Source organism: Streptomyces qinglanensis, from assembly GCF_900111245.1.
GTDB lineage: Bacteria > Actinomycetota > Actinomycetes > Streptomycetales > Streptomycetaceae > Streptomyces > Streptomyces qinglanensis.
The window spans coordinates 113888-170688 of sequence record NZ_FOGO01000017.1 but is presented as its reverse complement, the minus strand read 5'-3'; the positions used below and the strand labels follow the sequence as shown (position 1 = coordinate 170688).

Genomic DNA, 56801 nt, shown 5'->3' with positions numbered 1-56801 from the left:
GCTCGGGGTGAGCCTCCAGTACCGCTATGGACGCAGCATCATGCTGGGCTTCCACGCCGCGTACAGCCTGGGCGGCATCGTGGGTGCGACGCTCGCCTGGGTGGGCGCGCACGGGCAGTTGCCGCTCCTCGGGTCGTACCTGCCCGTCGCCGCGGTGCTGCTGCCCGCCGCCCTGCTGGGCAGCCGGTGGTACCTGGACGCCGGTCGCGGCCCGGACCTGGAGGAGGGGCCCGGCGCTGCCGGGGCGGGGCAGCCGGTGGCCGCCTTCCGGTTGCTGCTGCCGCTGTGCCTGGTGATGACCTTCGCCTACATAGGGGACTCCACCGTCTCCAACTGGAGCGCGAAGTATCTCCAGGACGTGCTGGGCAGTTCGGAGCAGCTCGCCACCGTCCCCTACAACGTCTACATGGCGACGACGCTCATCGGCCGTTCCCTCGGCGACCTGGGGGTACGGCGATTCGGTGCCGCGGCAGTCGTCCGCGCGGGAGCGCTGCTGGCCGCGCTCGGGTTCGGCACGGTGGCGGCGGCTCCGGGCCCGGGAACGGGCATGCTCGGGTTCACCCTGCTCGGGCTCGGGCTGTGCGTGCTCGTCCCGCAGACGTTCGCGGCTGCGGGACGGCTCTTCCCAGGCGCCTCGGACTCTGCCGTCGCCCGCCTCAACATCTTCAACTACGTCGGATTCCTCATCGGTTCGCCACTGGTGGGCGCGCTGGGCGACGTCTGGAACTACCGCGCGGCCATGCTGGTGCCGATGGCGCTGGTACTGGTCACCGTCGTATACGCCACTTCCTTCACCCCGCGCCGGACCGCCACCGCCTGAGTGCGGCCCGGGTACGGCCTGCACCCGGTTTCCGGCCTGTCGGTGGGCGGGGGCGCGCGCAGGAGCTGTCCGCGGCTCCGGCTCGTCCGGGGCGTCGCGGTCCGCACCGCCTGAGACGTACAGCGTGGATCCAGGGCATTCCCGTGCGGGGCGGGTCGAGTCGGCCATTCCGCATGCCCGGAGACTCGATCTAATTCGATCAGAAGTAGCGCTCAAATGGCCTTTACTCGAAGAGGTTTGGTCAACTTCGGGGCGGTCTTGGCATGTTCCCCGGGAAAATGCCGGAACGCGCGCTGCTGTGCCGTGCACATGCGTAGTGTGAGCCTCACTGTCCGTGGCCGGGCGGGTTCGGCGGCGATGTGGTGTGCCGGGGAGGGGAGAGCAGCGTGCCCGGAATCGATGAGTGCCTCCTGGAGGCGATGCGATTGCCCGGCGCTCGCTGTGCCGCGGTGGTGGACTGGATCAGCGGACTGTCGCTCGGGGTCGCCGGGGAGCCGCCCGGCGGGGACCACGAGGCGGCCGCCTGCGAGACGGCCGAGCTGGCCAGAATGGTGGCCGAGTACCGCTCCCTCGGCCCGCTCTCCACGCTCGGCACCCCGGGCGATCCCGCGGCGCCGGCCCCCGGTACGCCTCCGCAGGCTCCGCACGCTCCTCGGGCAGGCTCTCCCGGCAGTGGCCCGAGCCCGGGTCCCGGCGACCCGGACGCCACCTCCGGACATCTGTCCCCTCCCGTCCCTCCCGGCACCCCGGACCTCTCCGATTCCGCGGCGCACCGCGGCGGCGCGGTGCCGGCTGTCGAGGACATCATCGCGACGAACAGCGACAGCTACCACCTCCTGCGGTTCGTGACCGGCGCCCTGGACGGCACGCTCTTCCTCCACCTGTGGCTCGCCCGGGACGAGGGCAATCTCGCGCTGGCCCGGATACGGCTGGCGGAGATCGCAGGCCGGATGGTGCTCTGATGGGAGCGGTCCCGGCCCCGGAGCCCCGGCCGCGCTCCGGCCCCGAACCGGCCGGAGGCGGGGGAGAGCGCAGGAACCGTACGCCGGAGGACCCGCCGCGCCCGTTACCGGGCCTTGCGCCGCCGCACGGCATGGCCGCTCCCGCGCCACGCATCCCGGTGCCGCACGGCACCGCGTGTCCCGGTGCCGCATACGCGGGCACCGTGCCGTTCCGCGTTCCCACGACGCCGGTCTCCTCGCCGACCCCCTCGACGCTGCACCGGCTCGCGGCCGAGCGCGCCACCGGTGCCTTCACCCGTGCGGGGGGCACTCTCTTCCTCGTCGACGGCCACATCGTGCACGCGGAGAGTTCGGCGGCCACGGGGCTGGAGATCCTGCTCAGCCGGGGCTGCGCCCTCTCCCGGGCGTGCTGGGAGGCGGCGATGACCGAGGCGGGGCGGGACGGCGGGGGGACGTGGCACCTGGTGGCCTCCGGCCGGGTCCCCGCCGGGGTACTGGAACTGTGCCGGGGCGTCGCGCTGTACGACGCGGCCTTCTTCGTGCTGGCGCCCGGCGGCGGGCCCGGCAGATTCCGGCACGGGGTACGGCACTGGCTCGGCGCCTGCGGGGGCGTCGTGCCGCTGGTGGTGGAGCGCGAGACCGTGCGTCGGCTGGCCTTCCTGGACCGCATCTGGCCCGACGCGCGCCTGGACGTCCTGCCGCCCGTGCCGGCCGGCGCCGCTGCCCCGCCCGGGGATCCGGCCGATCCGACGGCGCGGACCGGTGGGCCGCCGCAGGGTGCGCAACCGCATCCGACCGGACGGCAGGTGCGGTCCGCCTCGGCGCCCGGGCAGAGCAGCCGGCTGCGAGCCGTGCCGGACCGGCAGCTTCGGATCCTGGAGTTGGCCGACGGCATCCGCACCGCGACGGACATCGCCCGCGCACTCGGGCGGCCCGCCTTCCACACACTCGTGGAACTGCGCCGGTTGGCCGCTGCCGGTCTGGTGGCCCCGGCGCCGCACGACCGCTCGGCGGCAGGTGTGCCCGACCGGTGTCCGCGCCCGGGAGGCCGGTTCCCGGACGCGGACACCGGGGCCACCACTGGTGGGGCGCCTCCTTCCGGACCACCGGGGCCGGTGTTCGCGGAGCCGGACATCGCCCTGCTGCGCCGGCTGCGGGACGCGCTGGAGGCATTGTGATCAAGGGATTCCGGCAGCGGGCCGAGAGGAGAGTGCTCATGGCGGCGGAGCAGAGCGTGGGCGAGGAACTGCGTGGGCTGCGGGCCCGGGTTCCGCAGGTCGCCGGCGCGTTGGCGGCGACCGTGGACGGCTTCGTCCTGGCCGAGGACATGGCGCCGGCGCGGACGGGGGAACGCCCGGAGGCGGAGCCGCTGGCCGCGCTCACCGCCGCCGCGCTCGGCCTGGCCTTCCGGATGAACGAGGCCACGGCACGCGGCGCCTTCCGCGAACTGCTGATCCACGGGGAACTCGGGTACGTCGCCACGTACGCGGCCGGGTCGTCCGCGGTGCTGACGCTGCTCGCGGACGACCGGATCAATGTCGGCCGACTGCATCTGGAGGGGCGCCGTACGGCCGCGCGGATCGGCGCACTCGTGGCCGCCGTCCAGGGTCCGGCGGCTCCGCACCCGGTCGGGGACCGCCCGTCGCCCGAGCACCGGCCGCCACTGGAACGCCGCCGTCTCCCGCTGGAACGCCGCCGCCGCAACGCCCCGGCTCCGGAGTGACGGCCACCGCAGCACGCACCGGACGACCCCCCGGACCGCCCGCACGACGCACACCGGACGAAGCGCACCGGACGAAGCGCACCGGGTCGATCAACGCACCGACGAAAGGACAACAGGACACCATGTCGAACACCGATGCTTCCCTCAAGGAAGCGATGAGCAGCATCGACGGCACGATCGGGGTGGCCCTGGTCGACTACACCAGCGGTATGGCTCTGGGAACCCTCGGCGGGGGCAAGGACTTCGACCTCGAGGTCGCCGCCGCAGGGAACACGGATGTCGTGCGGTCCAAGTTGCGCACGATGGAGCACCTGGGCATCAAGGACGAGATCGAGGACATCCTGATCACCCTCAGCAATCAGTACCACCTGATCCGCCTGCTGCGGGCCAAGAGCGGCAACGGGCTCTTCCTCTACATCGCGTTGGACGCAGGCAAGGCCAACCTCGCCATGGCACGGCACCAGTTGCGGCGGATCGAGGCGAACCTGGAGGTCTGAGCTGCTCTGCCCACCGCTGCCGGGGGCAGGGACTCGCCCGGCGGTCCGGGTGCCCGGGACGCCCCGGCGGGCGATGCACAGGGGAGCCGGCAGGCGGGCGAGGTGCCCGCCTGCCGGCTCCCTCACCGGGCCGTGTGCCGGAAGAGGCGCACTGCCGCCTCGGCGTACCCGGTGTGCTGCGGCGAGTCCCGGCCCGCGCTCAGCCGTCGGGGTCGAAGCCCGACGACCAGAGCGAAGGCCCCGGTCACGACGGCGGCGGCGCTGCGCTTCCCTCCCGCGGTCCCACGCTGCCGGGCGGCGGGGATGCGGGGAGCGCCGTTCGTCGTCTTCATGCGCGCACTCCGAAGTGGGGGACGGGTGGGCGCGGTTCACCCTGCCGTGCGGCGGCGTGCCTGCCAAGAGGGCAGGCACGCGCTCCCCAGGTCCGGACTCCGGGACGCACCGCCACGGCACCGCTGCGGGTCTCCGGCCGCGGCTTCTTCCCCGCCCGCGCCGCATCTGCCGAAAGTGCAGGGTCGGCACCGGCTTTCGCGGGTGCCGGGCGCGGTGGGCGGGTTCCTACGCTGCGGGACATGATCCGTACACACCGTGCGGCGGCCACCCTGCTGGCCGCCGCTCTGCTCGCCCCCGCGGCCACTGCCTGCGCCCCCGCCGAAGGGGCCCCGGCGGGCGGCGCGCACGCCGGCCGGACGACCGCCGCCGCAGCCGCGAACCGCGCCGACCGGTTGTCCGTCCCCCGGCCCACGGGCCGCTGGGCGGTCGGACGCGACACGCTGCAACTCACCGACGCGGAGCGCCGCGACCCCTGGGTGCCCTCCGCGGGCCCGCGCCGACTGATGGCATCGGTCTTCTACCCGGCCCGGCGCAGCGGCGGCCGCGGTGACAGCGCGCGGTACCTGTCGGCCGAGGAGGCGGAACTACTGCTGAAGGGGCTGAAGCTCGACACGTCCTTCCCCGCGGACCGGCTCGCCTCGGTGCGCACGAACGCCCGCCCGGGGGCCCGACCGGCCCCGGGGAAGCATCCGCTGGTCGTGCTCTCGCCGGGGTTCACGCTGCACCGCGCGACGCTCACCACGCTCGCGGAGGAACTCGCCTCCCAGGGCTTTCTCGTCGCCCTGCTCGACCACGCCTACGAGTCCTTCGGCACGACCTTCACCGGACTGCCCGGCCGCCGCACGCTCACCTGTGTCGCATGCGGGATCGTCGAGGACGCGCCGACCGACGAGGGCGAGAAGAAGCGGCTGGCCCGGGCGGCGCGCGACCGGGCAGCCGACATCTCGTTCGCCGTCGACAGGCTGACCGGTGCGGGGAAGGGAGCGCAGAGCGGCACGGGGCGCAGGGCCGCCCGCTGGGCGGCCCTGATCGATCCTCACCGTATCGGCGCCGCCGGTCACTCACTCGGCGGCAACGCGGCAGCGGTGGCGGCGGGCACCGACCGCCGGATCCGGGCCGCCGCGAACCTGGACGGCACCTTCTTCGAGCCCGTGCCGCGGGCGGGACTGGGCCGGCCGACGCTCATGCTCGGCACCCGGAAGGGCCACACTCCGCACGCGGCCGACCCGACGTGGCCGCGGACCTGGCACCGCCTGCACGGCTGGAAGCGCTGGCTCACAGTGGCCGGTTCCGGGCACTTCACCTTCATCGACCTGCCGATCCTGGGCGGCCAGGCCGGGATCACCGACCCCGAGGCGCCGCTGTCCGGAAAGCGGTCCGGGGAGATCACCACCCGGTATGTGACGGCCTTCTTCGACCGGCAACTGCGCGGGCTCCCGGCCCCGCTGCTGGACGGTCCCTCGCGGAAGAATCCGGAGGTGGACTTCCACACGCCGTAGCCCGGCGGACGGACCGCACGCGGGCGCGCGCGACCGCCCGCGTGCACGCTCGGGCACCGGGGTCAGGCGGCTTCCTGACCGCTCGGGCCCGCTCCTTCGGCCCGGTGCCCGGAGGGCCCGGCCGGAAGCGCCGTCGGCTGCGCGAGCCGGCGGCGCAGTCCGCGGGCGGGGCGCACCCGGTCCACGCGCAGCGTCAGCGGATCGCCGGCCACGGGCTTGGCGTATCTGGGCACGAGACTCCGGCGCCAGCGTGCCCCGCCGCCCGGCAGGACAGGTTGCCGCAGGGGCCGGGTGTGCTGCCAGTTGGCCGCGGCGATCCGCAGCGCGGCGGCCCATCGCCCCGAGGACAGGACGTCCAGGGGCAGTTCCACCGAGAACCGGCCGTCGTCCTCGATCACCAGGGGGAAGTCCGCGGCGCCGCTGCGGGAGGCCAGCTGTACGAGGACGCTGCCCGTCGGAGGGGTGATGAGGTTGGTGGTGCCGTGCAGGCGCAGGACCGGACCGCACCAGACGGGTGCCTCCACATCCAGGCGCAGTTCTGCGCTCAGCCGTGCCGCCGGGACGTGCTCCAGGCGCAGGGTCAGGTTGCCGTAGGCGGTGGCGTACAGCCTGACGGTACGGATGCCGCCCTCGCCGTCGTCGGCCAGGTAGGTGAACGGGCAGCGTCCGGCGTCCTGATCGCGTCGGCTGCCCAGCCGGACAGTTCTGACCAGCCCGTTCACCGTCAGGCTCAGATACAGATCCCAGCAGCCGTCGGCCGGCGGCCCGCCGTCGCCGCCCGGCCCGCCGAGGAGATCCAGGTCCGCCTCGAAGAACTCGCCCGCCAGACGGGTCCGCGCATGGCGTCGCCACGGCTCGTGCCGGTGCTGCAGGAAGACCTCCGCTGTCTGCCGGTCGGCGGGCCCGGCCTGCTCCAGACGTGCGCGTCCGGTCAGCCGCAGCCGGGTGCCGGTGCAGGAGAAGTGGGAGACGTGGTGGTTGAGCGCGAGGCGGTCCGTCACGTCGAAGCACGCGGCCGGACCGTCGGTGCCGTGTTCCCCGTGTTCCCCGTGCTCTCTGTGTTCTCTGTGTTCCTCGTGTTCCCTGCGTCCTTCGCGTTCCCCGCGTCCTGTGAGTTCCCCGGGTTCCCCGCGCGGTGGGTACTGGGCCAGCGCCCTTCCCCGGGAGATGTGGACGCTGAACGGCATGTGCGCATCGGCGGACAGCGTGTGGGAGAGGAGTTCACCGAGATGCCCGTGCCGGGCCAGATGGCAGCGCAGGCGCTGGACGGGGGCCAGCCGGTGCCAGAAGGAGTCGTGTTCGTGCCGGGCCAGAAGCCGCTGCACACGGGCGAACTCATGCTGCTGGACGGCCGGATCCGTCTCCCGGCCGAGGAACCGGAAGACGTCCCGGAGCTCGACGGCGAAGTGCCGCTCCAGCAGGGCGTCGCGCTGCTGCCCGGGTGGAAGTTCGGTGCGCAGCAACTCGCAGACGCGGTGCAGCGCATCGAGGACCGGCTCGGTGCTGCCCGTCGCGGTCAGATGCCGTCCGTCCGGGCGGCGGACCAGGTAGTAGCAGTCGTAGTCGGCGACCACCGAGATGCGGCGGGCCCGCAAGTAGGCGAGTGCGGTGAAGGGCTGGTCCTCGCCGATCCGCAGCCCGGTGTCGAAGCGCAACTGCAGCCGGTCGAGCAGCTCTTTGCGGAAGAGTTTCTGTGCGGAAAGCGCCCAGTAGACGCGGGAGGTGAACAGGTCGGCATCGGCCTGGTTCGCGCGGAACATGGAGCGCGGCACCCGGCGTCCCCGCGAGGCCATTCGGCCGAGTACGACGTCGGATTCGTTCACCTCGGCCGCAGTCGTGAGCCGTTGGAGGGCTTCGGGGGCCAGATAGTCGTCCGCATCGAGAAAGAAGACGTACCGACCGCTCGCGAGGTCCAGACCGAGATTACGTGGACCCGAAGGGCTTCCGGAGTTCTCCTGATGGATCACCCGCAGAAGGGTCGGATGCTCTGCGGCCAGCCGGTCCAGAACGGCGGAGGTGCCGTCGGTCGAGCCGTCGTCCACGACAATCATCTCGGTAGGGCCGGGGCCGAAAGACTGGTGTGCGACCGATTCGACACAGCGCTCGATACAGGGCAGTGCATTGTAAGCGGGCGTTATCACGCTCACAAGATTTCTGTTCTCGCTCATGGCTCGACGGTGGCCATTCGGGCGTACCCGCGCCAGAGGAAAGCGGCGTTCGGGTGAATGCCGCCCGCGACGCGGCGGGCGGGAGACGGAGGGTGCGCGTCATGGTGCGCACGGCGACCGGAGCGGGGGCGGGGGAGAGCGCTCCCGCCGGTGGCCCGCCGGACGGTGATGCCGAGACGGCGACTGCCCGCCACCGCGAGGGTGGCGGGCAGTCGCCGCGTGGGTGCTTCGGCTCAGTAGGGGCCGTTCACGTTGTCGATCGAGCCGTAGCGGTTGGCTGCGTAGTTGCAGGCCGCGACGATGTTGGCGACCGGGTCCCGCTGGTCGTAGGCGGTGCCCTCGACGTGGAAGGAGTCGAAGGTCGGCTTGATCACCTGGAGCAGGCCGATGGAGGGCGTGCCGTTCTGGGCGTTGATGTCCCAGTTGTTGATGGCGTTGGGGTCGCCACCGGACTCCCGGATGATGTTGCGGTGGATGCCGTTGTAGGTGCCGGGGATGCCGTGCTGCTTCATGATGGCCAGCGCCTCGTTGATCCAGCCGTCCAGGTCGGTCGACTGGGTCTTGTGCACGCCGCCGGTGCGCTCGGCCGAGCTGCGGTCGGCGCGCTCGGGCGTTGCGTCGCTGTTCTCGGCGGGCTTCGAGGCGGTGTCCAGCGTCAGCTTCTGGCCGGGCAGGATCAGGTCCGGGTCGCCGCCGACGGTCTTCTTGTTGGCCTCGTAGAGGGTGTTCCAGCCGCCCTCGATGTCGTGGTCCAGGGCGATCCGGTACAGGGTGTCGCCGCTGACGACGGTGTAGGAGCTGGGCTCCTGCTCGGTCTTCACCTGCGCGGCGGCGCCGGACCGTGCGGACTGCGCCTGCTCCTGCACCTGTGCCGGGGCGGCCTGCGCGCTGCCGGCGACCAGCAGGGGGGCGGCGATGCCCGCACCGCCGGCGGCGAGGGCGACCGAGAGCCGGAGGCGGCGGGCGCTGAACGGATTACGGGCGTGAAGGCCACGAGACATGGGGGTGTCCTCTCCTAGCGCCTGCGAGGTGAGCTGTCGGATTCGGGCTGGAGTTGCCCGGCCATATCCGCTGTGTGTGGGGGCACAGCGGCCATGACTTCACCCCTAGCCGGGCCGCGAAGTGCGGCACGGCACATAAGTGGGTCCCCCGCTCCTGCCGCGCGGTACTGGTGCGAATTTCCTAGCCGGGCGGCAGGATTCGGCGCCCCGGCAGCGGAACTCCGGCCGTTCACGGAGGCCGGAGCGAGGACACAGAAACACAATGGATTGCCCGGATCAAGGCGCTCGATTCCCGCACAGGGCAGCAGCGGAAAATGATCTAGCAATTCTTCAACGCTGTGCTGTGGATCATTTTCTGTGCGTAAAAAGCCGAACCTGCCTGTGTTTCGAAAAGCTTTTGTGGAGGGGCTTTCTGATGGGGCGCCAGAAGATCTTGCTGATTTTCCGGTCCGGCCGGTGTGTTTCCCGACACAGCGTACGACCTGGAAGGGCAAGTCTTGTATATCCGGACATTGCTGGTGAATACCGCAGAATGCGGCCGGTTGCCGGATCCCGTGCGGGCGCCGAGATGCCGCACAGGTGAATTCTACTAAGCGCGATCGTACCTCGCCCCGGCGCGTGGGTGGAGTCAGGGCCGGGGCGGCCGGGGTGCGCGGTCGGGCGGTGCGCGACCGCGCACCCCGGTGAGAGTCTCCGCGGGTGTCGCGGTGGCCGTGTCAGTCCCGGGGGTCGTCGAGCGGGATCCCGAACCAGCGGACCGCAACGGGCCGGGTGTCCGGTCCGGCTTCGGTGCGGTGGCGCCGGAAGCGCTGCAGCAGTTCCAGGTAGGCGTCGTGGAACTCCCGCAGTTCCTCCTGTGTGAGGTGGAGGGTGCTGCGGGAGCCGGGCGCCCACTCGTCCTCCTCGGCCGGCCGGTCCGCATGCCGCCGGACCAGGTCGATGTCCTCCTGCAGATGCGCCCGGTCCAGCTCCTCGACTGCGACCCGCTCCGCGGCCGACAGGTCCGACCGGGGCGGGCGCCGCACCTCCGTGCCACGCACTCCGCGCCACCAGCGCTCGCGCCCGTTCGTCGTGTGGTGGGGGTCGTCCTCGACGAGTCCGGCCCGCTCCAGTTGGCGCAGGTGGTAGCTGAGCGTCCCGGTGTTCTGGTCGAGGACCGCGGCGAGTGCGGTGGCGGTCGCCGGGCCTGCGGTGGCCAGTCTGCGCAGGATCCTGAGGCGCAGCGGATGTGCCAGCGCCTTCAGGGTCGCGGGGTCGCTGACAGTGCGCTGCCCCTGGTGGGGAGCGGTGCGGTCCTGGTGTGGCGACTCGGTCATGCTTCGAGTCTATCGCAGAGAAATCTCTGCAGAGCTTTCTCTGCAGAGATTTCTCTGTAATGCTCGTGGCGGCCCGGGCACTCGCACCCGGTCCCGCCGCTCCGGCGCGACGGGACCGCTCCCGCGCGCCGCTTCCGCGCCGACCACTTCCCACACGTCAGGACAGACACATGGCCGATGAAGCCGTCCGCATGCGGCACGTCACCCGCCGCTACGGCACCGGTACCGCAGCCGTCACCGCGCTCGACGACGTCACCCTCGACTTCGGTCACGGCACGTTCACCGCCGTCATGGGCCCCTCGGGCTCCGGCAAGTCGACTCTGCTGCAGTGCGCCTCAGGGCTGGACCGCCCCACCTCGGGGTCGGTCGCGGTGGGGGGAACCGAGCTGACCGGGCTGGACGAGACCCGGCTGACGCTGCTGCGCCGCGACCGCATCGGATTCGTCTTCCAGGCGTTCAACCTGCTCCCGTCCCTGACCGCCGAGCAGAACGTGGGCCTGCCGCTGCGCCTCGCGGGCCACCGGCCGCCGCCCGCCCGCGTCGCGGAAGCGCTGCGGCAGGTCGGACTCGGGTCGCGGGCCCGGCACCGGCCCGCGGAGCTGTCCGGCGGTCAGCAGCAGCGGGTCGCCCTGGCCCGCGCCCTGATCACCCGCCCCCAGGTGCTCTTCGGCGACGAGCCCACCGGCGCGCTCGACTCGGTGACCAGCCGCGAGGTCCTCACCCTGCTGCGCGACATGGTCCACCAGGAGGGGCGGACGACCGTCATGGTCACCCACGACCCGGTCGCCGCCGGCTACGCGGACCGCGTGGTCTTCCTCGTCGACGGGCGCCTCGACGGGGAACTGGTCGGTGCGTCCTCGCCGCAGATCGCCGCGCACATGGCGAAGCTGGAGGCCCTCCCGTGCTGAGGATCGCCCTGGCCACCCTGCGCACCCGCCGGACCGGCTTCGCCGGCAGCTTCGTCGCGCTCGCCCTCGGGGCGGGACTGCTGACCGTCATGGGACTCGCGCTGGCCTCGTCGCTCCAGGCGCCGGAGCGGAAGCCCGAGCGGTTCGCCGCGGCACCCGTCCTCGTCAAGGGCGCGGACACCCTCCGCGTCGCCACTCCGGCCGGCGACCGGGTGCGGAAGCTGGCCCGGCCCCGCGCCGTGCCGGACGAGACGAAGGCCCGGCTCAGGAAGCTGGGGAGGGTCGTGGAGGACCGCGCCTTCGGAGTCCGGGTCCACGGCGGTCCCCAGGATCTGGTGGGCCACCCCTGGTCGACCGCCGCGTTCGCTCCCTACCGCCTCACGGAGGGCCGCGCGCCCCGGGCCGGTGACGAGGTGGCCGTCAGCGACGGCTGGTCCGCGGACGGCGGGCCGGTACGGCCGGGGGAGCGCCTGCGCACCGCGCGCGGGACCGTGCGCGTCGTCGGAGTCGTCGGCGGGCTGGGATTCGAGGACGCCGTCTTCTACACCGACCGGCGCGCCGCGCAGCTCTCGCCCGAGAGCCGCCAACTGGTGGTCGGCACCGACGATGCGGCCGCCGTGCGGGCGGTGGTGCACGACGGCAGCACCGGCGCGCGCGTCCTGACCGGCGACGCGCGCAGGCTCGCGGACGCCGACCCCGACCGGGACAGCGAGGCCCTGACCGCGATGAACGCCATGTTCGGCACCGCCGGCGGAGTCTCCGCCTTCGTCTCGGTGTTCGTGGTGGCCGCCACCTTCGCGTTCGCGGTGGCCCAGCGGCGCCGCGAGTTCGGACTGCTGCGGATGGCCGGCGCCACCCCCGCCCAGGTGCGCCGCACGGTCCTGTCCGAGGCCCTCGTCGTCGGCGCCCTCGCCTCGGCGACCGGCTGTGTGCTGGGCGCGCAGGGGGCGCCGGCGCTCGCCGCGTGGGCGGTCGACCAGGAGCTGGCACCGCGCTGGTTCCGGATCGGCGACCACCTGTGGCCGTACCACCTGGCCTTCTGGACCGGGCTGCTGGTGGCCCTGGCCGGTGCGGTGGCGGCCTCCTGGCGGGCCGGGCGCACCGCTCCCGCCGAGGCGCTGCGGGAATCCACCGCGGACAGCCGCGCCCTGCCGTGGAGCCGCCGGCTGTGCGCCGGTGCTCTGCTGCTCGCCGCGGCGGTCACCCTGGTCGCGTCGCTGGTGACCGATCCGGGCGACCTGCTGCACCGCAAGACGTACGTGACCCGCCCCATGCTGCTGATCACCGGCGTGGCGCTGCTGGCCCCGCTGCTGGTGGGCCCGCTGGTCCGGCTGGTCGCCTGGCTTCCGGCCCGGCTTCCGGGCGCGGCGGGGATGCTGCTGCGGCAGAACGCCCTCACCGGGCGCAGCCGCACTGCGGCGGTCGCCGCCCCCGTGCTGATCACGGTGGCCCTGACCGGTTCCCTGCTCGGCGCCACCGCGACGCTGAACGACGCCCAGGCCACGGAGATGCGCACCGGCACCGCGGCCGACTTCGTCCTCACCCCCACCGGTCCGGAAGGCTTCGCGGAGGCGACACTGCGGCGGCTGCGGCAGCTCCCCGGCACCGACGTCTCCGCGACCTCCTCCAGTGCCGTCTACACGCTGGAGGACGGAGCCGCGCTGATCGAGTCGCCCGCCCGTGCTGCGGACCCCGCCCGGCTCCGGGCCACCGCCCGGCCGCCGCTCGTCGCCGGGAGCCTGAGCGACCTCGACGACGACTCGATCGTGGTCAACGAGGAGTGGGAGCAGCACACCGTGGGCCGGCGCGTGCAGGTCTGGCTCGGGGACGGCACCAGGAAGTCGCTGCGGATCGCCGCGGTCATGGCCGTGGGGACCGGCGGCAACGGCGTCTATGTCACCCCGCGCAACGCACCGGGAGCGCCCGTCGACCGGGTGGACGTGCGGCTGCGGGACGGAGCCGACGCCGACGCCGCGTCCGCCGCGCTGCGGAAGGCCGTGCCCGGTCCGGACGGCCGGGTCCGCACCGAGGAGGAGTGGATACGCGACCAACGGCCCGAGGCCGCACGCACGACGCGCGCGGGTCTGTTCCTCGTGCTGGGCATCGCACTGCTCTACACGGGGATCGCGCTGGCCAACATCATGGTCATGTCGACTGCGGACCGGGTGCGCGAGCTGGCTCTGCTGCGGCTGACCGGCGCCACCCGGCGGCAGGTGCTGCGAACGGTCGCCGCCGAGGCCCTGCTGGTGGTCGCGGTCGGCGGCCTGCTGGGCACCGCCGTCGCCGGACTCCACCTCGCCGGCATGTGGTGCGCCCTGGGCCTGCTCTCGGTATGGACGCCGATCCACCTCCCCTGGGCGGAGCTCGGCGTGGTCCTGGCCGCCTGCGCGGCGGTGGCGGTGCTCTGCGCCGCGGTCCCCGCCGCGCTGTCGCTGCGCCGCCGGGCCGTCGAACTCGCGGGCGTCCGGGAGTAGTACCGGCGCACCCACCTCCGGCCGCCGCGGCTCACCCGTCCGCGCACGGGGTCCGCAGCCGGGTGCGCATGCGCAGACCGCGCGGGTTCAAGATCCCGCCCGGCGCTGGTCGCACTCTGGTGCCGGGAACCGGCAGCAGGCGCCAGCGCCGGGCGAACGTCGCCAGCGCGAGAACGCTCTCCGTCATGCCGAAGGTGTCACCCATGCACTTCCGCGGGCCGCCGCCGAACGGGATCAGCGCCTCCCGGCGCATGCTTCGGGCGCGCTCCGGCTCCCAGCGGTCGGGGTCGAAGCAGTCCGGATCCTGGTGGAGGCCCGGCATGCGGTGGAGGAGGAAGGGGCTGTAGACGACGGCGGTCCCGGTGGGAAGCCGACAGCCGCCCAGCACCGTGTCGGTGGTGACCCGGCGGGTGAGCAGCCACACCGGCGGATACAGCCGGAGCGTCTCGGTGACGACGCGCTTCGTGAAGGCCAGCCGGGGGAGATCCTCGTATGTCGCCGGGACATCCCTCAGCACGCTGTCGACCTCCGCGTGCAACCGCTCCTCGACTCCGGGGTGGCCTCCGAGCAGGTGGAACGACCAGGCCAGGGTCGCCGCGACCGTCTCGATCCCGGCGATGAAGAACGCCGTCACCTGGTCGGTGACCTCGTCGTGCGACAGATGGTCACCGCTGGTGGCCTCCTCCGCCGACCCGTGCGGGCCCACCAGCATGGAAAGCAGGTCTCCGCGGTCCTCCCGGTGCCGACGGCAGTCCGCCACGAACCGGCCGACGGTGTGGCGCAGACGCCCCCGCGCCCGCAGGTATCTGCGGTTTCCGGGCGTGGGGAGGCGGTCGAGGAAGCGGGGCAGCAGCGTGCGCCGGTACAGGCTCCGCGAGAGTGTGTCGAAGTCCTCGGCCAGCTCGGTGGGCGGCACGTCGAGGGAGCGGTCGCCGAACATGGTCGCCGTCGTGACCGATGCCGTGAGGTCTTGCATCTCCGCCAGGACGTCGACCACCCGGCCGTCCTGCCACCGGTGCGCCACCCGGCCGATCCGGTGGGCCATGGTGACGGAGTAGGCAGGCAGCCGCCCGGGGTGGAAAGCCGGTTGCGTCAGCCTCCGTTGCCTGCGGTGCGTGCTGTGCGGACAGGTCAGGATGCCGCTGCCGAGCGCCTCCCGGCCCCGGTCGAACAGCGGGCCTCCTTTGTCGAAGACACGGTCGTCGACGAGGACGCGGCGGGTCAGTTCGGGGTCGCAGACCACCAGGGCCCGGAAAGGGCCGAGGCGGACCTGGACGAGAGGGCCCCGGGAGGGCAGCGACTCCAGAAACCGTCCGGGGGCGCGCAGCAGCGGAACGGCGTGGCCGAGCAGTGGCAGCGCCCCCGGTGCCGAGGGCGGGGCCGGGACGTGGGTATCCGGCATGCGAGGTCCCTTCTGGTTGCCGGCAGGGGCGGTACGGCGGGAGCCGCGGACGAGAGGGGTCACCCGATGCCGATCAGGCTCTCCGCGTATCCGGGCCGGTCGGGATCGGGGGTGCCGCCGGGCGTGTACCGGACGGTGCGCATCATCCAGTCGTTGTGTCCGCGCAGCCAGTCCTCCAGGCCCTTCGCATACCGCAGCACGGCGCTCCGCTCCGCATCGTCGAGCCCCAGCGCTTCGCAGAGCCGGGGAAGCTCGCTGCGCACCCGCAGGAAGCGGTCGACGGAGCGGTCGACCATCGCCCGGGCCCTGCGGACCGCCTCATCGAGCGTGCACGCGTGGGCGTCCTGCAGCGCCACCAGGATGTTGTAGACGTCGCCGCGCGCTGTCTCCTTCTCGTAGGAGTACACGTCGTTGGCGATGAAGGGTACGTCCACGGCGGTTCGCCGCATCAGCCGGAGCTGCGGGCTGTGGAAGGCCGTACGGGGGACTTCGATCCTGTTGAGGCGCTCGACCATGCCCACGACGGACTCCGTGGCAGCCGAACCGCGGCGGATCTCCAGGCAGTCGTCCATGTCCGGCACCTGGCGGGTGGACCTGTGCCAGGACTCGTACGGGTAGGAGGCGAAGTACCGCTCCCAGTCGCAGGCGGCGCGGGCGATCCAGGCCGACGACATCCCGCTTCTGCAGCGGGCCCACAGATCGGCGAAGGCGCGGGCAGCGGCCGAGCGGGGGGTCGTGTCCGCGTCCTGGTGTGCGATCCCGATCAGTTCGTGGCACACCTCCGCGACCGCAGGCGGGTCGCTCCCCTGCGGCCCGTCGAACTGGTCGTCGAACAGGAAATAGAAGCTCTTCAGATCCACCGTGAGCGAGAGGTCGGCGGCATCGGCCTCCGGCCAGCAGCGCGCCGCGAGGTCGGCGAGGTCCCAGGACAGGTACAGGTCCACCGCCTGCTGACCGGTGACCATGCCATGCCGGCGCAGCCAGTCGAGGTTCTTGCGCTGCGCATGGCTGTAGTGCGGGTTGTAGCGGGGCGGGAAGGGGATGGTGAACGTCACGTTCCGCGGCATGTTTCTCTCCTGGGCTCCAGAGGAGGTGCGGTTCCCCTGCGCATGTTCTGCACCGCCGCCCGCCGCGGGATCCGGGTGAAGGCGCCCTGGGCGGCGCCCCTGCGGTTCCCGGTGTCGGCGTGGGGCGTTCGGCACGGGTGCGGTGCTCATGGCGGGCCGCTTCTTCTCCAGGCAACCGTGTCCTGCCGCTCGGGAGGAAGGGCGTGCAGGCCGCGGAAGCGTGCACGCGTTGAAAGCGCGGGGCCGGAGTGCGAGCCGGGCCGTGGGTGTATGGCCGCGGGCAGGGGTGCCCGCGGCGGACGGTCCCGTCGGCGGGTCAGCGGGTGCCGGTCCGCTGCGCGGTGACGGCCACGGTGGCGTAGTGCATCGTGAAGCTGCCTCCTGCCGCGTCGATGGCGGCGCCGATGCCGGCCAGCACTTCCTCCAGCGCCGCCCGCGGGGTCCGGGTGAAGGCGCCCTGGGTGGGGAGTCGGTCCAGCCACTCGCCGCGGGTGTGGACCCGTTCCCAGTCGAACCGCCACTGCTCGGCCTCGGTGAACCCGGCCACCTCCCGGATCCCGTCGGCCGCCTCGGTGCCCAGCGCCGTGTACCCGGCCACGGCCGACTCCGTCGGCGGACGGGCGGCGAGCGAGCCCGGCAGCACCCGGTGGTGGACCTCGGCGAAGGCATCCGCCACTTGGGGGGCCGGCCGGCCGGCGTTCCAGAAGAGGGCCAGCCGCCCGCCGGGACGCAGGACCTGTGCGGCCTTGACGGCTCCTGCGACCGGGTCCACCCAGTGCCAGGCCTGCCCGGAGACGAGGGCGTCGAAGGTGCGGCCCGCCGGCTCCCAGGTCTCGAAAGCCGCCACCTCGGTGTCGATTCCATGCCGCCGCGCCAGGGCAGCCATCCGGTCGTCGGCGTCCACCCCCAGCACCCGGCATCCGGCCGCTGCGAACTGCCGGGCCGCGATGCCGGTGCCGCAGCCCACGTCCAGGACCTCACGGCCGGGGGCGGCGGCGACGATCCGCTCCACCAGCGCCCGGGGGTAGCCGGGACGGGCCCGGTCGTAGCGTTCCGCGTCCGTGCCGAACGACTCGGCCAGTTCCCGGACTTCATGTGGTGCCGGTGCGGAGCGGGCAGCGCGCTCCGGCGGTAGAGTGGGCATGTGCCCACTCTGAGTGGGCACATGCCCACTCGTCAATCCCGGCGGGTCGGGGGACCGGGAAGACGAGGAGACGCACGGTGCCCACCGGAGTCGCCTTCCGCGACGTACGCGGCCAACTGCTCGACGCCGCCGAGCGTGTCCTGCTCCGGGACGGACCGAGCGCGCTCACCAGCCGCGCGGTCACCACCGAGGCGGACTGCGCCAAGGGCGTCCTGCACCGGCACTTCGCCGAGTTCGACGCCTTCCTCGCCGAACTCGTGCTGGACCGCGTCGCCCGTGTCGAGGACCGGGCCGCCGCCTTGCGCGCGTCCGCCGGAAGCGGCACTGTCGCCCGCAACCTCACCCGGGAGCTGCTGGAGGTCTTCGACCCGGTCGCGGTGGCCGTCGTCGGCCTGGTCACCTCGCGGGACGGTCTGCGCGCCCGACTGCGCGAGGCCAGAGCCGCAGGACTGCCGATCCTGACCGACGCGGCCACCGCGCTGGCCGGCTACCTCGCGGCCGAGCGCGAACTCGGCCGCCTGAGTGCGGACGCCGACATCGACACCCTGGCCCCCACCCTCGTCGGAGCCGCCCACATGCTGTTCGCCGACCGGCGGGGAACCCCGCCGGAAGCCGAGGACGTCCGCAGGATCGTCACCACGGTCGTCGCCGGTGTCGCGCAGGAACCACCGCGTTGAACACCCCGCGGCAGGCGCCATCCGACGGCACGGCCACCGCCGGGCACCGCAGGACCGAAACCGACCCGCCCGACTCCCGGAACGGACGCCCCGAATCATGAGCACGCCTCACGTGGCCTCGCTGTCGTACTTTCCCGTCAAAGGCGCCGCCGGTACGCATCCCGACGAGGCGGCGCTCACCCCGGCCGGACTCGCACACGACCGCAGCTTCATGGTGACCAGCAGGGACGGGGTCTTCCGCACCCAGCGCCGCCACCCCCGTCTGGCTCTCGTACGACCCGCCGTCAGCCCCGGCGGCGAACTCCTCACCCTCCGGGCCGACGGCCTGCCGCCCCTCGGCGTCCCCGTCGACACCACCGGCCCCCGCCGCCCGGTGGACCTCTTCGGGCAGCCCTTCCACGGCATCGACCAGGGGGGAGGACGCTGCCCAGTGGCTGTCCGAGATGCTGCGCGCCCCGAGCCGCCTGGTCCGGGTGCCGCCGGAGCACGCCCGGGTCACCGACGGCCGCACCGCCGGCACCTCCGGATACGCCGACAGTTGCGCGCTGCACGTCCTCTCCCGCGCCACGCTCGCCCTCCTCGACAGGAAGCTCGCCGAGAACGGTGCCCCCGCCGTGCCGGAGGACCGCTTCCGGGCCAACCTGGTCATCGACGGCTGGGACGAACCGCACACCGAGGACCGCGCCCACCGCCTCACCGTCGCCGACGCCGCGCTCGGCTACGCCAAACCCGCCACCCGCTGCGCCGTCGTCATGGTCGACCAGCACGGCGGCCGACGGGACGGGCCGGAGCCGCTGCGCACCCTGGCCGCCTACCGGCGGGCCGCCGGGAGGCCGGTGGCGTTCGGGGTGAAGTACGCGGTGCTGCACCCCGGCCGGATACGGGTCGGTGACGAGGTGCACGTCACGGCCTGGGGGGAGAGCGACGTCTGACGCGCTGTGCCCGCCGTGCGGGCCGCGGCCCGGCCGTGTCCCCGCGATCAGGACGACCGGTCACCCTCCGGCGTACTTCGGCCGCGCACCGGTTCCGGGGGTCAGTCGCGGGTCAGCTCGACGAGTGCTGTCACGGTGTTCCAGTTGCGGGACGTCGCGTCGACACCGCCGAGCACTCCGGGGCGGTGCAGGGCGGGGGAGAGCCGGGAGGTGCCCAGGCCGCCGGGCGTGTACAGGTACAGCGCCCGGTCCCCCGCGCGTACCTCCTCGGGGAGGTAGGCCGCGGCGTCGAGCGAGGCCAGCCGTTCGGCGGGGACGGAACGGGAGCAGAAGACGACATGCAGCTCCTTGCCACCGACACCGTGGGCGGGGTCGGTGGGGAAGGGGCAGGCGTCGCGTACGTCCCGCAGATACTCCGCACCGCGCACCATGCAGGCGACGTGGAAGCCGAAGCGCTGTTCGAGCGCCTCCTCCAGTTCGGCCGCGAGCGCGTCCTCGTCGGACGTGTCACTGCTGAAGACCGCGTTGCCGCTGTTGAGGTGGGTGCGTACCGCAGCGTGTCCCAGACCGCCGAGCAGCTCCCGCAGTTCGGCCATCGGGACCTTCCGGTTGCCGCCCACATTGATCCCCCGCAGGAGAGCGGCGTACATCGTTCGCACGACTCCACCCTATAGCGGCCGTCGGTCCCGCGCCGGGCGCTGTCGCCCCGCTCGGCGCCCGGCCGGTTCAGTCCTCGCGCCGTCGTCTCCAGGGCCAGCGACGCCGCCCGCGGCGCCGTTCGCGGCCGCTGCGCCGGGACCGGCTCCAGAACCAGCCGGCGGGCGGCTCGTCGGAGCGCCACGGTTCCCGCTCGGGGTATCCCTCCCGGTCCCATCGGGCCGCCAGCTCCCGGGTCCGTGCCGCCGGCTCGGTCACGTCCGCCGCACGGATGAAAGCCTCGCCGAACTCGACCGACTCGACCTCCTCGTTCGTGAGTTCGGTACGGCCGAGCCCCTCGGGCTGCTCGGATTCCCCGGCCTCTTCGTCGGCCTCTTCGTCGGCCCCGTACTGTTCGGGCCTCTCGGACGGCTCGGGCTCCTGGGATTCCTGGGACGGATGCGGGGCGTCGGCGCGGGGATCCGCCTCGTCCCCGGCCCGGTTCCGGGGGTCGGGCCCGCCGCCGTGGTCACCCTCCGGTTCCCCGGCCCGGCTGCCGCCGTTGCTCATGGCCTATGCGCCTCCTCATCTTCCCAGGCTACGAGGGATGCGCTCGGTGGCCTTCCGTGCCCGGTGAGAAACCGGTGAGAATGCGCGAGCGGATTCCGGGCGCCCCTCAGGTCCGGTTGCCGGTGCGGCGCCTGCGGCGGTGCCCGGTGTGCGCGGTCTCCTCCGGCCTCCCGCCCGAAGGCGCCGACTCGGCCGTGGGCAACCCGGTCACCTGCAGTTCCGGCAGGACCATGGCCGGGTCCCGGAGGGGAGCGGCGGGGTCCGGCGGCAGTGCGCCGGTGAATGCTTCGGGCTCGTCCTCGACCGCGGAGCGGGCCGCCCGGGCCGCGGACCGGAACGTCGGGGCGACATCCCCGTCCGGCCGGTCTCGCGCCTCTGCTGCTGTCGCGCTGCGCGCCGGTCCGCCGCCCACCGCCACCGGCGCCTCGTCCGCTGTGGTGCCCGGGGCCGACGAAGCCTCGTCGGACTCCGGCTGCGCCCGCTCCAGGAAGCGCAGCAGCTCGACGGGGAAGGGCAGCACGAGTGTGGAGTTCTTCTCGGCGGCGACCGCCGTGATGGTCTGGAGCAGCCGCAGTTGCAGCGCCGAGGGCTGCCCGGACATCTGCTGTGCGGCTTCCGCCAGCCGCTTGGACGCCTGGAGCTCCGCGTCCGCGTTGATGATCCGTGCCCGCCGCTCCCGATGGGCCTCGGCCTGGCGTGCCATGGACCGCTTCATGGTGTCGGGCAGCGACACGTCCTTGATCTCCACCCGGTCGATCTGCACACCCCAGTCGACCGCGGGGCTGTCGATCATCAGCTCCAGGCCCTGGTTGAGCTTCTCCCGGTTGGAGAGCAGATCGTCCAGATCACTCTTCCCGATGATCGACCGCAGCGAGGTCTGGGCCATCTGGGAGACCGCGAACTGGTAGTCCTCCACCCGGATGACCGCGTCCGCCGGCTTCACGACCTTGAAGTAGACCACTGCGTCCACCCGCACGGTCACGTTGTCGCGGGTGATGCCCTCCTGCGCGGGGACCGGCATGGTGATGATCTGCATGCTCACCTTGCGCAGCCGGTCGACGACGGGAACGATCAAGGTCAGTCCGGGGCCGCGGATGTCCTTGTGCAGGCGGCCGAGACGCAGCACGACGCCACGTTCGTACTGTTTGATGATGCGAACCGCTGACAGCACACCCATCGCTGCTAGCAGTGCTACGACGACGATGACAGTTGTCACTGTTTCCGACATATCCGCACCTACGTCCAGAACGGCTGATACCAGCGTAGATCCGGTCGGGGTGCGTAGGCGAGCCCTGCGGGACGGGGCTGTGAGCAGGGACGATCCCGCAGGGCCGGCAGTGTGCAGCCGGCCGGCGGACACGGTGCGACAGATGCGGTGACCGTGCGCGCCGGGAGCGGATCACCGCCCCCGGCGCAGATCCGCGGTGCCCGGCGCGAGGGCGCGGTCAGCGGCGCGGGGCGTCCGTCTCCGCGTCGCGTCCGGCCTTCTTCGCCTTGAGCCGGGCCGCCTCCTTGCGCACCTCGGCCTGAGTGGCGCGCTCCTTCTGCAGCCACTCGGGGTTCTCCGCCTTGAGCGCCTCGATCCGCTCGGTGGTCAGGGCCTCGGTGACGCCTCCGCGCGCGAGACCGGAGATGGAGACCCCCAGCTTCGCCGCGACCACGGGCCGCGGGTGCGGGCCGTTGCGCCGCAGGTCCAGGAGCCACTGGGGCGGCTCGGCCTGCAGAGCGTTCAGCTCGTCGCGCGAGACCACGCCCTCCTGGAACTCGGCGGGGGTGGCTTCGAGGTACACACCCAGCTTCTTCGCCGCGGTCGCGGGCTTCATGGTCTGGGTGGTCTTGTGCGACGTCATGCGGTCCAGGGTATCGATCACCTCCGGTGCACTCGACCGCGCCCGGTAACCTGGCGACGTGACAGGCTCGGAAACCCCACCGTCGTTCCGCCTCGCGTACGTCCCCGGCGTGACACCCGCGAAATGGGTGCGGATCTGGGGAGAGCGGCTGCCGGACATCCCGCTGCACCTCGTCTCCGCGACCGCCGCCGACGCCCCCGGCCTGCTGGCGGACGGCGCCGCGGACGCGGGTTTCGTGCGGCTGCCCGTCGACCGCTCCCGCTTCAGCGCGATCCCGCTGTACACCGAGACGACGGTGGTCGTCGTCCCCACGGACCACCTGGTGACCGCGGCGGACGAGGTGACCCTCGACGAACTGGCCGACGAGATCGTGCTGCACCCCTTGGACGAGGTCCTGGCCTGGGAGCAGCGGCCCGGGCAGCCCGCCCTGGAGCGTCCGGCCACCACCGCCGACGCCGTCGAACTGGTCGCCGCCGGGGTGGGGCTCCTGATCGTCCCCCAGTCCCTCGCCCGGCTGCACCACCGCCGGGACCTCACCTACCGACCCGTCACGGACGCGCCCGTCTCGCAGGTCGCGCTCTCCTGGCCGGAAGAGCGCACCACCGACATGGTCGAGGACTTCATCGGCATCGTGCGCGGCCGCACCCCCAACAGCACCCGGGGCCGCAAGGCGCCCGAGCCGCAGCCCGGGCAGCGGCGCACGGAGCAGTCCGCCCCCCGCCGCAAGCCCGCTCCCGGCAAGCAGACCGGCAGGAATCCGCGGAGCGGCGCCGGACGGGCCAAGGGCACCAGGCGCGGCGGGCCCCGCCGCCGCTCCTGACCCGCTCGCCGTGCGGGGCGGCGGCGGTGGAGAAGGCGGGGCGCCGTGGCGCCGCGGACTCGCGGGGCCGAGGCGGACCGGGCGCCCCGGGACGCTGCGGATGTCCCCGGCCGCGCCGTGCGCCGTGGCGGATACCGGCCAGCCGTAGGAGAGTGGCGGCGGACCTGGAAGAACGTACGACTCGGCGGGGGAAGAACCTGATGGCGACCAAGCAGCGACTCGAGGGCCTGCCCGAGGACGCCGACCTGAGGCGCGCCGACTCCCTGGCGCGGGAGATCTTCTCCGACATCGCCAACAAGTGGGCGCTCCTGATCGTCGAGGCACTCGGCGAGCGCACCCTGCGCTTCAGCGAACTGCGCAAGGAGGTCGAGGGAGTGAGTCAGAAGATGCTCACCCAGAACCTGCGCAGACTGGAGCGGGACGGCCTGGTCGACCGCACGGTGTATCCGACCGTGCCGCCGCGGGTCGAGTACACCCTGACCGAACCGGGCCGGGCCCTGCGCGGCACGGTCGACGCGATGTGCGGCTGGACCCAGCGGCACCTGGCGCACATCGAGGAGGCGCGCCGCCGCTTCGACGCCTGAGAGCCGCTCCGGGGCGCGCGTCCGGAGCACGCCCCCAAGCGGTCAGGAATCGAGAAGCCCCGCCCGTGGGGTTCCTCCTAGCGTGAGGTCCATGGCAATCACCGCTTCCACCGCAGCCGACGTCTCTCTCGCCTCGGTCACCCTCGAGGTGGCCGACCCCGACTCCGCCCGCCGCTTCTACACCGCCTTCGGGGTGGAGTCGCGCATCCGCCTGCGGCGCTCCGCGGGGCACTCCAGCGGGTTCCGCGGCTTCACCCTGGCGCTCACGGTCTCCCGTCCGGCCACCGTCGACAGCTTCCTCGCCGCCGCCGCGGACGCCGGTGCCGCCGTGCTCAAGCCCGCGGCGAAGTCGCTGTGGGGCTACGGAGGCGTCGTCCAGGCGCCGGACGGGACGATCTGGAAGGTCGCGACCTCCGCGAAGAAGGACACCGGCCCGGCCACTCGCGAGATCGACGAGATGGTCCTCCTCCTGGGCGTCCAGGACGTGAAGGCCACCAAGCAGTTCTACGTCGGCCGGGGACTGGCCGTGGCCAAGAGTTTCGGCGGCAAGTACGCCGAGTTCGCCTGCGGCGCGTCCAGTCCCGTCAAGCTGGCGCTGTACAAGCGCCCCGGCCTGGCCAAGGACCTCGGCGTCCCCGCCGACGGCACCGGATCGCACCGCATCGTCCTCGGCGGCACGGCGGACTCCTTCACCGACCCGGACGGATTCGTCTGGGAGGCCGCCGGGCCGGCCACCTCCGAGGAGTCCTGACCCCCGGACCGGCGGACACCCGTGGACTCCGGCACGCGTGCCCGCCCGCAGCACCCGGCGGGCGCGCGGAATCCGCCCCCCGCGGACCCGTGGAATCGTCCCCCTGCGGACTCGCGGAATCCGCACCCCGCAGGCCGCGGAGACCGCCGTACCGAGCGGCAGCCGGTGCCCCGGCCGCCGCTTCGCCCTGCCGGGAGCCCTGCCGAGAGCCCTGCCGGGAACCCCGCCGGGAGCCCCGCCGGGCCCCGGAGCACCGCCGGCCGGCCCTGCTCCGCCCCTGCGGGGTGCCGGGCCCGCCGGGTCACCTCCGGGCTGCCCTGAGGGCGTATCCGGCTCCCGAGCGGGCTGCCTCCCGAGCCGTGTACGCCCCGCCGAGCAGGCTGCCGCGGGCTCGGTGCAGCGTGCCCGACCGGCGGTTCACCAGCGGGGTCAGCAGGTCCTCGTACCGGGCGGCCAGGTGCGCCGGGTCGAACCGGGCCGATGCGGTGAGCGCGGCCCGCCCCATACGTGTGCGCAGACCCTCGTCGTTGATCAGCCGCAACAGGGCACCGGAGATCGCGCCCACATCACCTGTGGGCACCAGGAGCCCGTCCTCGCCGTGCCGGATGATCTCCCCGGGTCCGTGCGGGCAGTCGGTGGCCACGACCGGAAGCCCGCACCGCATCGCCTCGACGATGGTCATCCCGAACGATTCGAGGCTCGAGGTGACGGCGCAGACAGCGCCTTTCACCCACTCGGCCTCGATGGGGTTGGCCGAGCCCATCAGGAAGACGTGGTTGTAGAGGCCGAGTTCGTCGATGAGCTTGCGCAGCTTGTCGTGCTCCCGGCCGTGGCCGTAGATGCGCAGACCCCAGTCGGGGCGTTCCCGGGCGACCTCGGCGAAGGCGCGTATGAGCACGTCGTAGCGCTTGGCTGGGGCCAGCCGCCCCGCGGCCACGACCCACTTGCCGCTGCCGTCCGTCGGACTGACCTGCGGCTGGGGCACGCTGTTGGGGAGCCCTTCGACGCGCACGCCGGGCAGGCACAGCGTGCTGCGGTAGTCGCGCGCGTCGGCTTCGGTCACCGTGGTGACCGCGTCCAGCCGGGGATAGGTGCGGCGCAGCAGGCGCTTGAGCCGCACGGAGTGCGTGGCGAGGGTGAGGTGCTCCTGCCCCAGCCGTACCGGGCCGCGTCGCGTCTGCCGGGCCACGTGCACGTTGAGTCCGGGCCGGGTGCCGATCACGACGTCCGCCTCGGTGTTTCTGAGGTAGGCGCCGATCCGGCGGTCCGTCAGCGCGCTGTGCCGCGAGTACTGGCCGTCGGCCGCGGGGAAGACCTGGGCAGGACGGGCGTGTTCGGGATCGTCGCCCTCGTAGGTCGGCCGGTTCCGGCGCATGTCGACCAGCGAACTCAGCCGTACGCGCTCGCCCGGTTCGAAGAACAGTCTGTCCCGGTACCGGAAGACCGACACGACCTCCACGTCGTGCTGCTCGGACAGCGCCTCCGCCAGGTTGAAGGTGGTGCGGACCGTCCCGCCCATCCCGTACGCGCTGAAGATCAGAAACGAGATGTGCATGGGTCCTCATATCCGGTGCTGTGGGTCGGGACGGTCGGCTGAAAGGTGGGCCGGCAGCCTGCTGCTGCGGGTGGTGCGCAGGTGCCCGGCGCGGCGGAGCGCCGGCATCGGACCGCAGCGCGGAGACGGCACCGGCGCGGCAGCCGGGCCGGCCCCGACGGTTCCCGCGACCGGCCGGCGGGCCGCGTGGAGCGGAGCGTGTCGGGCGGAGCGGACGACGATGCGGGAGCGGAGCGCGTCCGTCCCTCTGCTGCGGTGTTCTGCACGTGACGTTCGATGGCGGCTCCGCGCGGAAAGTTCACGGCGAGCGCCGGGTTTCTGGCTCGGCGGGCGTCCGAGGAACCGCGGCGTGCCGTGTCCGGTGTCCGGCCGACGGGTGGAACGGAGCGGGCCGGGGAGGGGACGTGCCCCCACCCCGGCCCGCTCCGGTTGCTGCTCCGGTCAGTCCGTGCCGCAGCCCGCCGGGTCCGGGTGCTCCCGCGCGGAGTGCACGGTCAGCAGCGCGAGCCCGCTCAGCAGCACGACGCGGGTGGCCGCATCCAGCCCGTTCCACTTCTCCGACTGCCACATGGCGAACCACTCCCCGCCGAGTGAGAGGAACCCCGCACCGAACAGGACGAGGAGCATCAACAGGCCCGCGCTGGACAGCGAACGGGCACGGCGCCGGTTCCCGCGCGGCAGCCACAGCCCGGTTGCCGCGATCAGCAGCAGCGCTGCGGCCGACTCCCACACGACGATCGCGACGTAGGCCGCGTCCTGCCACCCGCGTGAAGTGACCGCGCGCCACATCATGTCCTCGTCCCGGAAGGTGGTGTCCATCGCCAGCACATGCCGGACGAACTCCCGGTTCGTGTCGAAGTCGGTGATGTTCCCGAACGCCACCAAGGCGATGTACAGGGCCACGACGCCGGTCAGCACGGCGGCCGCCGCCTCGCGTACGTCAGCGGAGCGGCGGGCCGCGGCTGCCGCCGGTGCGTTGCGCGGGCGGCGGGGACGATCCGATGAGGCACTCATGATCCGACTATGGGCCGGAGAGCCCGGGTGTTGAAGACCGCCTCCCCCCGCACGCACGGACCGCCCGCGAGGCCCACTGGGGAATCGACGGCCGCACGGTGGCCCGCCCCCTCTCTCCCTCCCCGCGCGCGACCGGTCACCGACGCTGTACGCCGCCGAACCAGGCAGCCGCCCCGGCACACACCACCGCCGCCACGGCGAACGCCCAGGGGGCCGAACCGGTGCCCGCCGCGAGAGGCGCGCCCATGGCAGCGATGCCGAGGCTCGCACCCGTCTGCCGGGCCGCGTTGAGGATGCCTCCCACGGAACCGCCCGCGCCCGGCGGTGCGGCACCGGCCACGGCCGTGACCAGCGCGGGCAGCGCGAACGACACACCGAGCCCGGTCAGCAGCAGCCCCGCGGCCAGCCAGCCGTACGGTGCCCGGGCCCACGTGGCCACTGCGAGCACGGCGCCCCCGGCGGCGAGCAGCACGAGCCCGCCGAGCACCGGCGGCCGCGGACCCCTCCTGGCCACGATCCGGCCGGTCAGCGGCGGGTTCACGGCGAACGGGACCGTCAGCGGCAGAAAGGCGAGCCCCGTCTCCAGCGCCGACATGCCGCGGTCGGTGAGGAGGAGGGGCAGCACGAAGAGGCTGCCCGCCAAGGCGAAGTTGACCGCCGCCCCTGCGGCCAGACCGGCCCGCGCGGCTCCGGCGCCCAGCAGTGCCCGGTTCAGCACGGGTGCCGTGCTGCGCCGCTCCAGCCGCGCGAAGGCCGCACCGGTGACGGCGGCGCCGCCCAGCGCCGCGGCGGTGTGCGGCCAGGCTGCCGCACCGGCGGCGATGAGCCCGTCGGTGACCAGTGCCAGACAGGCGCACGCCGCCAACTGGGCCGGCCAGTCCAACTGCCGGTCTCCCCGCGGGCAGTGCAGGCTCCGGGTGGCCGTCAGCGCCAGCACCGCCGCACCGAGCGGGACGTTGATCAGGAAGACGGCCCGCCAACCGGCGGCGCCGACCAGTGCGCCGCCCGCCAGCGGTCCGGTGGCCACCGCGGCGCCGCTGATCGCCGCCCAGGCCGCGACGGCCCGCGCGTGCTGGCTCCGGTCCGGGTAGAGGCGGCCGATCAGCGCCAGCGACGAGGGCACGCAGGCGGCGGCCGCGGCACCCAGCAGCGCGCGCATCCCGATCAGGGCACCGACGGTGGGGGCGAGGGCGCACAGTGCCGAACCCACCGCGAACAGGGCCGCACCGGTGCGGAAGACCCGGTGCGCGCCGAGCCGGTCGGCCAGTGCCCCGGCCGACAGCAGCAGCGCGGCGAAGACCACCGTGTAGCTGTTGGCCGCCCATTGGAGACCGGCCACCGAGGTGTGCAGGGAGGCTGCCAGGTCCGGCTCGGCGACCGACAGCACGGTGGTGTCGAGCAGGACCATGAAGTAGCCGAGCGAGATTCCCGCCAGTACGGTTCCCCGGCGCCGCCGGACCGCGGGGCGCGGCCGGCCGGCCGTGCCCGGCGGCGGAAGGTGTTTGTCGAGCGTCATGCCGGGCACTGTGCGCCCACCGCGCTCCGCGCTCCACCGGCCCGGCCGTACACTCCGTTCGGGAAATCCGCACGGCCACGGGGAAGAGGCGGGGGCATGGAACTGCGGCAACTCCGCACCTTCGAGGCGGTGGTGAAGCACGGCACGGTCACCGAGGCCGCACACGCGCTCGCTCTCGCCCCCTCGTCGGTCTCCGCGCACATCCGGGCGCTGGAGGAGACGATGGGGGTCGCCCTCTTCGCGCGTACGGCGCACGGCATGCGTACGACGGCCGCGGGCGACCGATTGGTGGACTGGGCGGCACTGCTGCTCCGCCAGTCCGAGCAGGCCCTCGGCGAGGTGCGGGGTGCGGTACGCGCACTGCGGCTCGGCGCGCTGGAGACCATCGCGGCCACCTGCGTACCGGCGCTGCTGCGCCGGTTCGCCCGCCGGCGGCCCGGTCTCGGAGTCGAGGTGCGCGTCGCCACCGGGCGCGGCGTGCTGCTCGACGAGGTCGCCGCGGGGACCCTGACCGCGGCGCTGCTCCTGGACCGGGGCGAGGCCCTCGGCGGGCTGGGCTTCCCCCTCCCCGCGGCGTCGCTCTCGAGCCTGGACGTCGGTGCCGTCCCGCTGGACCTGGTGGCCGCTCCCGGGCACCCGCTGGCCGGGCGCCCGCTGCGGGCGGCCGAGTTGGCGGGCGAGCGGCTGCTGGTCAACGTGGCGCAGTGCTCCTTCCGCCTGGTCGCCGACCAGTTGCTGGGCCCCGGGGTCGAGCGGGTGGACGCGGGCGGGGTGCCGGTGATGCGGGCGTGGGCGGAGCAGGGGCTGGGCATCGCACTGCTGCCCCGGTTCGCGGTCGAGGACGGGCTGGCGCAGGGCCGTCTGGTCCGGCTCGGGCTGCCCGCCCCCGACCTCGCGCTGCGGCTGGTGTGGAGCACCGCCGACGAGGCGCTGCCCGAGGTGCGCGAACTGCTGTACGCGGCGAGCGACAGCCGCGGCGCCGCCTGATGACGCCCTGCACGGGCACGATGCGGACCGCCCCGCCGGCCGGGCCGGGGAGCAGCGCGAGGGTCCACGCAGCAGTGCGAGGGCCCACGCGAACGCCGGCCCGGCAGCCGGTCAGCGGCGGATGAAGCCCAGATCCGTGGCGGCGGCCACGGCCGCGGTGCGGGAGTCGACGTCCAGCTTGGCGTAGATGCGCGCCAGATGGGACTTGACCGTGCCTTCGGTGAGGTGGAGCCGCCGGCCGATGTCCTTGTTGGACAGCCCCTCGGCGACCAGGCTCAGCACCTCGGTCTCCCGCTGGGTCAGGGCGGTCCCCGGGGCGCGCAGCCGCCGCATGATGCGGTCGGCGACCGCGGGGGCGAGGGTGGTGCGGCCCGCGGCCGCGGTGCGTACGGCCTCGGCCAGTTCGTCCGGCGGCGCGTCCTTGAGGAGGTAGCCGGTGGCGCCTGCCTCGATGGCCGGCAGCGTGTCGGCGTCGGTGCCGTAGGTGGTGACGACCAGGACGCGCGGTGCGCCGGGACGTGCGGTGATGGCGGCAGTGGCCTCCGAACCGGTCATCCCGGCACCGAACTGCAGATCCATCAGCACCACGTCGATCCCGCCCCCGGCGGCGAGGGCGACGGCCTCCTCGGCCGTGGCGGCTTCGGCCACCACCGCGAGACCCGGTTCGGTCTCCAGGACGGCGCGCAGGCCCGCGCGGACCACGGGGTGGTCGTCGGCCAGCAGCAGCCGGACGGGACTGCCGGTCACCGGCGGGCCTCCTCGTCGGACGGGTGTGCGGCCGGTACCGGAAGCTGGGCCGCCAGCGCGGCGCCGCTGCCCGGTGCCGACTCGACGACGAGGCTGCCGCCCAGCGCGGCCATCCGGGCCCGCATGGCCGGGAGGCCGAAGCCGCCGGTGCCCGGTGCGGAGGCGGGCAGCCCGTCCGGGTCGAAGCCCGTCCCGTCGTCCACGACGTCCACGGCGACGTGCTCCCCGAGGTAGCTGAGCGTGACCTCCGCGCGGGTGGCGCCGGCGTGGGACACCGTGTTCGACAGCGCGGACTGGACGACCCGCAGCAGCGCGGCCTCGTGCGAGGCGGGCAGGAGAACCGGGCGGCCCGTGAGATGGAAGCCGACCGACAGCGGATGGCGCGCCGAGACGGTCGCGCACAGCCGCTCCAGCGCACCGGCCAGCGTGCCGCCCTCCAGCGCGGGCGGAGCGAGCGCGGCGACGAACCGGCGGGCTTCGGCGAGATTGTCCACGGCGGCCTTCCGGGCCTGGTCGACGTACGCGCCGGCGGCCTGCGGACGGCCGGGCAGGGCCCGCTCGGCCGCCCGCAGCAGCAACTGGATGCTGGAGAGGCCCTGGGCGAGCGTGTCGTGGATCTCCCGGGCGAGGCGTTCCCGCTCCTCCAGCACCCCCGCCGCGTGCTGGGCGGCGGCCAGGTCGGCCCGGGTCGCGGTCAGCTCCTCGATCAGCCGGCGGCGCTGCTCGCTCTCCCGGTACAGCGCCTGGTAGCCCCGTACGACGGCCACCGCGACCGCCGCGCCCAGGGCCGGCCCCAGCGCTGTCGCCACGGTGAAGGCACCCTGGTGCGCCGCGAAGGCACCGATCGCGGCGGCCGTGGTGGCGGCCACCGCGACGAGCCCGCCGCGCCGGGGCAGCAGGTGGAGCTGGAGGAAGTACAGCGGGAAGGCCACCCACACCCCGTCCGACGACAGGGCCAGCAGCCCCAGCCAGATCGCTCCCAGGGCGGCCAGCCATCCGGCGGCGGCCCGCCGGGAGCGGCCGACGGCGGGCAGCAGCGGCCCCGCCGCGTACGCCGCGGCGAGCAGCAGGGTGACGGCGACGACGGCCGCCGCCTCCGGCCGGTGGCCGGCCACGGCACGTCCGGCGGCCAGGGCCAGGAGCCCGGCGAGGAGCAGGTGCAGGCACCAGGCCAGGGCCCGGGTGGTGGGAGTCAGCGTATTCACGGCCACTCCAGCCTACGAGCAGCCGCCGCTGCGCCGCCTCTGTCGAAAGATGGAACCCGGCCGCCGTCTTTCGGCCCGCGGAGTGCCCTCCCGCGGGCGATGCCGCGGCGACGGGGGAGCGGCGACGCTGGGGGCCCAGCCGTTCCGTCGCATGAAAGCAGGCCGCAGCAGTGTTCGTCGCCTGGAGGGACCTCAAGTTCGCCAAGGGGCGGTTCATCCTCATGGGAACCGTCATCGTGCTTCTCACCCTGCTGGTCGGGCTGCTCTCCGGCCTGACCGCGGGCCTCGGCCGGCAGAACACCTCCGCGATCACCGGGCTCCCCGCCGACCGGATCGCCTTCGACGCCCCCGGCTCCGGGGAGGATCCCTCCTACGCCGACTCCACCGTCACCCGCCGCCAGTGGCGCACCTGGGCCGACGCCCCCGGGGTCACCCGCGCGGAACCCCTCGGCATCCGCACCACCAGAGCCACCTTCGGAACCCGGAGCGCCGGGGTCTCGGCGTTCGGGGTGCGCCCCGGCTCCGAGCTCGCCCCGGACGGCCACCGCATCGACGGGAACTCCGCGGTGCTCTCGCGGGGCGCCGCCGACGCCCTCGGCGTCCGCGTCGGCGACAGCTTCTCCCTGTCCGGACACCGGCTGACCGCGGCCGCCGTCGCCGGTGACGCCTCCTTCAGCCACACTCCGGTGATCTTCACCGGCCTGCGTGCCTGGCAGCGGACCGTGCTGCCCGCCGGGGCCGGATCCGACGGCCCCGCGGCGACCGTCGTCGCCCTGCGCACCGCGGCGGGGGCGGACATCCCCGCCACCGACCGGGAGGCGGGCACCCGGACCCTGGCCAAGGACGACTCGCTGTCCGCGATCGGCTCCTACACCTCCGAGAACGGTTCCCTGCAGCTGATGCGCGGCTTCCTGTACGCCATCTCGGCGCTGGTCATCGGCGCCTTCTTCACGGTGTGGACCATCCAGCGCAGCGGCGACATCGCCCTCCTCAAGGCGCTGGGCGCCTCCACCGCGCGCCTGCTGCGGGACGCCCTCGGCCAGGCCCTGCTCCTGCTGGCCGGCGGCACCGCGCTGGGCACCGCCCTCGCCGCCGGTGCCGGTGCGGCGCTGTCCGGCTCCGCGGTGCCGTTCCTGCTGACCCCCGCCACCGTCCTGGTCCCCGCCGCCGTCACCGTCCTGCTCGGTGTGCTGGGGGCCGCCCTCTCCGTCCGCCGGATCACCTCCGTGGACCCGCTGACCGCACTGGGGAGTGCCCGATGAGCCTCGAGTTGACCGACATCACCCTCACCTACCCCGACGGCGACGGCGTGCTGACCGCGCTGGACCGCGTCAGCCTCCGGGTGCCCGCGGGGAGCGTCACCGCCGTCGTCGGTCCCTCCGGCTCCGGCAAGTCGAGTCTGCTCGCCGTGGCCGCCACCCTCATCAGACCCGACTCCGGCACGGTGACCGTCGACGGCACCGACACCACCGGCATGAGCCGCAGGGAGCTGACCGCGCTGCGCCGGGAGCGCATCGGCATCGTCTTCCAGCAGCCCAACCTGCCGGCCTCGCTCACCGCCGCCGAGCAGCTCCAGGTCATGGCACAGCTCGGCGGGCGCTCGGCGGCCCGGGCACGCCCCCGCGCCCTGGAACTGCTCGCGGCCGTCGGCCTGACCGGGCAGGCCGACCGGCGCCCCCACCAGCTCTCCGGCGGTCAGCGCCAGCGCGTCAACATCGCCCGCGCCCTGATGAACGACCCCACCGTGCTGCTGGTCGACGAGCCCACCAGCGCCCTGGACCACGAGCGGGGAGCCGCGGTCCTCGACCTGCTCGTGCGGCTCACCCACCGGCAGGGCACGGCCACCGTCCTGGTCACCCACGAGCGGGCCCACCTGTCCGCCGTCGACCGGCTCGCCGAGGTCCACGACGGACGCCTGGCGGCCGGTCCGGGTCACAGCAGCGCCTCCACTGTGATCGGCAGTTGACGCACCCGGCGCCCGGTCGCGTGGTGGACGGCGTTGGCGATGGCCGCCGCCGCACCCACCTGGCCGATCTCGCCGACGCCCTTGACCCCGAGCGGATTGACCACGGTGTCCTCGACCTCCACCAGCTCGACCTCGACCTCGGGCGCGTCGGCATTGACGGCGACCAGGTAGGAGCCCAGGCTCGCGTGGGTCCAGCGGCCGGTGCCCGGCCGCATGCGGTTGGACTCCAGCAGCGCCTGGCCCAGCCCCCACAGCATGCCGCTCATCAACTGGCCGCGCGCCGTACGGGGGTTGATCACCCGGCCGGGGGCGAAGGCGCCCGTCATCCGGCGCACCCGCACCAGGCCCAGCTCCGGATCGACGGCGACCTCGGCGAACTGCGCGCCGAACGTCATCATCGCGTACGGCGCCCCGCTGTCCGGCTGCCACGACCCCGTGGCCTCCGCGTCCGGCCGGGCGGTGCGCCGCAGCAGTCCGGCGTAGGACTCGGCGGCGCTGCCGGCCCGCATGACGCCGTCCCGTACGGCGACCTCGGCCGGGTCCCGGCCGTACAGCGGGGAACCGCGGTCGGCGACCGCCAGGGCGACGAGCTGCTCCCGCAGGGCGGTTCCGGCGCTGTGCACCGCGGCGCTGATCATGCCGGCGCCCGAGGAGCCGACCGCGGCGGCGATGTCGGGCAGCGCGGTGTCCCCGCCCTCGAACCGGCAGCGCCCCACCGGCATGCCGAGGGCGTCGGCGGCGACCTGGGTCATGGCCGTGACCACACCCGTGCCGAACTCGGGTGTGGCGGCCTGCACGACAGCGGTGCCGTCGTCGTAGAGGCGGGCGCGGGCCCGTTGCGGGGTGGGCGGCGGGGCGACGGGATACCCGGCCGCGGCCATCCCGGTGCCGATCAGCCAGTCGCCCTCGCGCCGTACCCCCGGGCGCGGATCGCGGTCCTGCCAGCCGAAGCGCGCCGCGCCGCGCCGGTAGCACTCCCGCAGTCCGCTGCTGGACCAGGGCTGCCCCGTCATCGGACTGGCATCGGCGTAGTTGCGCAGCCGCAGCTCCACGGGGTCCAGCCCCAGCTCGTGGGCGAGTTCGTCCATCGCGCACTCGAGCGCGAACAGCCCGCTGGCCTCGCCTGGCGCCCGCATGAAGGTCGGGGTCATGGTGTTGGCCCGGAAGAGGCGGTAGACGCCGTCGAAGTGGGGGCAGGCGTAGAGCTGCGCGGAGACCCCGATCGAGGGCTCGGCCCAGTCGTCGAAGTGCGAGGTGGGCGAGAGCTTGTGGTGCCGGATCGCGGTCAGCCGCCCCTCCCGGGTCGCCCCGAGGCTGATCTGCTGCTCCTGTTCCTCGCGGTGCCCGACGGAGGTGAACATCTGCTCGCGGGTGAGCGCGAGTCTGACCGGTCGGCCGACGGCCCGGGCCGCCAGCGCGGCCAGGGCCGGATGGTCGTGGATCATCGCCTTGGAGCCGAAGCTGCCGCCGACGTAGTGGCCGATGACGCGGATCCTCGAGCGGGGGATGCCCAGCAGCCGGGCGACGGTGATCTGGGTGGCGTTCACCCCCTGGGTCGCGTCGTGGAGGACGAGTTCGTCCCCCTCCCACCAGGCGGTGGTGCACGACGGTTCCAGCGGGTTGTGGTGGTTGGCCGCGAACGTGAACGCGGCGTCCACCCGCAGCTCGGCCCCGGCCAGTCCGGCGTCGGCGTCCCCGCGGGAGATCCGCCCCGGCAGCCAGCCGCCGAAGATCCGTTCCGGCACATACGCCTGGTCGCGCCCCTGTTCGAAGGTGGTCGTGGCGGGAGTCTCCTCGTAGGAGATCCGCAGCAGGTGCGCCGCGTGCCGCGCCCGCTCCCAGGTGTCGGCGACGACCACGGCGATGTGCTGGCCCGCGTAGTGGACGGTGTCGTCCTGCATCGGGAAGAACGTCTGCCCGGGGGCCGCGGTGCCGGCCAGGGAGGGCACGAGAGGCGGCTGCTCGGCGATCCCGGGCAGGTTCTCATGGGTGAGGACGGCCAGCACGCCCTCCTCGGCGCGGGCGGCCTCCGCGTCGACGGCCAGCACCCGGCCCGCGGCGATCCGGGAGCCCACCAGGCAGGCGTGGGCCGCACCCGGGGCCGGCACCTCGGTGGAGTAGCGGGCACTGCCGGTGACCTTGGGCCGGCCGTCCAGGCGTGCCAGGTCCTGCCCGACTGCCGTCGCCGTGCTCGTGGGCGCGGTCATGCGGGGCTCCCGTCCTCGAGGCCGGTGCCCTCGGCGAGCGTGCCGAGAGCGCGTACCAGCGCCCGCTGGGCGAGTTCGACCTTGAAGGCGTTCATGGGGGTCGGCCGCGCCTCGGCCAGTTCCACCTGGGCGGCCTGCGCGAAGGCGCGCCGCTCCGCCACCTCGCCGACCAGGAAGTCCTCGACCCGTCGGGCCCGCCACGGCTTGGTGGCCGCGCCCCCGAGCGCCACCCGGATGTCCGCGATCCTGCCGTCCACCACCGACAGTGCTGCCGCCACCGAGACGAGCGCGAACTCGTACGACGCGCGGTCCCGCACCTTCAGGTACAGCGACCGGCGGGCCACCGGAGTGGGTGGCACCTCGACGGCGGTGATCAGCTCGCCGTGGGCCATCGGGTGCTCGCGGTGCGGGGAGTCGCCGGGCAGCAGGAAGAAGTCGTCCAGCGGGTAGGTCCGTTCACCGCCGGGGCCCAGGGTGTGCACCGAGGCGTCGAGGGCCGTCAGGGCGACGGCCGCGTCCGAGGGATGGGCGGCGATGCAGTGCTCGCTGGTGCCCAGCACGGCGTGGTCGCGGCTGTGGCCGGTCAGCGCCGAGCAGCCGGAATCCGGCTCGCGCTTGTTGCAGGGGGCCAGGGGGTCGCGGAAGTAGGAGCAGCGGACCCGCTGCAGCAGGTTCCCGCCCAGCGACGCCATGTGGCGCAACTGCGGGGACGCCCCCTTCTCCAGGGCCTCGGAGAGCATCGGGAAGCGCTCCCGGACTTCCGGGGCGGCGGCGGCATCGCTCATCCGGGTGGTGGCGCCGATGCGCAGACCCCCTTCCGGAGTGCTCTCGATTCCGGCGAGCGGCAGAGCGTTGATGTCGACGAGCCGGCGCGGCTGCAGCACGTACTGCCGCAACAGGTCGATCTCGGTGGTCCCGCCGGCCAGGTAGTCGCTCGTGGGGTCGGCGCTGACGGTGGCGACCGCGCTCTGCGGGTCGGTCGCGCGGGAGTAGGTGATGGGGCGCACGGCGCGGCTCCCTAGGCTCGGTCGCGGACGGAGCGGACGGCTGCCCGGATGTTCGGGTAGGCGGCACAGCGGCAGAGGTTGCCGCTCATCCCCTCCTTGATCTCTTCGTCGCCGGTCCGGCCCTCCTCGAGGAGCGCCACGGCGGACATGATCTGACCGGGGGTGCAGTACCCGCACTGGAAGGCGTCCTCGGCGATGAACGCCTGCTGCATTCCGTGCAGCGCGCCGTCCTCGGCCAGCCCCTCGATCGTCGTCACCTCGCGGCCCTCGCAGGCGACGGCGAGGGTCAGGCAGGAGAGCACCCGGCGCCCGTCGACCCACACGGTGCAGGCTCCGCAGGTGCCCTGGTCGCAGCCCTTCTTCGCGCCCGTCAACTGCAGATGCTCGCGCAGTGCGTCGAGCAGACTGACCCGCGGTTCGATCTCGACCGCGTGTTCGGTGCCGTTGACCGGAAGCGCGACCCTGACCGGCCCGGGTCCGCGCTCCTCCAGGACGGTTCCGCGCCGGGTGAGGGCCTGATCATCCGCAGACATACCGCGCCTCCACAGCACACATCAGGAGAAGAAAAAACCTATATAAATGGGACGGAAATGTAACATTCATGCATGAGTCAGAAGGTGTCAGACACCCGCGGGCCTCCGTCGGCACCCTCGATTCCGGCCCCGCCGCGGACGGCGTCCCCGGGAACCGGCCCGGCGAGCAGGCACCCACGCGCCGCCGGCTCGGGACCCGATCCGGACCCGGTACGGGCGAGCGCGGTGCGGGCAACGGGGCACGACTCGTGGACCGAGACCAGGAGACCCGCCAGGAGAGGCGGCCATGGCTTCCGAGAGAGACCTTCCCAGCGAGCCGCTCAGACCGCCCGAAGCGGTGGACCCCGCCATGGCGGTGATCGACACCCACGGCACCGTGACCGGATGGACCCCGGCGGCCGCGGAGCTGCTCGGCCGTCCGGCCGCCGATGTGGTGGGCCGCTCCGCCACGGCCCTGCTCACCTCCTCCGAGGACGTCCCCCGAGCGGCGGAAGCGGCCGAGCACAGCCGCGTCCGGGGCAGTTGGACCGGCCTGACGACGCTGCTGCACCGCAGCGGCCGCCCGGTGGAAGTGGGGCTGCGGGTCTGCCCGCTGTCCGGCCCGGACGGCCAGAAGTCCTGGCTGGTCGCGGTCGTCGACCTGGGCAGGGCGCCGTCCTGGGTGCTGGGCGGCCCGGTGCTGGAAGCGATCCTGACCCGTTCGCCGCTGAGCATGGCCGTCCTCAGCCCCGATCTGCGGTACGTGTGGATCAACGACGAGCTGGAGCGCCTGGGCGGAGTACCCCGGGAGGAGCGCCTGGGCCGCCGCCTGGGCGACACCCTGCCGGGCCTGGACACCCGGGCGCTGGAGGCGCAGATGCGGCGGGTGCTGGCGACCGGAGCGCCCGTGATCGACTACGAGTACCGGGGGTGGACCCCCGCCGAGCCGCACCGGGAGCACGCCTACTCCACCTCCTTCTTCCGGCTCGACGACGCGGACGGCGACGCGATCGGCCTGTGCTACATGGTCATGGACGTCACCGAGAGGTGGCGGGCGCGCGAGCGCCTCACCCTGATCAACGAGACCGGCACCCGGATCGGCAGCACGCTCGACGTGGAGCACACGGCCCAGGAGCTGGCCGACTTCGCCGTTCCGCGGTTCGCGGACTTCGTCACGGTCGACCTGGTGGAATCGGTGCTGCGGGGTGAGGAGCCCGCGCCGGACCCCCGAGAGAGCCTGCCCGCGTTCCGGCGGGCCGGACTGCGGTCGATCACCGCCGGAACCCCGGAGTCGGTGGTGGAGCGCGGCGCCCGGACCACCGTGGACCCCGCGTCGCCGTTCGCCCGCGCCTTCCGGTCCGGCGAGGCCCTGATCGACCGGGATCTGGACGGCAACGGCGGCGGCTGGCTGAACCGCGACCCCGACCGGATCGAGAAGATCCGCCGGTTCGGCATGCACTCGCTGATCGCCGTCCCGGTACGGGCACGCGGCACCATCATGGGGGTCGCGTCCTTCGTCCGCTCCCGCTACCCGGCCCCCTTCGAGGAGGACGACCTGCTCCTCGCCGAGGACCTGGTCTCCAGGGCCGCGCTGTGTGTGGACAACGCCCGCCGCTACACCCGCGAGCACACCGCGGCGCTGACGCTCCAGCGCAGCCTGCTGCCGCACGCGCTGCGGGGCGGCACCGCCGTCGAGGTGGCCTCCCGCTACCTTCCCTCCGGCGCGCACGACGGAGTGGGCGGCGACTGGTTCGACGTGATCCCCCTGTCGGGGGCCAGGGTGGCCCTCATCGTCGGCGACGTCGTGGGGCACGGCATCAACGCGGCGGCGACCATGGGCCGGCTGCGGACGGCCGTGCACACCCTCGCCGATCTGGAACTGCCCCCGGACGAACTGCTCGCCCGACTCGACGACCTGGTCATGCGCCTCACGGAGGAGGAGGCCCGCTCGGAGCCGAGCGCGATCACCGTACTCGGCGCCACCTGCCTGTACGCCGTCTACGACCCGGTGAACCGGCGCTGCACGATGGCGCGGGCCGGCCACCCGCCGCCCGCCGTGGTCCTCCCGGACGGCACCGTCTCCATCGCCGACCTCCCGGCGGGCCCGCCCCTGGGCCTGGGCGGGCTGCCCTTCGAATCGGCCGAGCTGGAACTCCCCGCGGGCAGCCTCGTCGCCCTGTACACCGACGGGCTCGTCGGCGAGTGCGGCCCGGACATCGACGCCGGACTGAGCCGCCTCGAGGAGGTGCTGGCGCATCCCGAGCTGCCGTTGGAGAGCCTGAGCTCGGCCGTGGTCGACAGCCTGCTGACCTCCCCGCCGTCCGACGACGCGGCCCTGCTCATCGCCCGCACCCATGCGCTGACCGCCGACCATGTCGCCTCCTGGGAGCTGCCCTCCGAACCCGCCGTCGTCGGGCGGGCCCGCTCCCTGGTCGCGGACCGGCTCCGGGAATGGGGCCTGGAAGGACTGGTCCTGACCACGGAGCTGATGGCCAGTGAACTGGTGACCAACGCCATCCGGCACGGAGCCGGACCGATCCGGTTGCGGTTGATCCGCCACGCCGTCCTCGTCTGCGAGGTCACCGACAGCAGCAGCACCTCCCCGCGGCTGCGCCATCCCCGGACCACCGACGAGGGCGGGCGCGGTCTCTTCCTGGTCGCCCAGCTCAGCCGCCGGTGGGGTACCCGCTACACCGAGGCCGGCAAGCTCATCTGGGCCGAGCAGGACCTGCCCGCGGCACCCGAAGCCCCGGACCTCCCGGCGCCTCCGCGCGAGGGGCTGCCGGAAGCGCCGTCCGACCCGCCCTCGGCGGCACCCCGCGGATGAGGCGCGGCGCGCCCCGCTCCTGTCGCCGCGCCCGGTGTCCTGCTCAGGTGCCCAGGACCGCGAGCGCGATCCACAGGGCCGGTGTGGCGGCCAGCAGGGCGGACGGCACCGTGAGCAGGCCGAGGCGGGTGAAGACGGACAGGTCGACGCTGTGGTCGTACTGGTGGGCGATCCGCCGCCACAGCAGCGTCGCGAGCGAGCCCGCGTAGGTCAGGTTCGGGCCGATGTTGACGCCCAGCAGGACGGCCAGCACCGCACCGGGGCCCGCGGGCGCCGCCAGCGGGACGAGGACGAGCGCGGCGGGCAGATTGTTGATCAGGTTGGCCAGCACCGCCGCGACGGCAGCCGTGCCGAGCAGTGCGGGCAGTGCCGTACCGGCAGGCAGCACCGTGCCGAGCGCGTCCCCGAGACCGTTGTCGACCACGGCCCGGACCACCACACCCAGCGCGAGCACGAACGCGAGGAACGGCACGCCGGCCGCACGCACGACCGCTGCCGGGGTGGTGCGGCGGCGGGCCAGGGCCCGGACGGCCAGTACGGCCGCTCCGGCCGCCGCGGCCCACACCGGACCGACACCGAGCGCGGAGGCCGCTCCGAACCCGGCCAGCGTCGCGGCCACCGTCACCAGCGCGAACAGCGGAAGTTCCGGCGCCTCCGCGCTCCCGGCCGGTCCCGGTGGAGCATCGAGGTCAGCGGCGAAGAAGCGGCGGAAGACGGCGTACTCGACGGCGACGGCGGCCAGCCACGGCAGCAGCATCAGCAGGGCGAAGCGGGTGAAGCTCAGACCCGTCGCGGTGAACGCGAGCAGGTTCGTCAGATTGGACACCGGCAGCAGCAGCGAGGCGGTGTTCGACAGATGGGCGCTCGCGTACAGGTGCGGTCGCGGCCGGGCCCCCATGCGGGCCGCGGTGGCGAACACCACCGGTGTCAGCAGCACCACGGTGGCGTCCAGGCTGAGAGCGGCGGTCACCACCGAGGCGAGCGCGAAGACCGCGCCGAGCAGTCGGCGCGGGCGCCGCCGCGCCCAGCGGGCCATCCAGGTACCGCAGGCGTGGAAGAGCCCCTCGTCGTCGCAGAGTTTCGCGAGGACGAGCACCGCGGCGAGGAAGCCGAGCACCGGCCCGAGCCGGGCGGCTTCCTCGCGTACGTCCGCGAGCGGGATCGCCCCGACGGCGATCACCACCACGGCCGCGGGCGCCGCGAACGTCACCTCCGACCGGCCGTAGGGGCGGCCGACGGCGCACACCAGCACCACGGCCAGGGCGGCGACGGACAGCAACTCGAACAGCATGGTCCCGATGATCCTCGCCGCGCCTCCGGCTCCGGTCCGGCACCCCGCGGGCGGTGTCTTCCGCGGCCGGACAGGGGGTGCCGGCTCTGCTCGGACGGTGGAGCGAATTCCGTGCCCATGAGCCCTGCTGACCGGGTGATCCGGCGAAGCACCACGTTTGCCGGACGCAAAACGGGCCACCCAGTCAAATGACATGACTTCGGTACGGCACGGCGCGACGAACCGCTCGGAGACCGCCCCGGCCCGGCTGCGGCACGCGGGGCGGCAGCGAGCCGCCCGGCGGCCCGGCGCGGCCCGGGCGGGGCACCCGCAGCATCCGCGCCCGGCGGCCGGCGAGGCGCCGCGCGGGTGCCGGGCTCGTCCCGGAGCGGTGCCGTACCGGCCGAAGTGCACCCTCCTGCTTCACCGGTGGGACAAAAGCCTGCCGGGCCGTCAGACCGGCCCGGCAGCCGGTCCCGCTGCGTGCGGGGTGCCGGGGGCGGCCGCCGTCCACCGGCGCGCCGCTGCCGGGGCCGGTGCCCTCGCTGCGTTCCAGTGGTGAATCCAGCGCCCGCGCGACGGCGGGCGCCCGCGACGAGAAGGAGTCAGAAGCGATGGCGGAAGCGGACCGCATGCCGACGACGACGGATGCCGGCATCCCCGTCGAAAGCGACGAGCATTCCCTCACCGTCGGCCCCGGGGGGCCGGTCCTGCTCCAGGACGCCTACCTGATCGAGCAGATGGCGCAGTTCAACCGGGAACGGATCCCCGAGCGCCAGCCGCACGCCAAGGGCAGCGGCGCGTTCGGGCACTTCGAGGTGACCGGCGACGTCACCGCCTACACCAAGGCGGCCCTCTTCCAGCCCGGTGCCAGGACCGAGCTGGTGACGCGGTTCTCGACCGTGGCCGGCGAGCGGGGCAGCCCCGACACCTGGCGGGACCCGCGGGGCTTCGCGGTGAAGTTCTACACCAGCGAGGGCAACTACGACATGGTCGGCAACAACACGCCGGTCTTCTTCGTCAAGGACCCGATGAAGTTCCAGCACTTCATCCGGTCGCAGAAGCGCCGTGCCGACAACAACCTGCGCGACCACGACATGCAGTGGGACTTCTGGACCCTCTCTCCGGAGTCCGCCCACCAGGTCACCTGGCTGATGGGCGACCGCGGGATCCCCCGTAGCTGGCGCCACATGAACGGCTACACCTCGCACACCTACATGTGGATCAACGCCTCGGGGGAGCGCTTCTGGGTCAAGTACCAGTTCAAGACCGACCAGGGCATCGAGTTCTTCACTCAGCACGAGGGAGACCAGATGGCCGCGGCCGACACCGACTACCACACCCGCGACCTGTTCGAGCACATCCGCGACGGGCAGTACCCGAGCTGGACCCTGTACGTGCAGGTGATGCCCTACCAGGAGGCGGCGGACTACCGGTTCAACCCCTTCGACCTGACCAAGGTGTGGCCGCACGGCGACTATCCGCTGATCGAGGTCGGCAGGATGACGCTGGACCGCAACCCGACCGACAACCACGCCCAGATCGAGCAGGCCGCCTTCCAGCCGAACAACCTGGTGCCCGGCATCGGGCCGAGCCCGGACCGCATGCTGCTGGCCCGGCTGTTCTCCTACGCGGACGCGCACCGCCACCGCATCGGCGGCAACTACCAGCAGCTTCCCGTCAACGCCCCGGTCGTCCCCGCGTACACCTACTCCAAGGACGGGACGATGGCCTACCGGCTGACCACCGACCCGGTGTACGCGCCCAACTCCAAGGGCGGGCCGGCGGCCGACACCGACCGGTACGGCACACCGCCCAGCTGGTACGCGGACGGTGAGATCACCCGGGCGGCCTACGTCTCGCATCCCGAGGACGACGACTGGGGCCAGGCGGGCACCCTGGTGCGCGAGGTCATGGACGACGCAGCGCGGGACCGCCTGGTCGACAACGTGGTGGGGCACCTGCTCAACGGTGTCACCGAGCCCGTGCTGCAGCGGGCGTTCCAGTACTGGCGCAACATCGACGCCGGGGTCGGCGCCCGCATCGAGGAGGGGGTGCACGCCAAGCGGCACGAGAAGGATCCGAAGGCCGCTCAGCAGGGCAACCCCGCTCGGGAGAGCATGCAGGTCAAGGCGTGACGCCGGGCTCGGCGCGGTCCGCGCGGCGCTGAGCGCTCCGGGTCCCCGCGGCGGCGGGGACCCGGAGCGCGATGCCCCGGGCGCGGGCCCCTGCCGCACCGGGCCCGGCGGGGTGCGGTGCGCCGGTCGGCGGCCTCAGACCGCGTGTGCCGCGCCGGAACCGCGGGGCGGGGAGCCGTGCCCGGGGGAGCCGACCGGGCGCCCTCCGGCCGCCAGGAAGCGGGCCAGCGGCAGGGTCGCCGCCCCCACCGTGACGGCGTCCGGCCCCAGCCTGCCCAGCTCGATCGCGGTGCGCCCCGCGGGGTGGGCCAGCGCGCGCGCCCGGGCCGCCTCGCGCACGGCGGGCAGCAGCCGGGCGCCCAGCAGCAGGCCCGCCCAGCCGGCCAGCACGATGCGTTCCGGGCTGAAGAGGTTGACGAGGTTGGCGATCCCCGCGCCCAGGTGCTCGGCGGTCTCGGCCAGCACCGCCTCGGCCGCGGCGTCGCGCGCCGCCAGCAGTTGCGCCAGCCCCGCCTCCTGGTCGCCTTCCGGACGGCCCCCGGCCTCGCGCCAGCGCTCCAGCACGGCGGCCGCCCCCACATACGCCTCCAGGCACCCCGCCGCTCCGCACCGGCAGGCGCGGCCGCCAGCGCGGAGCGTGGTGTGCCCCCACTCGGCAGCTCCGCGGAAGCCGGGGCCGTAGGCGCCGCCCTCGGTGATGACACCCGCACCCACGCCCGAGCCGAGGAGGGCGACGACCGCGTCCCGCGCGCCCCGCCCGGCGCCGAACCACATCTCCGCCTGGCCGAGGGTCTTGGCGCCGTTCGACACCAGCAGCGGGACCTCCTCGGGCAGTTCCGCCTCGGTGCGCAGCAGCGCCTCCAGCGGAACCGCGTCCCAGCCCACGGTCTGCCCGTGCACCACGGCTCCGCCCGCCGCGCCCCGGTCGACGATGCCGGGGACGCCGACACCCACGCCCAGCATCGGTCCCGACAGGGCCGGCGGCTTCGAGCGCGCGGCGCTCTCCCGTACCGCGGCGAGACCGTCGGCGATCAGCCGCACCACGTGCGCGACAGGGTGGCCGCCGTCCCGCAAGGGGTACTCGGCACGGGCGTGTTCCTCCAGCGCAAGGTTGAAGAGTTCAACGCGTACCCGGGTCTCTCCCACATCCACGCCGATCAGGGTTCCGGCCCCCGGCGCCACCCGCAGCAGGGTGCGCGGCCGGCCGCCCTCGGACTCGGCGGAACCCGCCTCCTCCAGCAGGCCCTCGCCGAGCAGTTCGGCCGTGACATTGCTGACCGACGCGGAGCTCAAGCCGGTCGCCGGTACCAACTCCTGGCGGCTCAGGGGTCCTTCGAAGTACAGATGGCGCAGCGTTCTGGAGCGGTTGGTGCGGCGCAGATCCCGCACTGTCCGCCGGTTCTCCTGGCGCATGTGACTCCCTTCCCCGCGCAATCTACCCGTGCGCGATGTCTTGACGACCCTTTCTTCCACCACTTAACTCACGATCCAAGAAAAGTGCGAGCCGCCTTCGGGTGTTCAACGCTCGCCTCCTCACCTCCCGGAGGACCGTCCGCCATGCGCAGATTCCGTACCGCGGCAGCAGCCGCCCTCGTCACCGCCCTGACCGCAGCGGCTTCCGGTTGCGGAGGCGGTTCGGCCACCAACAGCGGGGGCAGCAACGACAAGCCCGGCGAGCTCACCTACTGGGCCACCAACCAGGGTTCGAGCATCGAAGCGGACAAGAAGGTCCTGGCCCCGGAACTGAAGAAGTTCGAGAAGCGGACCGGCATCAAGGTCAAGCTGGAGGTCGTCCCCTGGTCCAACCTCCTGGACCGGATCCTGGCGGCCGCCTCCTCCGGGCAGGGCCCGGACGTCCTCAACATCGGCAACACCTGGTCCTCCTCGCTGCAGAAGAGCAAGGCGCTGCTCCCGTTCGACGACGCGCGCCTGGCCGAGGTCGGCGGTGCGGACCGGTTCAGCAAGGCGGCCCTGGCCGCCACCGGCGCCGAGGGCAAGCCCCCGGCCGCGGTGCCGCTGTACTCGCTCACCTACGCGCTCTACTGGAACAAGAAGATGTTCCGGCAGGCGGGCATCGACGGCCCGCCGGTCACCTGGGACGAACTCGTCGCCGACGGGAAGAAGCTCACCCGCGACGGCCACCACGGACTCGCCGTCGAAGGCGGCAACCCGGTGGAGAACGCCCACCACGCCTTCGTCTTCGGCAAGCAGCACGGGGCCGACTTCTTCGACCGGAGCGGCCGCCCCACCTTCGACGAGCCCGGCAACGTCAAAGCCGTCAAGCAGTACGTGGACTTCCTGGCCGCGGACGGCATCGCGGCCAAGGGCAACGCGGAGTACGCGCAGAACCAGTCGGTGAAGGACTTCGCCACCGGCAAGGCCGGAATGCTGCTGTGGCAGGCGGCCCGCACCTCGCTGCTGGCGCACGGAATGAAGCCGGACGAGTGGGGCATCGCACCGGTCCCCTTCCAAAGCCGGCAGGACGCGACGGCCTCCGGCGGCAAGACCGAGGTCGACTCCATGGTCGCAGGGATCAACATCGGCGTCTTCCAGCACACCGACAACCTCGACGGCGCCATGAAGTTCGTGTCCTTCATGACCTCCACGAAGGAGCAGCGCATCCTCACCGACGCCTACGGCTCCGTCTCACCGGTGCTCGAGGCCCAGCAGGCGAAGCCGCGGGACAAGGACGAGGCCGTGCTGCGCTCCGTGCTCTCCTCCAGCGCCGCGCCGCTGCCCCAGGTACCGGACGAGTCGAAGTTCGAGACCCTGGTGGGCACGGCCGTCAAACGGCTCTTCGCGGACGCTGCCGCGGGCCGCGCGGTCACCGAGAAGACAGTGCGCGAGGCCCTCACCAAGGCCCAGCAGCAGATGGGGAAGTGACCCGAGCCGTGACAGCGGACTCCGCTCCCCGCACCCCGGCGCCGCCCGCGGGCGACACCGCCCGCCGCCCCACCCGGGCCGCCGCGGACCGGATCCCGGCGCCGGCTCCCGAACACCCGCCGGCAGGGCCCGGGCGCCCGGCACCGCCCCGGGCGAAACGCCCGGCGGCCGGCTCCCCGCTGCGCGACCGGGTCCGCAGCGCGGGACTGCCCTACCTGCTGCTGCTCCCGGCGCTGGCGCTCGAACTGCTCATCCACCTGGTGCCGATGGCCACCGGCATCGTGATGGCCTTCAAGGACCTGACCCAGGAGTACATCAGCGACTGGAGCGCCGCGCCCTGGGCCGGACCGGACAACTTCCGGGTCGCCGTGGACTTCGACGCGCCGGTCGGCGAGGCGCTGCTGCGCTCGTTCGCCGTCACCTGCGGCTTCACCGTCCTGGCCGTCGGCCTCTCCTGGCTGCTGGGCGTCACCGCGGCCATCCTGATGCAGGACGCCTTCCGGGGCCGGGGCCTGCTGCGCGCCCTCTTCCTCACCCCGTACGCGCTCCCCGTGTACGCGGCCGTCATCACCTGGTCCTTCCTGCTCCAGCACGACAACGGGCTGCTCAACCACGTCCTGCACGACCAGCTCGGACTCACCGACAGCAAGCCGTTCTGGCTGGTCGGCGACAACAGCTTCGTCGCGCTGCTGCTGGTGGCGGTCTGGCGCACCTGGCCGTTCGCCTTCCTGCTGCTCACCGCGGCGCTGCAGAACGTCTCCGCCGACCTCTACGAGGCGTCCGCCCTCGACGGCGCCGGAATGTGGCGGCAGATCCGGCACATCACCCTGCCCGCGCTGCGTCCCGTCAACCAGGTGCTGGTGCTGGTGCTGTTCCTGTGGACGTTCAACGACTTCAACGTGCCGTTCGTGCTGTTCGGCAAGTCCGCTCCGCAGTCCGCCGACCTGGTCTCGCTGCACATCTACCAGTCGTCCTTCGTCACCTGGGACTTCGGCGCCGGCGCGGCGATGTCGGTGCTGCTCCTGCTGTTCCTGCTGCTGGTGACGGCCGGCTACCTGCTGCTGACCAACCGGGGGAGGGGAGCCGCCGATGCCTGACACGGCCACCGCGCACGAGGCGTCCGCAGCCGCTGCCCGACGCCGCAGCCCGACGGCCCTGCCCAGGTCCTTCGTGTGGACCCGCCGCATCGTGCTGACCCTGCTGGCCGTCTTCACCGCGACGCCGCTGTACGTCATGGTCAGCAGTTCGCTCAAGCCCCTCGAAGAGGTCTCCGGCGCCTTCCGCTGGATACCGTCCGAGCTGACGCTGGAGCCGTACCGCGACATCTGGCGCACGGTGCCGCTGGGCCGCTACTTCCTCAACTCGCTGATCGTCTCCGCCTCCGCGACGGCCTGTTCCGTGGTGGTCGCGGTCTTCGCCGCCTACGCCGTCAGCCGCTACCGGTTCCGCGGCCGGCAGGTCTTCACCGTCACGGTGCTCTCCACCCAGATGTTCCCCGGCATCCTGTTCCTGCTCCCGCTCTTCCTGCTGTTCGTGAACGTCGGCAACGCCACCGGGCTGGCCCTGTACGGCTCCCGGGGTGCGCTGATCCTCACCTACATGACCTTCACCCTGCCGCTGTCCGTCTGGATGCTGGCCGGCTACTTCGCCTCCATCCCCCGGGACCTGGACGAGGCCGCCCTGGTGGACGGCTGCGGACCGCTGGGGGCGCTCTTCCGCGTCCTCGTCCCCGCCGCCGTGCCCGGCATCATCGCCGTCACCGTCTACTCGTTCATGACCGCCTGGGGAGAGGTGCTGTTCGCCTCGGTGATGACCAACGACGCGACCCGCACGCTCTCCATCGGCCTGCAGGGATACGCCACCCAGACCGAGGTCTACTGGAACCAGGTCATGGCCGCCTCGCTGGTCGTCAGCGTGCCCGTCGTCGCCGGATTCCTCCTCCTGCAGCGCTACCTCGTCGCCGGGCTGACCGCCGGCGCCGTGAAGTGACCGACCACACCGCCCGGCGGCCGCACCCCGGCCCGGCGCTCCCCGAAAGGACCTCTGTGCCCGAGACGTATCCCGCAGCGCACTCCGACGCCCTCCCCGACGACTTCCTGTGGGGCGCCGCCACCGCCGCCTACCAGGTGGAGGGCGCCGTCGACGAGGACGGCCGCAAGCCCTCCATCTGGGACACCTTCAGCCACACCCCGGGCAGGGTCGACGGCGGTGACACCGGCGACGTGGCCTGCGACCACTACCACCGCTGGCGCGAGGACCTCGGCCTGCTGGGCGAGCTGGACCTGGACGCCTACCGGTTCTCCGTCGCCTGGCCCCGCGTCCAGCCGGACGGCGACGGCACCGTCAACGAGCCCGGCCTGGCCTTCTACGACCGGCTCACCGACGCGCTGCTGGAGGCGGGCATCACGCCCTTCCCCACGCTCTACCACTGGGATCTGCCCCAGGCGCTCCAGGACCGGGGCGGCTGGCCCGTCCGGGAGACCGCGGAGCGGTTCGCCGAGTACACGGCTGTCGTCGCCGACCGGCTCGGAGACCGCATCCAGCACTGGTGCACCCTCAACGAGCCGCTGTGCTCGGCCTGGATCGGCCACTACGAAGGCCGGATGGCGCCCGGCCGCACCGACATCGCCGACGCCGTGCGGGCCTCCTTCCACCTCCACCTCGGACACGGACTCGCCGTCCAGGCGCTGCGCGCCGCGGTCCCCGGCGCGCGGGTGGGCATCGTCAACAACCTCACCCACTGCGAACCCGCCTCCGGCAGCGCGGCGGACACCGAGGCCGCACGGCGCGCCGACGGGCACGTCAACCGCTGGTGGATGGACCCGCTGCACGGCCGCGGCTACCCGCAGGACATGGTCGAGCTGTACGGGACGGAGCCGCCGCAGCGCCCCGGCGACGCGCGGACCGTCGCCGAGCCGCTGGACTGGCTCGGGCTCAACTACTACTTCCGCAACGTGGTCCGCGACGACCCCGCGGGCCCCTTCCCCCGGGCCCGGACCGCCGAACCGCCGGCCGGAGCACGGGTGACCGGTATGGGCTGGGAGGTGCACGCCGAGGGGCTGACGAAGACCCTGCGCCGGATGACGGACGACTACGGGGCACGCTGCCTCTACGTCACCGAGAACGGCGCCGCCTATCCGGACGCGGTCGGCCCCGACGGACAGGTACACGACCCCGAGCGCACCCGCTACCTGGAAGAGCACCTTGCCGCCTGCGTCCGCGCCGTGCGCCAAGGGGTGCCGCTGCGGGGATACTTCGCCTGGTCGCTGCTGGACAACTTCGAATGGGCCTACGGGTACGCGCAGCGCTTCGGGCTCGTCCACGTCGACTATGCCACCCAGCGGCGGACCGTCAAGACCAGCGGCCGCCGCTACGCCGACCTCGTCCGCACCCACCGCGCCCGCCGGAACCGCGCCGCATAGCCCGGTGGCGGCCGCCGGAACCGCCTGAGGGCGGCTGCCGTCACAGCGGTGCCGGGAACCCGCCGCCGCGACGAGGCGGTCCGCCCCATCGGTCCTCCGGGAGGTCGTATGCGGGTCCGATCACAGCGCTCCGCCGGACTGCTCGCCGCGGCAGCCCTGACCGCCGCCGCGCTGGGCGCGGGCGCGGGCTGCGGCCCGCAGCAGGCCGGGGACGCTTCTGGCGACGGCGGCAGCCGGGCGCGCGCAGACCGCGCCCGGCAGGTCGCCGCGGCCTGGGACGGCTCCCGCGCCGCCGCCGCGTGGCGTGCCGGATACCACCCCCTGGGCGAGGTGGTCCGCACGCCGCGCGGCGGCCTGCACGGCAGCGCCGACGAGGAGGCGTACCGCAGCGGCAGCTTCGTCCTCCGGGGAGAACTGCCGGAGGCCGAGCGGACGAAGGGCCGGGTGGTGCGGGACGGCGGCCGGTCGCTCACCCGGCCGCTGATCTCCGCGCACGAGGCGTTCGAGGCGCTGGAGCGCAGCACCACCGAGCCCCATCTGACGGTGACCGGGGCGAAGCCGGGAGAGCTGAGCGTGGCCACCGGCCGGGGACGGGCGACCGTCCCCGCCTGGCTGTTCACCCTGAAGGGGTACGACGCTCCGCTGGTGCGGGCCGCCGCCGTCCCCTCCGCGCTGCCGCCCTCGCCGATCGGGCACACCCCGAGCTCCCGCAGCTCCCTGGAGCACCTGGTGCGGATCTCCCCCGACGGGCGGTCGGTCACCGTGGCCGCCTGGCACGGGGTCTGCGACGACGGTGCGCGAGTGGAGGTGCGCGAGTCGTCCGGCAGCGTGGTGCTGACCGCCTCCGTCAAGGAGCGCGAGGACCGGGATCCGGGTGCCCTGTGCACCAAGCAGGCCGTCCGCCAGCAGGTGACGGTGACCCTGCGACGCCCCCTGGGCGACCGCATCCTGCTCGACGCGGACTCCGGCCGGCCGGTTCCCTTCCGCTCGCGGCTCGGGCCGACGCCGAGCTGGAGCTGACCTCTCGGGCACGCTGTCCTCGCTGAACTCCGCTGGACGCGCGGCCTCCCGAGACGCCCCCGAGCGCCGGGCAGGTTCCGGGCCGTGGTCCCGGCCGCGCGGGCCGCCGGACACGGCTGGGGCAGCGGGGCGCAGGGGGCGCGGGCGGCACCGAACACCGCGGTGAGTGGCATCCGTGCGGCAGGCCGCGGCGGTGGCGAGCACCCCTCACCTGTCGTCGGTGACGAGTCGGCGGGCCGCCTGGGGGAACGCGTGTACGCGAGCTGTGGCGTTTTCGCTGCGCCAGATCAGCCCCCAGCGCAGCGGCGGGGCGTCTTCGATGCGGACGTAGGCGACATCCGGCCTGACGTGGTAACGGCGGGCCTGGGCGCCCACCGGGAAGACGCCGAGACCTGCGCCGACCAGGGTGAGGATCTCCATGAACGTCGACGCGGACGGCCCCGGTGCGATGGGCTTCCCGGACGGGGTGGTCCTCGGCGTCCGGTCCGCGCGCAGGGACGCGGGCAGGTTGTCGGGGAGCTGGAGCAGTGTGACGCGGGCGAGATCCTCCATCCGCAGCGAAGCCCGGCGCGCGAACGGGTGCTCTGCCGGGACTGCCGGCAGCCGGGCTTCCGCCACCAGCACCGGACCCGCCACGATGCCCGGGTCCTCGAACGGGAAGGTGGCCAGCGCCAGATCGACCTCCCCGTCCCGCAGCCACGGCATCAGGTCGGTCATCTGGGCTTCGCGCAGCAGGACGTCGCAATCGGAGTGCTGGTGCCGGAATTCCTCACCGGCACCGGCGAGCAGCTGTCCACCCGCGGCGCCGACGAAGCCGATCCGCAGCGTGCCGGTGAGGCCGCGGCCGGTGGCGACGGCCTGCTCGAACGCCGCGGTGACTTGTTCCCAGGCGGGACGCAGGCTCGCGCACAGCCGGCGTCCGGCAGGAGTCAGCTCGACGCGCCGACTGGTGCGGTTGAACAGCGGAACCCCGGTGCGGCGCTCCAGCTTGCTGATCGTCTGGCTGATCCGGGCGGGGGAGACCCGCAGCCGCTCGGCGGTCCGGCCGAAATGCAGCTCCTCGGCGAGCACCAGCAGTGTCTCGACCTCGTACCGCTCCAGCATGAGCCCCCCTGCCCTCCGGTGTTCCCCACCCGCGCGCGGTGCCGGGCGGCGGCCGGTCACCGTTGCCAGCGGTGCGCAGCATTATTTACTCACGCTTCACGGTTCCTGCGCGGAAGCGCATTGATCCGGCCCGCGCGCTCGCCGAGTCTGTATCCCCTCGGAGGTCCTCCACCGTCGCGAAGGAGCAGCTGTGTTCGTCACCACCCCGCGGGCGAGGTCCGCCCCGACCGCACCACGTCCGCTCTGCTGAAGAACCCCCGCGACGTCGAACTGGAGCGCGACGGCGCACGCTGGACAGTCCGCCGGATGCGGATCCGCAACGCCTGGTACACGGGCGACCCTGCCGCGCTGTTCGCCTGACCACGCCCGATCCGCGGCCCGCCGCGGGCGGCGGGCCGACACCCGCCGCGCCCGACCCGCCGTCCGGGCCACCCGCCCCTGCTCACACGAGGACATGCCATGAACGAGCCCCGCACCATCACCGGTCACCGCGCCCTGCGCACCGCCGTCCGAGGCCCGGTCACACTGCCGGACGACCCCGGCTTCGACGAGGCCCGGCGTCCCTGGAACCTGGCCGTCGAACAGCCTGTCGCTGCCGTGGTCGAGGCGGCCGACGCCGACGACGTGGCCGCACTCGTGCGCCACGCCCGCAGCACCGGCACCGGTATCGCCACCCAGCCCAATGGGCACGGCGCCACCGGACGCACAGCCGGTTGCATCCTGTTGCGCACCGGCCGACTGGACACCCTGGAGATCGACCCGGTCCGCCGCCGGGCCCGAGTGGGAGCGGGCGTGCCCTCCGGCAGGGTCCAGGCCGCCGCCGCACGCCACGGACTCACCGGCCTGCCCGGCAGCTCCCCGGTGGTCAGCGTCGCCGGGGTGGCGCTGGGCGGCGGACTGAGCTGGTTCGGCCGCAAGTTCGGCTGGGTCGCCGACAGTGTCACCGCCTTCGACATCGTGGACGCCGAGGGGGAGCAGCGGCGAGTCACCGGCGACAGCGATCCGGACCTGTTCTGGGGTCTGCGGGGCGGCGGCGGGGATCTGGCCGTCGTCACGGCACTCGAACTCGCCCTGCACCCCGCGCCGGAGCTGTACGGCGGCAGAGTCCTGTGGGCCGCCGAGCACGCCGGCGCGGTGCTCGAGGTGTACCGACAGCTCACGGCTCCGGCTCCCGATGAGCTGACGCTCTGGTTCGACCTGCTGCACTTCCCCGGGGCCGCGCCCATGGTGGCGCTGGACGCCACCCACCTCGGTGCGGAGCGCGAAGCGAAGGAACTGCTCGGCCCCTTGGACGGCCTGCCGCGGCCGCTGTCGGACAGCAGGAGCGTCATGCCGGTATCCGCGCTCGGATCCATCACGGCGGAGCCCACCGAGCCCGGTGCCGGACTCTCCCGCGGTGAACTTCTGACCGCACTGGATGAACGGGCCGCCGGGGCACTCCTCGCCGAGCCGGTGGCGCCGCTGCTGAGTGTCCAGGTCAGACACCTGGGCGGCGCCCTCGCGCAGCCGTCCGGGAGCCCGCACGGACCGCTGACCGAGCCGTACGCGCTCTACTTGTTCGGCGTCCCCACCGATCCGGTGGCCGCCGAGGCGGTGACCACCAAGCAGCGTGCGCTCGCGGAGGCTCTCCCCGTCAGCGGACGGGCGCCGCTGTCGTTTCTCGCTCCGGGGGAGGCGATCGAGAAGGCGCTGCCCCCGGCCGCACTGGACCGGATCCGCGCTCTCAAGCACCACCGCGACCCGGACCGCCTCTTCCGCAGCAACTTCCCCCTGCTGCCCTGACCGCCCCGTCCGGAGCGGCCGAGCGGTCACCGCCCGGCGTACCGGGGGACCGGCCGTCCCCCGGTGGGCCGGGCGCCCGGAACCGCACCGGTCAGCGTCCCGCGACCACGTCACGGACGAGGCCGATCAGCGCGGGGATCGCCGGGTGGGCCGGTACGTCGCGGGGCCAGGCCAGCATCAGCGGGACCGGTGGCGCGTCGGTCAGCGGGCGGTAGGCGAGCGCCGGCTGGGAGTGCAGTCCGGGCGTCGCCGAGGTCGTGATGCCCACTGCCCGGCCCGCGGCGATCACGGTCAGCCACTCGTCGGTGTTGGCCACCTCCCGTGTCGCCGCGGGCCGGGCGCCCACGGGCCACAGGTCCAGGGTGGTGGTGCCCGCGACGGTGTTCAGCGCGATCGGCCAGGTCGCGAGGTCCGCCAGGGTGAGCGTCGCGCGGTCCGCGAGGTCGCTGCCCTCGGGGACCACTGCCACGCGCTCCTCCTCCAGGAGCAGCTCGGTGACCATGCCGGGCAGTGGGGCGACCCGGCCCCGCAGCAGTGCGGCGTCGACCTTGCCCCGGGTGAGTCCGGCCGTCCGGTCGTCGATCCGGCGCAGCTCCAGCGGCACCTCGGGGTGCTCCTGGTCCCAGCGGCGCAGCAGCGGGACGGTCCAGCTCCCGAGCGCGGCCCACGGGTGTCCGAGGCGCAGCGGCCGGGCTGCGGCCATCGAACGGGGGTCGAAGGCCGCGTCCGCGGCGGCCAGCGCGGTGGCGGCGCGGTCGCGGAAGGTGCGGCCCGCCGCGGTGAGGTCGAGGTGGTGGGTGGAGCGGTCGACCAAGCGCACGCCGAGATGGGTCTCCAACTGGCGCAGCGTCCGGGAGAGGGCGGGCTGGCCGGTGTGCAGCCTGGCGGCGGCACGCGTGATGCTGCCTTCCTCGGCGATGGCGAGGAAGGCCCGCAGATGGCGCAGCTCCATAGTCATGCCTGTGAAGCATAACCGCTGAGAATTCGGCATTTCCCGGTGCCGGGAGCCGACGCTAGCGTGAGCCGTATGACACATACGGGTTCCGGGGTGGAGACCGCGGGCGACGGATCCGCGACGGCGCGCGGTACGGCGGTGGCGGGCGGGGCGGGTTCCGCCCGCGTGCCTGCCGGGGTCGGCAGTCTCGGCGGCATCGGGCTGGTGCTGGCCGGGGCGTTCTCGGTGCAGTTCGGTTCGGCTGTCGCGGCCCTGCTCTTCCCGCGTGCCGGAGCGCTGGGCGTGGTGGCGCTGCGGGTGACGCTGGCGGCCGTACTGCTGCTGGTGGTCTGCCGCCCCCGGCTGCGCGGGCACAGCCGGACGGACTGGGCCGTGGTCGTCGCCTTCGGGCTGGCGCTCGCCGGTATGAACACCCTCTTCTACCAGGCGGTCGACCGGATTCCGCTGGGTCCGGCGGTGACCTTGGAGGTGCTCGGCCCGCTCGCGCTGTCCGTCGTCACCGCGCGCAGGGCGCTGAGCCTGGTGTGGGCGGGGCTGGCGCTCGTGGGAGTCTTCCTGCTCGGCCGGAGCGGTTTCGGCGCGCTGAGCCCGGCCGGTGTCGCCTTCGCGCTGGGTGCGGGTGCCATGTGGGCGGCGTACATCGTCTTCAACTCCCGGACCGGGGCCCGCTTCCCGCGGCTGGACGGGCTGGCCGTGGCGATGGTGGTGGCCGCGCTCGTCAGCCTGCCGCTGGGGATCGGGTCGGCGGGCGGTGCGCTGCTGGAGCCCGAGGTGCTGGGGCTCGGGCTGGCGGTGGCGCTGCTGTCCTCGGGAGTGCCCTACACCCTGGAGTTGCTGGCGCTGCGCCGGCTGCCTGCGGCGACGTTCGCGGTGCTGATGAGCCTGGCTCCCGGGATCGCGGCACTGGCGGGGTTCCTGGTGCTGGGCCAGGAACTCACTGTCGTGCAGTGTCTGGCCGTGGCCCTGGTGATCGGGGCGAGCGCGGGCGCGGTGCGCACGGGGGGCGCGGACCGGAAGTGACGCGGGGCCCGCCGCGGCCTCCGGCGGCTCGCGGCGGGCCGGGTTCCCTCCGGGGCCGGGCCGGTGGTGCCGGGTCCGGCGCCGAACGCCGGACCCGGCGGCGGTTCGGCTACCCGGTCGTGCAGCCGCCGGCCGCGCAGGCGTCGAGCCAGGTGTACCAGTCCTGGTCGTAGCGCGAGCCGATGGCCTCCTTCAGGTATCTGCGGGCGGTGTCCCAGGCGCCCGTCCGGTAGGAGGCCAGTACCGCGTCCACCGCGCCGGGATGTTCTTCCAGCATGTACCGCACGGCCAGGTACCCCCAGCGGTAGGTGCGGTCGGTGTCGGTGTTCTGGTACGTGGTGTCGAACAGCGTGCTCAGCGGGTAGGTCTTGCTGCCCGCCCGGTCGATCGCCGCGTCGTAGCGGACCCGGCGGTAGGAGTAGGACACGTACTCCGCGAAGCCCTCGATCCACCAGACCGTGGGCGTGGAGGTCCCGGCCTCGAAGTCGCCGTACATGTCGAAGCGGCCGTCGAGATAGTGCGTGTACTCGTGGTTGAGGTTCCAGATCCGGAAGTCCGGCCGCAGCCACTCGGCCTCGTAGGCGAGGAAGCGGGGAAGGTTGCCGGCCGCCGACGGATCGCCCTCCAGATACATGCCACCGTTGTCGGTGTCGATGCCGTAGAGGGCGCCCGCGTAGATCCGGTAGTCGCGGCTGGAGTCGAAGACGACGACCTCGATGCTGCTGTTCCGGTCGTCCGCGACCGGCCCGCTGTCCCGGGCGACCCGGTGGAAGTACGCGTCCTGCCCCTCGAGACTGTCGCAGGCGGCTCTGAAGTCCTGGGCGCTCATGTCCTGGGCGACCATGGTGATGCTGTCGCTGCAGGACTTCCTGTCCGTGAGCACGGCTCTCGTCAGCTTGCCTTTGAGGTCGCAGACGCCGTAGTACGCGCACCTGTCCCTGTCGTAGGCATCCGCCATCTCCGCGACGCCCACCCACAGTGCGGCGGTGTCGCCGGTGATGTCACTGGCGTCCAGCAGGTCCTTCACCAGCGGGCGGACGGTGCGGCGCAGCGACGCGTGCTGGAGGAACCGGCCCAGTTCGCGTCCCGCGTTGTAGGTGAGGAAGTAGTGTTCGCCGTTCAGCAGGCCGAGGTGGTCGCGGGCGAAGGTGTGCAGGGTCGCCAGGACGCGCGGATCCCGCTGGACTGCCCGGACGAAGCCGGGCATCTGATGGCCTCGCCACAGCACCCCGTAGGCGTTGTTGACGGCGTTGACCATCCAGTATTTGTCGTCGTAGGAGCTGTCGTAGCCCGTCAGCATCCGCCTGACGACGCCGAGATAGTGCGCGTTCTCCTCCGCACTGTCGATGAGGGTGACCGCCTCGGAGAGGGTCTCGCCGTTGGCATCCGTGACGTCGCGGGAGTGCTGCGAGCCGAAGAAGGCGTCGAGTCCGCCCCGCAGAGCCGACTTCAGCTCCGGTCCGTACGCACCGACGTCCTGCTCGTGGTACCAGTGCACGTAGTACCCGGCCCGCAGGAAGAGCACGAGTT

47 protein-coding genes, 2 pseudogenes and 1 riboswitch (2 of these 50 running past the window's edge) are annotated in these 56801 nt (G+C 73.4%); of the genes and pseudogenes, 25 read left to right on the top strand and 24 right to left on the bottom strand.

Annotated features, from left to right (window positions below; translation table 11 throughout):
* The 5 genes from BMX65_RS28085 to BMX65_RS28065 all read left to right on the top strand — a co-directional run.
* On the top strand, positions 1-820 hold the 3' portion of the coding sequence (locus BMX65_RS28085; RefSeq protein WP_075003157.1) for an MFS transporter. It extends 356 nt beyond the left edge of the window; only the last 820 of its 1176 coding nucleotides appear in the window; its start codon lies off the left edge, out of view; the stop codon is at positions 818-820.
* A gap of 386 nt (positions 821-1206) precedes the next feature.
* Positions 1207-1782: a hypothetical protein gene (locus tag BMX65_RS34380; RefSeq protein ID WP_075003156.1), complete on the top strand. Its 576-nt coding sequence runs from the start codon at positions 1207-1209 to the stop codon at positions 1780-1782.
* A 203-nt stretch (positions 1783-1985) separates the two neighbouring features.
* Positions 1986-2960: a hypothetical protein gene (locus BMX65_RS28075; protein ID WP_075003175.1), complete on the top strand. Its 975-nt coding sequence runs from the start codon at positions 1986-1988 to the stop codon at positions 2958-2960.
* A 38-nt stretch (positions 2961-2998) separates the two neighbouring features.
* Positions 2999-3505 (top strand): roadblock/LC7 domain-containing protein, encoded by a 507-nt coding sequence (locus BMX65_RS28070; RefSeq protein WP_107437603.1) that lies wholly within the window; start codon positions 2999-3001, stop codon positions 3503-3505.
* A gap of 122 nt (positions 3506-3627) precedes the next feature.
* The gene (locus tag BMX65_RS28065) at positions 3628-4002 is read left to right on the top strand and encodes a hypothetical protein (protein WP_075003154.1); all 375 of its coding nucleotides are present in this window, start codon (positions 3628-3630) and stop codon (positions 4000-4002) included.
* 122 nt (positions 4003-4124) lie between these two features.
* Here BMX65_RS28065 and BMX65_RS28060 read toward each other — a convergent pair whose 3' ends face one another.
* Entirely contained in the window at positions 4125-4334 is a 210-nt protein-coding gene (locus BMX65_RS28060) for a hypothetical protein (protein WP_075003153.1), read from the bottom strand.
* Positions 4335-4574: 240 nt separating this feature from the next.
* On the opposite strand from BMX65_RS28060, the gene BMX65_RS28055 reads away from it, so the two are divergent.
* A complete protein-coding gene (locus BMX65_RS28055; protein WP_075003152.1) occupies positions 4575-5834 on the top strand; it encodes an alpha/beta hydrolase family protein in 1260 nt (419 codons plus the stop codon).
* 62 nt (positions 5835-5896) lie between these two features.
* Here BMX65_RS28055 and BMX65_RS28050 read toward each other — a convergent pair whose 3' ends face one another.
* From BMX65_RS28050 to BMX65_RS28040, 3 genes are all read right to left on the bottom strand, one after another.
* Positions 5897-8002, bottom strand: coding sequence for a glycosyltransferase family 2 protein (locus BMX65_RS28050; RefSeq protein WP_075003151.1), 2106 nt, complete (start codon positions 8000-8002; stop codon positions 5897-5899).
* A gap of 233 nt (positions 8003-8235) precedes the next feature.
* Positions 8236-9003 (bottom strand): LysM peptidoglycan-binding domain-containing protein, encoded by a 768-nt coding sequence (locus BMX65_RS28045; RefSeq protein WP_075003150.1) that lies wholly within the window; start codon positions 9001-9003, stop codon positions 8236-8238.
* Positions 9004-9007: 4 nt separating this feature from the next.
* Positions 9008-9186, bottom strand: a riboswitch (cyclic di-AMP (ydaO/yuaA leader).
* 533 nt (positions 9187-9719) lie between these two features.
* The gene (locus BMX65_RS28040; protein ID WP_075003149.1) at positions 9720-10319 is read right to left on the bottom strand and encodes a helix-turn-helix domain-containing protein; all 600 of its coding nucleotides are present in this window, start codon (positions 10317-10319) and stop codon (positions 9720-9722) included.
* A gap of 170 nt (positions 10320-10489) precedes the next feature.
* Between BMX65_RS28040 and BMX65_RS28035 the strand changes: the two genes are divergently transcribed.
* Together BMX65_RS28035 and BMX65_RS28030 are read left to right on the top strand one after the other, a co-directional pair.
* Positions 10490-11227, top strand: a complete 738-nt coding sequence (locus tag BMX65_RS28035; protein WP_075003148.1) for an ABC transporter ATP-binding protein — start codon at positions 10490-10492, stop codon at positions 11225-11227.
* A complete protein-coding gene (locus BMX65_RS28030; protein WP_075003147.1) occupies positions 11221-13701 on the top strand; it encodes an FtsX-like permease family protein in 2481 nt (826 codons plus the stop codon). Before BMX65_RS28035 ends, BMX65_RS28030 begins: the two co-directional genes overlap by 7 nt.
* Positions 13702-13732: 31 nt before the next feature.
* On the opposite strand, the gene BMX65_RS28025 is transcribed toward BMX65_RS28030, so the two are convergent.
* The 3 genes from BMX65_RS28025 to BMX65_RS28015 form a co-directional block, all read right to left on the bottom strand.
* Positions 13733-15103 carry a cytochrome P450 gene (locus tag BMX65_RS28025; protein WP_075003146.1) on the bottom strand — a complete coding sequence of 457 codons (1371 nt, stop codon included), beginning with the start codon at positions 15101-15103 and terminating at the stop codon, positions 13733-13735.
* A 59-nt stretch (positions 15104-15162) separates the two neighbouring features.
* A complete protein-coding gene (locus BMX65_RS28020) occupies positions 15163-16170 on the bottom strand; it encodes a terpene synthase family protein (RefSeq protein ID WP_075003145.1) in 1008 nt (335 codons plus the stop codon).
* A 316-nt stretch (positions 16171-16486) separates the two neighbouring features.
* On the bottom strand, positions 16487-17314 hold the full coding sequence (locus BMX65_RS28015) for a class I SAM-dependent methyltransferase (protein WP_075003144.1): 828 nt from the start codon (positions 17312-17314) through the stop codon (positions 16487-16489).
* Positions 17315-17391: 77 nt separating this feature from the next.
* Here BMX65_RS28015 and BMX65_RS28010 point away from each other — a divergent pair, with 77 nt between their 5' ends.
* Entirely contained in the window at positions 17392-17991 is a 600-nt protein-coding gene (locus tag BMX65_RS28010; protein ID WP_075003143.1) for a TetR/AcrR family transcriptional regulator, read from the top strand.
* A gap of 97 nt (positions 17992-18088) precedes the next feature.
* Positions 18089-18923, top strand: a pseudogene (locus BMX65_RS28005) (MOSC domain-containing protein).
* A gap of 101 nt (positions 18924-19024) precedes the next feature.
* Here BMX65_RS28005 and BMX65_RS28000 read toward each other — a convergent pair.
* From BMX65_RS28000 to BMX65_RS27985, 4 genes are all read right to left on the bottom strand, one after another.
* Positions 19025-19573, bottom strand: a complete 549-nt coding sequence (locus tag BMX65_RS28000) for a DUF1697 domain-containing protein (RefSeq protein ID WP_177214364.1) — start codon at positions 19571-19573, stop codon at positions 19025-19027.
* Between the two features lie 76 nt (positions 19574-19649).
* Complete coding sequence (locus BMX65_RS34205) at positions 19650-20129, bottom strand: SGM_3592 family protein (protein ID WP_338068961.1); 480 nt, start codon at positions 20127-20129, stop codon at positions 19650-19652.
* 106 nt (positions 20130-20235) lie between these two features.
* Positions 20236-21357 carry a slipin family protein gene (locus BMX65_RS27990; RefSeq protein ID WP_075003141.1) on the bottom strand — a complete coding sequence of 374 codons (1122 nt, stop codon included), beginning with the start codon at positions 21355-21357 and terminating at the stop codon, positions 20236-20238.
* Between the two features lie 217 nt (positions 21358-21574).
* Complete coding sequence (locus BMX65_RS27985) at positions 21575-21979, bottom strand: DUF5997 family protein (protein ID WP_177214362.1); 405 nt, start codon at positions 21977-21979, stop codon at positions 21575-21577.
* A 58-nt stretch (positions 21980-22037) separates the two neighbouring features.
* Between BMX65_RS27985 and BMX65_RS27980 the strand changes: the two genes are divergently transcribed.
* The 3 genes from BMX65_RS27980 (at position 22038) to BMX65_RS27970 (ending at position 24134) form a co-directional block, all read left to right on the top strand.
* The gene (locus tag BMX65_RS27980; protein WP_075003139.1) at positions 22038-22799 is read left to right on the top strand and encodes a LysR substrate-binding domain-containing protein; all 762 of its coding nucleotides are present in this window, start codon (positions 22038-22040) and stop codon (positions 22797-22799) included.
* 200 nt (positions 22800-22999) lie between these two features.
* Positions 23000-23383, top strand: coding sequence for a winged helix-turn-helix transcriptional regulator (locus BMX65_RS27975; protein WP_075003138.1), 384 nt, complete (start codon positions 23000-23002; stop codon positions 23381-23383).
* A 91-nt stretch (positions 23384-23474) separates the two neighbouring features.
* Positions 23475-24134: a VOC family protein gene (locus tag BMX65_RS27970; protein ID WP_075003137.1), complete on the top strand. Its 660-nt coding sequence runs from the start codon at positions 23475-23477 to the stop codon at positions 24132-24134.
* Between the two features lie 301 nt (positions 24135-24435).
* Here the strand turns inward: BMX65_RS27970 and BMX65_RS27965 are convergent, their stop codons facing one another.
* The 3 genes from BMX65_RS27965 to BMX65_RS27955 form a co-directional block, all read right to left on the bottom strand.
* A complete protein-coding gene (locus tag BMX65_RS27965) occupies positions 24436-25689 on the bottom strand; it encodes a glycosyltransferase family 4 protein (RefSeq protein WP_075003136.1) in 1254 nt (417 codons plus the stop codon).
* 441 nt (positions 25690-26130) lie between these two features.
* Entirely contained in the window at positions 26131-26703 is a 573-nt protein-coding gene (locus tag BMX65_RS27960; protein ID WP_079172121.1) for a DUF2165 domain-containing protein, read from the bottom strand.
* A gap of 136 nt (positions 26704-26839) precedes the next feature.
* Positions 26840-28219, bottom strand: a complete 1380-nt coding sequence (locus tag BMX65_RS27955) for an MFS transporter (RefSeq protein WP_075003134.1) — start codon at positions 28217-28219, stop codon at positions 26840-26842.
* A gap of 96 nt (positions 28220-28315) precedes the next feature.
* Between BMX65_RS27955 and BMX65_RS27950 the strand changes: the two genes are divergently transcribed.
* The gene (locus BMX65_RS27950; protein WP_075003133.1) at positions 28316-29206 is read left to right on the top strand and encodes a LysR family transcriptional regulator; all 891 of its coding nucleotides are present in this window, start codon (positions 28316-28318) and stop codon (positions 29204-29206) included.
* Between the two features lie 111 nt (positions 29207-29317).
* On the opposite strand, the gene BMX65_RS27945 is transcribed toward BMX65_RS27950, so the two are convergent.
* Both BMX65_RS27945 and BMX65_RS27940 read right to left on the bottom strand, forming a co-directional pair.
* Positions 29318-29953 carry a response regulator gene (locus tag BMX65_RS27945; RefSeq protein WP_075003132.1) on the bottom strand — a complete coding sequence of 212 codons (636 nt, stop codon included), beginning with the start codon at positions 29951-29953 and terminating at the stop codon, positions 29318-29320.
* Positions 29950-31158 carry a sensor histidine kinase gene (locus BMX65_RS27940; RefSeq protein WP_075003131.1) on the bottom strand — a complete coding sequence of 403 codons (1209 nt, stop codon included), beginning with the start codon at positions 31156-31158 and terminating at the stop codon, positions 29950-29952. The genes BMX65_RS27945 and BMX65_RS27940 overlap by 4 nt, the downstream gene beginning before the upstream one ends.
* 170 nt (positions 31159-31328) lie before the next feature.
* Here BMX65_RS27940 and BMX65_RS27935 point away from each other — a divergent pair, with 170 nt between their 5' ends.
* The gene (locus BMX65_RS27935) at positions 31329-32420 is read left to right on the top strand and encodes an ABC transporter permease (protein ID WP_075003130.1); all 1092 of its coding nucleotides are present in this window, start codon (positions 31329-31331) and stop codon (positions 32418-32420) included.
* On the top strand, positions 32417-33124 hold the full coding sequence (locus BMX65_RS27930; RefSeq protein WP_075003129.1) for an ABC transporter ATP-binding protein: 708 nt from the start codon (positions 32417-32419) through the stop codon (positions 33122-33124). Before BMX65_RS27935 ends, BMX65_RS27930 begins: the two co-directional genes overlap by 4 nt.
* Here BMX65_RS27930 and BMX65_RS27925 read toward each other — a convergent pair.
* The 3 genes from BMX65_RS27925 to BMX65_RS27915 are packed head-to-tail and all read right to left on the bottom strand — an operon-like array spanning position 33091 to position 36871.
* Positions 33091-35331, bottom strand: a complete 2241-nt coding sequence (locus BMX65_RS27925; protein ID WP_075003128.1) for a xanthine dehydrogenase family protein molybdopterin-binding subunit — start codon at positions 35329-35331, stop codon at positions 33091-33093. The two genes, BMX65_RS27930 and BMX65_RS27925, sit on opposite strands and share 34 nt — an antisense overlap.
* On the bottom strand, positions 35328-36338 hold the full coding sequence (locus BMX65_RS27920; RefSeq protein WP_075003127.1) for an FAD binding domain-containing protein: 1011 nt from the start codon (positions 36336-36338) through the stop codon (positions 35328-35330). The genes BMX65_RS27925 and BMX65_RS27920 overlap by 4 nt, the downstream gene beginning before the upstream one ends.
* Positions 36339-36349: 11 nt before the next feature.
* Entirely contained in the window at positions 36350-36871 is a 522-nt protein-coding gene (locus BMX65_RS27915) for a (2Fe-2S)-binding protein (protein ID WP_075003126.1), read from the bottom strand.
* Positions 36872-37157: 286 nt separating this feature from the next.
* On the opposite strand from BMX65_RS27915, the gene BMX65_RS27910 reads away from it, so the two are divergent.
* Positions 37158-39677 carry a SpoIIE family protein phosphatase gene (locus tag BMX65_RS27910; protein ID WP_075003125.1) on the top strand — a complete coding sequence of 840 codons (2520 nt, stop codon included), beginning with the start codon at positions 37158-37160 and terminating at the stop codon, positions 39675-39677.
* A gap of 43 nt (positions 39678-39720) precedes the next feature.
* Here the strand turns inward: BMX65_RS27910 and BMX65_RS27905 are convergent, their stop codons facing one another.
* Entirely contained in the window at positions 39721-40968 is a 1248-nt protein-coding gene (locus BMX65_RS27905) for an SLC13 family permease (RefSeq protein ID WP_075003124.1), read from the bottom strand.
* Between the two features lie 593 nt (positions 40969-41561).
* Between BMX65_RS27905 and BMX65_RS27900 the strand changes: the two genes are divergently transcribed.
* The gene (locus BMX65_RS27900) at positions 41562-43085 is read left to right on the top strand and encodes a catalase (RefSeq protein WP_075003123.1); all 1524 of its coding nucleotides are present in this window, start codon (positions 41562-41564) and stop codon (positions 43083-43085) included.
* 135 nt (positions 43086-43220) lie between these two features.
* Here the strand turns inward: BMX65_RS27900 and BMX65_RS27895 are convergent, their stop codons facing one another.
* Entirely contained in the window at positions 43221-44498 is a 1278-nt protein-coding gene (locus BMX65_RS27895) for an ROK family protein (RefSeq protein WP_075003122.1), read from the bottom strand.
* 144 nt (positions 44499-44642) lie between these two features.
* Between BMX65_RS27895 and BMX65_RS27890 the strand changes: the two genes are divergently transcribed.
* The 5 genes from BMX65_RS27890 (at position 44643) to BMX65_RS27870 (ending at position 50410) form a co-directional block, all read left to right on the top strand.
* Complete coding sequence (locus BMX65_RS27890; RefSeq protein WP_075003121.1) at positions 44643-45968, top strand: ABC transporter substrate-binding protein; 1326 nt, start codon at positions 44643-44645, stop codon at positions 45966-45968.
* Between the two features lie 92 nt (positions 45969-46060).
* On the top strand, positions 46061-47065 hold the full coding sequence (locus tag BMX65_RS27885; RefSeq protein WP_075003173.1) for a carbohydrate ABC transporter permease: 1005 nt from the start codon (positions 46061-46063) through the stop codon (positions 47063-47065).
* On the top strand, positions 47058-47957 hold the full coding sequence (locus tag BMX65_RS27880; RefSeq protein WP_075003120.1) for a carbohydrate ABC transporter permease: 900 nt from the start codon (positions 47058-47060) through the stop codon (positions 47955-47957). Before BMX65_RS27885 ends, BMX65_RS27880 begins: the two co-directional genes overlap by 8 nt.
* A gap of 56 nt (positions 47958-48013) precedes the next feature.
* A complete protein-coding gene (locus BMX65_RS27875) occupies positions 48014-49390 on the top strand; it encodes a GH1 family beta-glucosidase (RefSeq protein ID WP_075003119.1) in 1377 nt (458 codons plus the stop codon).
* Between the two features lie 108 nt (positions 49391-49498).
* The gene (locus tag BMX65_RS27870; RefSeq protein WP_075003118.1) at positions 49499-50410 is read left to right on the top strand and encodes a hypothetical protein; all 912 of its coding nucleotides are present in this window, start codon (positions 49499-49501) and stop codon (positions 50408-50410) included.
* Positions 50411-50617: 207 nt separating this feature from the next.
* Here the strand turns inward: BMX65_RS27870 and BMX65_RS27865 are convergent, their stop codons facing one another.
* Positions 50618-51514, bottom strand: coding sequence for a LysR family transcriptional regulator (locus BMX65_RS27865; RefSeq protein ID WP_075003117.1), 897 nt, complete (start codon positions 51512-51514; stop codon positions 50618-50620).
* Between the two features lie 459 nt (positions 51515-51973).
* Here BMX65_RS27865 and BMX65_RS27855 point away from each other — a divergent pair, with 459 nt between their 5' ends.
* Positions 51974-53296 (top strand): FAD-binding oxidoreductase, encoded by a 1323-nt coding sequence (locus BMX65_RS27855; protein WP_075003115.1) that lies wholly within the window; start codon positions 51974-51976, stop codon positions 53294-53296.
* Between the two features lie 91 nt (positions 53297-53387).
* On the opposite strand, the gene BMX65_RS27850 is transcribed toward BMX65_RS27855, so the two are convergent.
* Positions 53388-54254, bottom strand: a complete 867-nt coding sequence (locus BMX65_RS27850) for a LysR family transcriptional regulator (RefSeq protein ID WP_075003114.1) — start codon at positions 54252-54254, stop codon at positions 53388-53390.
* A 69-nt stretch (positions 54255-54323) separates the two neighbouring features.
* Here BMX65_RS27850 and BMX65_RS27845 point away from each other — a divergent pair, with 69 nt between their 5' ends.
* Entirely contained in the window at positions 54324-55271 is a 948-nt protein-coding gene (locus BMX65_RS27845; protein WP_239502237.1) for an EamA family transporter, read from the top strand.
* A 112-nt stretch (positions 55272-55383) separates the two neighbouring features.
* On the opposite strand, the pseudogene BMX65_RS27840 reads toward BMX65_RS27845, so the two are convergent.
* Positions 55384-56801 (bottom strand): annotated as a pseudogene (locus tag BMX65_RS27840) (collagenase); its annotated part runs 574 nt beyond the window's last position; the annotation flags it as partial.

Excerpts from the sequence above, each read along its gene's own strand:
- BMX65_RS28070 (WP_107437603.1), top strand. The coding sequence starts at position 2,999 with ATGGCGGCGGAGCAGAGCGTGGGCGAGGAACTGCGTGGGCTGCGGGCC.
- BMX65_RS28065 (WP_075003154.1), top strand. The coding sequence starts at position 3,628 with ATGTCGAACACCGATGCTTCCCTCAAGGAAGCGATGAGCAGCATCGAC.
- BMX65_RS28060 (WP_075003153.1), bottom strand. The coding sequence starts at position 4,334 with ATGAAGACGACGAACGGCGCTCCCCGCATCCCCGCCGCCCGGCAGCGT.
- BMX65_RS28055 (WP_075003152.1), top strand. The coding sequence starts at position 4,575 with ATGATCCGTACACACCGTGCGGCGGCCACCCTGCTGGCCGCCGCTCTG.
- BMX65_RS28050 (WP_075003151.1), bottom strand. The coding sequence starts at position 8,002 with ATGAGCGAGAACAGAAATCTTGTGAGCGTGATAACGCCCGCTTACAAT.
- BMX65_RS28045 (WP_075003150.1), bottom strand. The coding sequence starts at position 9,003 with ATGTCTCGTGGCCTTCACGCCCGTAATCCGTTCAGCGCCCGCCGCCTC.
- BMX65_RS28040 (WP_075003149.1), bottom strand. The coding sequence starts at position 10,319 with ATGACCGAGTCGCCACACCAGGACCGCACCGCTCCCCACCAGGGGCAG.
- BMX65_RS28035 (WP_075003148.1), top strand. The coding sequence starts at position 10,490 with ATGGCCGATGAAGCCGTCCGCATGCGGCACGTCACCCGCCGCTACGGC.
- BMX65_RS28025 (WP_075003146.1), bottom strand. The coding sequence starts at position 15,103 with ATGCCGGATACCCACGTCCCGGCCCCGCCCTCGGCACCGGGGGCGCTG.
- BMX65_RS28020 (WP_075003145.1), bottom strand. The coding sequence starts at position 16,170 with ATGCCGCGGAACGTGACGTTCACCATCCCCTTCCCGCCCCGCTACAAC.
- BMX65_RS28015 (WP_075003144.1), bottom strand. The coding sequence starts at position 17,314 with ATGCCCACTCTACCGCCGGAGCGCGCTGCCCGCTCCGCACCGGCACCA.
- BMX65_RS28000 (WP_177214364.1), bottom strand. The coding sequence starts at position 19,573 with ATGTACGCCGCTCTCCTGCGGGGGATCAATGTGGGCGGCAACCGGAAG.
- BMX65_RS34205 (WP_338068961.1), bottom strand. The coding sequence starts at position 20,129 with ATGAGCAACGGCGGCAGCCGGGCCGGGGAACCGGAGGGTGACCACGGC.
- BMX65_RS27990 (WP_075003141.1), bottom strand. The coding sequence starts at position 21,357 with ATGTCGGAAACAGTGACAACTGTCATCGTCGTCGTAGCACTGCTAGCA.
- BMX65_RS27985 (WP_177214362.1), bottom strand. The coding sequence starts at position 21,979 with ATGACGTCGCACAAGACCACCCAGACCATGAAGCCCGCGACCGCGGCG.
- BMX65_RS27975 (WP_075003138.1), top strand. The coding sequence starts at position 23,000 with ATGGCGACCAAGCAGCGACTCGAGGGCCTGCCCGAGGACGCCGACCTG.
- BMX65_RS27970 (WP_075003137.1), top strand. The coding sequence starts at position 23,475 with ATGGCAATCACCGCTTCCACCGCAGCCGACGTCTCTCTCGCCTCGGTC.
- BMX65_RS27965 (WP_075003136.1), bottom strand. The coding sequence starts at position 25,689 with ATGCACATCTCGTTTCTGATCTTCAGCGCGTACGGGATGGGCGGGACG.
- BMX65_RS27960 (WP_079172121.1), bottom strand. The coding sequence starts at position 26,703 with ATGAGTGCCTCATCGGATCGTCCCCGCCGCCCGCGCAACGCACCGGCG.
- BMX65_RS27955 (WP_075003134.1), bottom strand. The coding sequence starts at position 28,219 with ATGACGCTCGACAAACACCTTCCGCCGCCGGGCACGGCCGGCCGGCCG.
- BMX65_RS27950 (WP_075003133.1), top strand. The coding sequence starts at position 28,316 with ATGGAACTGCGGCAACTCCGCACCTTCGAGGCGGTGGTGAAGCACGGC.
- BMX65_RS27930 (WP_075003129.1), top strand. The coding sequence starts at position 32,417 with ATGAGCCTCGAGTTGACCGACATCACCCTCACCTACCCCGACGGCGAC.
- BMX65_RS27925 (WP_075003128.1), bottom strand. The coding sequence starts at position 35,331 with ATGACCGCGCCCACGAGCACGGCGACGGCAGTCGGGCAGGACCTGGCA.
- BMX65_RS27915 (WP_075003126.1), bottom strand. The coding sequence starts at position 36,871 with ATGTCTGCGGATGATCAGGCCCTCACCCGGCGCGGAACCGTCCTGGAG.
- BMX65_RS27910 (WP_075003125.1), top strand. The coding sequence starts at position 37,158 with ATGGCTTCCGAGAGAGACCTTCCCAGCGAGCCGCTCAGACCGCCCGAA.
- BMX65_RS27905 (WP_075003124.1), bottom strand. The coding sequence starts at position 40,968 with ATGCTGTTCGAGTTGCTGTCCGTCGCCGCCCTGGCCGTGGTGCTGGTG.
- BMX65_RS27900 (WP_075003123.1), top strand. The coding sequence starts at position 41,562 with ATGGCGGAAGCGGACCGCATGCCGACGACGACGGATGCCGGCATCCCC.
- BMX65_RS27895 (WP_075003122.1), bottom strand. The coding sequence starts at position 44,498 with ATGCGCCAGGAGAACCGGCGGACAGTGCGGGATCTGCGCCGCACCAAC.
- BMX65_RS27890 (WP_075003121.1), top strand. The coding sequence starts at position 44,643 with ATGCGCAGATTCCGTACCGCGGCAGCAGCCGCCCTCGTCACCGCCCTG.
- BMX65_RS27880 (WP_075003120.1), top strand. The coding sequence starts at position 47,058 with ATGCCTGACACGGCCACCGCGCACGAGGCGTCCGCAGCCGCTGCCCGA.
- BMX65_RS27870 (WP_075003118.1), top strand. The coding sequence starts at position 49,499 with ATGCGGGTCCGATCACAGCGCTCCGCCGGACTGCTCGCCGCGGCAGCC.
- BMX65_RS27865 (WP_075003117.1), bottom strand. The coding sequence starts at position 51,514 with ATGCTGGAGCGGTACGAGGTCGAGACACTGCTGGTGCTCGCCGAGGAG.
- BMX65_RS27855 (WP_075003115.1), top strand. The coding sequence starts at position 51,974 with ATGAACGAGCCCCGCACCATCACCGGTCACCGCGCCCTGCGCACCGCC.
- BMX65_RS27850 (WP_075003114.1), bottom strand. The coding sequence starts at position 54,254 with ATGACTATGGAGCTGCGCCATCTGCGGGCCTTCCTCGCCATCGCCGAG.
- BMX65_RS27845 (WP_239502237.1), top strand. The coding sequence starts at position 54,324 with ATGACACATACGGGTTCCGGGGTGGAGACCGCGGGCGACGGATCCGCG.